Raw genomic sequence first — 57,671 nt, forward strand, 5'->3', positions numbered from 1 at the left:
GCCGTTGTTGAAAGGAGGGTTCGTTTTTACTGCATCTATTGAAAAATGATCTTGTCTACTTATTGTCGTTTCGGATAAACCGTTAAAACGACACCTTTCAAAGGAGTTTGTATATGAAAAAATCTAGCCTTGTTTCGATTGTTTTTGCAAGTTTGTTACTGAGTCCAGTTGTTTTGGCGCGCCATGTCCAGGCGGAGGAAGTAGCTACGAATGGTGTAGAACCAGCCTTGACTACCCAGGTGGGACAGCCAAGTACAGCTGAAGCCACTCCTATTTCAGATGCAGTTCCAGCAAGTGGGGAGCTGTCTCCTAAGAAGGAGCTTACGAATCAACCTAACTTGGACCAAGCGACTGCTGAAACAGGTCCTACAACGATTCAGCCGACAACGGGAAATGAATCCTCTCCGACCAAGGAGACTGCTGTAGCAGAAAAAGCTCCAGTCCAGCCTACTAGTGATGCTCCTCAATCAGCAGAAGTGTCTGTTGCAGAGAAGAATCCTTCTCCAGTTTCTAGCGCTCCTAAAGTGACTCTAGGAGAACTTTCAGAAGTGACTGGTCAACCAGTAGCAGAGTCAGATGTGAAGAAGGAAGCTACAGTGATAGACGCTGTCAACCAGCTCTTGAACTGGGCCTCGACCAAGGAGAATCAAGTCGGGTCTACCGATAAAGATCGATTGGCATTTGCTAAGAGCTTAGGAATGGTCAAGGAGGGAGTAGAGGGTTCTGCACCGGTCACGGATCTCTCCAGCATGGTAGAAGTGGCTAAAAAGCTCCATACTGCATACCGAGCAGAGCGGAAGAAACCTCTCTTTTTGAATGGACGAGCCCAGCCCATCTTCCCATTTTCACCTGGGGATGATATTGAGCATTATTCCTATGATAAGAGTGACATCGTCCGCTATATTGTCTATGTTGAAACTGACTATGATACGGATGGAGATGGCAAACCGGATTTAGTCAAGACCTTTGTACAGGTGCCAAAAGCTGCTGTCAATGGGGACTATAAGGCTGCCAGTATCTTTGAAGCTAGCCCTTATGTAACAGGGACGACCGAAGAGCGTACCTTAGAGGGAATTGGTCTCAAAGAAGGTGGAAACTTCGAGATGGCCAAGCTCTATGAAAAACCTGCCAAACGCCAAGCCAGCAAAACTGTAACGACAGAAGAAGTAGCCAAAGCGACCGATCCAAAAGAATGGTATTATGTCAATCCTCGTGAAAGCTCGAATGACTATACACACTATGACTATGAAAATCTCAACTGGTACAATTACTACTTGGTTCGTGGCTATGCAGTGGTGACCAGCAGTGGCTTGGGCTCAAAAGGATCCGATGGGATCAATACGACCGGCTCAGACCTTGAAGTGGCAGCTTACAAGAATATCGTGGAGTGGCTTAACGGCAAACGTAAAGCCTACTCAGATAAGACTAGCAACCATGAAGTCAAGGCAGACTGGTCCAATGGAAATGTAGCCATGACAGGCTTGTCTTGGGCAGGTACGACAACTTTTGGAGTGGCGTCTACTGGAGTGGAAGGTCTCAAGACCATTGTGCCAGCAGCAGGGATTGCCAGTTGGTATGACCATTTCAACAGCCAAGGATCTCCCCTTGATACAGGTGCTTCCAATGACCTTTCCTGGTTATCTGTCTATACCTCTGGTCGTATCCTTGACAAGGAAGATTGGGACAAGGTCAAGGATTACTATGCAGCCTACATCACCAAGCTCAATGAACTCCAACACAAGGATGGTCATAATTATAACGAAGAATATGCGAAACGCGACTACACGCTCAACGCAGCCAACTTAAAGGCAGCTCCTCTCATTATCCAAGGGCTCAATGATGACAACGTCAAGCCTAAACATTTCGAACTTATGCTGGAAGCCTATAAGAAGGCAGGAATCGATCCCAAGGTCTTGCTCCACCAGGGCAATCACATCTATCCATCCACGCGTTGGTCAGGGACAGAAGTGGCAGGACAAGCTTTTAATGACCTGATGAATCTCTGGTATAGCCATTACCTCTACGGTATCGAAAATGGCATTGAAAATCTCCCACAAGTAACGGCTCAGGACAATTTGGATCCTAGCAAGTGGCACCGTTTTGACAAATGGGATACGGATCAAGCTATCTCAGGTCGGATCTACTCCAAGCGTGAAGAGGTAACGGTAACGGGGGATTATTATGGCACGGGAAACAACTGGACAACACGCAACCAGGATGCAGCCTTCCATTCTTCCGAAGTGGCAGCTTCCTATGCAGCCACCGTCGACCAAGATACGACCATTAAAGGTCATATTCCGGTGCATTTTAGCGCAGCTTTTGTCAAGGGAGACAAGAACCATGCCCATGTCAGTGCGACCCTGATGGATGTTTCCGATGAGGAATTTGATGTCGTTAAGGAAGAAATCACCTATGATAAAGATGGCTACAGCACGCGCACACTGGAAAAAGAAACCATCGATGAGACAGGTTACTGGAACGGTAGCAACCTAGAGACTCTGCCTCTCAAACGTTATAAGACCCACAAGGTTAAGAGTGTGGTGATTGCGCGTGGTTGGATGAATTTGGCTAATCCAGCATCTCGCTATGACTCAGCAAGTTCTAGTCATTCTATTGATGTCAAAGAAAATGAATTCCATGATTACACCATGTACTTGCAACCAAACTTGTACACAGTGAAGAAAGGTCATCGTCTGGTCTTGAGCCTACATACCTATGATCCGGATTATATCTATTTTGCGGATCCATATGAAGTGACCTTCAAGACAGACTCTATTTCAACAACCATCCCAACTGTCGAAGCTAGTCGGTCGCTCTTATTCCGCTACCAGCCAAGTGAAAAGGATACTGAATATGCAAGCTTGGCAGATCGTATTCTCCCAATTGCTAAGAAGAAGCCTACTGTAGTGGAAGAAGCCGGTAAGGTCTCTGTTGTTGATCAAGCTAGTCATCTGGAACAACAACCACCAGTTGGACGAGACCAAATGGACTTCCGTAAAGAACAGAAAGAAGAATTGGCTCAATTAGCACACGTCAGCGAAAGCAAAAGTCAAGGAGAGGAAAGTGTCGCTCGCTTGCCTGAAAAGGAGGAAGCTCACTTGCCTGAAACTGGAGAAACAGTAAATATCTGGACAGTTTATGGCTTGATAACCGTCCTTGCGACTAGCTTGTGGAAAGTTGTCTACCGTCGCAAAGAAGATCAATAATACCAGACTGATCGCCCAAGGGTGATAGCATATCAAAGGATCCAGTCCATCAGAAGGAGGCTTCCATTGAGATCCATAGAACATTTCCAAGAACAAATTGCCACCATTTTTCAAGAGGCAATGTCCATACCGAGCTTTACTAATACCGAGACAGAAAGGGAGATAGAAGACTATCTAGACCAACGAATTGGGTCTATTCCATATTTCAAGAGTCACCCCCAGCACTTTGGTCGCTACCCTCTTCCCAATGACCATCTTCATCGCAGTGTCAATTGGGCCTTGGTCGATAAGGGCAAGAAAAAGACAGTGATCCTTTTTCACCACCACGATACGGTAGATCTAGAAGATTACGGTCCCCTAGCCCCTATAGCTTTGGATTCCGAGGCACTGGTTCATGCCTTGAAGGGCATTGATTTTCGATCAGAAATGCAGGAGGACCTAGATTCTGGCCAATGGCAATTTGGACGAGGTTCTTGTGACATGAAGGCGGCTTTAGCGCTCCAACTGGGTGTCTTAGAAGCCTACGCCTCCGATCCAGAAGGAGGTCAGGTCAACCTCCTCTACCTATCTGTGGGAGATGAGGAGTCCTATTCACGTGGGATGAGAGGAGCATTAAGTTTGCTCTGTCAGTTAAAAGATGAGTTTGACTTGGACTATGTCTTAGCGGTCGATTCAGAACCCTTTGAAGCCACTAGTGATAAGGAGAAGGTCCTGCACATCGGTACTGTCGGCAAGCTCATGCCAGTCGTCGTGGCTCAGGGTGTCTTATCCCATATGAAGGAGCCTCTAAAAGGAATCAACGCCCTCTCTCTATTAATCGCAGTCGCATCGAAATTGGATCTCCATCCAGACCTATCCGACCAAGCGCTGGGAGAGCAGTCTCCTCTCCCTTCTTGGTCTTATCTGCGAGATTTGAAGGACCAGTATGATGTATCGACGGTCCTCTATGCTGCTGGCTATTTCAGTGTGCTGCATCTGAAAAAGACCCCTCAGGAATTGCTACAACGCATCAAGGAGTTGAGCCAGGAAGTGGTTGATGAGTTTTACGTCAAATACCTGTCCCTCCAGAACCAAGCAGGCCAAGAACATGTGATAGGTCAACCAAGGGTGATCAGCTATCAAGAATTGCTGGATCGTTGCCAAAAGAAGGAAGGCTTTTCAAACTTCCAAGACCAGTGTAAGCAAAGAGCTTACCAAGCTTTCTTATCTGGAGTCAGCTATCAGGCCATTGCCATTCAGCAGATCCAAGCTTACTTAGACTTCCTAGCAGAGAAAACGCCATTGGTCGTCATTGGCTTTGCACCACCCTATTACCCATCCATGAACTGTCGCTCTTTACCAAACACCAGTCTCAAAATTGGCACCCTGGTGGATGATTACCGCCACTATTTAGGAAGACGCGGCCTGAGCCTGAAGGTAGAGGAATACTTCATGGGAATTTGTGACACCAGTTATTGCGCCTTGGAGAGAGACCTAGCAAGCTATCAGGTCGTCTTGGATAGTTTGGCGACCCCTTCTCAAGTCTACGAGTTGGATTTGGAAAAAATTGCCCAGATCCAAGTTCCGGCAATCAATTTAGGACCTTGGGGCAAGGAACTCCATCAAAGAGGGGAGCGGGTCTATAGGGAGGATCTCCTGGAGACCATCCCTAACTATCTATTTGACCTTCTCTACCGTTTTGAAGAATTGCTTTAATACTTAAGTTTTCCATTGACAAGAGAGGAAAAGAGGATTAAAATATAGGCAATATAAGGAAAATATTTGCTTTCATCAGGAAAGTGGAGTGGAAGAAGGAGAATCTATGATTGAATTTCAAGGTGTAACCAAGGATTACGATGGTCAACTGGCATTGAACCATTTGAACTTAACCATTGAAGATGGGCAAATTGTCGGCTTGATCGGCCATAATGGAGCCGGGAAATCAACGACCATTAAGAGTCTGGTCAGTGTCATTACCCCGACGACTGGTAGAATCCTAGTAGATGGGAAGGATCTCTATAGTAATCGCTTGGAAATAAAGAAGAAAATTGGCTACGTAGCCGATTCGCCAGATCTCTTCCTTCGTTTGACGGCCAATGAATTTTGGGAGTTGGTCGCTACTTCTTATGATATGAGCCAGCAGGAATGTGATGACCGCTTGGAGCATTTGCTGCATCTGTTTGACTTTGCTAGTCATCGTTATGAGGTTATCGAGTCTTTCTCTCATGGGATGCGGCAGAAGGTCTTTGTTATTGGGGCTCTTTTATCTGATCCAGACATCTGGGTTCTAGATGAGCCCATGACTGGTTTGGATCCCCAAGCCTCTTACGATCTGAAGCAGATGATGCGGGAGCATGCTGATAAGGGCAACACTGTCATCTTCTCTACCCATGTCCTCGAAGTAGCAGAACAGCTCTGTGATAAGATTGCCATTCTGAAGAAGGGGAACCTCATCTTTTATGGAACTATCGAGGAATTAAAGGGGCAACACCCAGAACAAAGCCTAGAGTCCATTTATCTTGGACTGGCTGGTCGAAGAGAAGAGGTGAGTCCAGATGCGTCTTAAAATGGTTCGTCGCCTAGTCGATGTCAACATTATCTATGCGACTCAGCCCGCCCAATTAGCGAAATTTAGAAAGAAGCAGGAAAAGGATCCGACTAGGAAGGTCAATGTTTCCGCCCAGTCCATTCGGACCTATATATTTATCGGTCTCCTTTATCTCTTCCTTTTTGGGATACTTTCTAGTGCCAATGATTTTGTCTCTAGCCCTGGTCCCTTTGTCAATATGATTACGCTCTTTGCGCTCTTAGCCATATCCCAAGGCTTGATGAGTTTTTACAATGTCTTTTACGAAAGCAAGGATTTACAATTTTACCGTCCCTATGCCTTTTCGGATGCAGAAGTAATTGCAGGAAAGAGTATTTCGGTCATCTTAGTGCTCCTGATGGCCCTGCTTCCAATGATTAGTTATTTCATCATTCTTCCTATCCAAGCAGGGGGAAATATTCTGGTGGGGCTCCTTCTTGGCCTTCTTTGCGCCATGATTCTCCTCTCCATCCTCTTTTTAGGCACCTTGTTCCTATCCCATCTGATTACCAAATCAGCTGTCTTTAAGAAACACACCAGTTTGGTGTCTAACCTCATCATTGGATTGAGTAGTCTCATTTCTATTGGAGCCTATCTCTATATCAATATGCTCCAGTCAGAGCACTCGGTAGCTGGTGATTTGGTCACTCAACCCAGCATTTTTCCTCCGATAGAGGTCTTCCATACCTTTATCTTGAATCCTTTGGATTCAGGAGCTCTACTTGGGATCTTGGCTTGGGTATTGGTTCTAGCAGTCCTCCTTTGGCTGGTCAAAAGTCAGGTCTTGCCTCATTTCTATGATGCTGCCCTTGAGGTTTCTTCTAGTCATGCGGTTAAGGAGCGGGTGAGTCAGATGAAGCTAGGAGATCAGAAGGCCTTTCATCGTTTTACTGTTTCCTATCATAAACGGCTTCTGAGTGATGGTACCTTGCTGACGCAGGTCATCTTCATGATGGCGATTTTCCCTTATCTGTTCACCTTTGGCTTGTTTCTAGGGGCTTCGCGAGCTTCCCTTCAAATTGAAAACTACCTCACGCCCCAATACCTCCTTCCTTTATCGCTGATTGCTTTCATGATTGGAGTCTTCAACTCTGTGGAAAGCTTGACCAGTATTGGGATCTCCTTGGAGCGGGAAAATTTCGCTTATCTTCGTGCCCTTCCGATTGACTTTAAACGCTATTGTTTGAAGAAATTTTGGAGCCTCTTTTCGGTCCAATCTGCTTTGCCGATCGTGCTCTTAGTAGGGGTATCTTGCTACTTTGGGGTCCATCCCCTCTCCCTTCTAGCCATGCTTTTAATTTGGTTTTTGACCAGTTTGAGTTTGAGTGTGATCGCTTTTAGACGTGATTACAAGCTCTTAACCACCAATTGGTCGACTGTGACAGATCTGATGAACCGTAATAGAGGAAATGCTGCCCTGAGAGGCTTATTAATCTTTATCTTTATTATCGTCATGCTGATTTTGATAGGATTTGCTTTCTATCTCTCTGCTGTGGCCTTCACCACCTTGATTGCTAGTGTGATTTATCTTCTCATTGCAACTATAGGAGCTCTTGCAACTGTTTCTATCTATAAACGTACTTTTTATAAATTTAACCAAGAGATTGGTGAATAAAAAAGATTCCCTCTGGTCTGACCGGAGGGAATCTGTATTTTAAAATACTGGAATGAGTTCTAGCTTTTCAGATTGAAGACAAAGTCATATTAAAAACTTTCCTTAGGTGAGTACGGACGTCAGCGAACTTCTTCGAAGTTCCAAGACTAATTATTGAGCCTAAGGTCTCAATAATTCCGAGTGCCTGAAACAATAACGTTTCAGGCACTTTTCTCACAGCGGAAAGTTTTGGTATTTTTTTGAATCGATTTAAAAATTGGAACTCATTTCTATTTCTGCAGAATCGCTTAACTTATTTTACTTTAAAATAGTTTGTCTACATTATAAAAGACTGGAATGAGTTCCAGTCTTTTATAATTAGTTGTTAAATTTCATAGCCGATTAAGAGGCCACCTTCTTCAGCATAGAAGCTGCAGAGGCCAGAGGTCGGAAGAACTTCAATATCCGCATTGGCGAATTTTTCATGTACCAAGGCAGAGAGTTGTTCTACGAATTTATCGTTGCGGCGGTGAGCGATGGTGATGTGTCCACCTTTATAGCCGGCTTTGAGCATTTCTTCAAAAGTAGTGGAAATAGCTTTCTTTTGGCCACGGGCTTTATGAAGGAGTTCAAGGGTTCCGGTATCGCTGGCTTGGCCGACCATACGGATGTTTAAGAGGCCGACAACTGTTCCGATAATTTTATTAAGTCGACCATTTTTAACCAAATTATCGACCTTAGCCAGGACAAAGATCAGTTTGGTTTTTTCTTGGTATTTGGTGATGACTTCGACCACTTGATCAAAGTCAAGGTCTTGAGCGATGAGTTGATGGAGTTTGCGGACGAGGAGGTCCACTTCACCACCAGCGGATAAACTATCGATCACATGGATGTTGGTTGCAGGATGGTCTTCTAGATAAAGTTTTTTTGCGACCTGAGCACTATTGTGGCTACCAGACAACGTACCAGTGATGGTAACAACGATGATATTATCAGCACCCTCGAAGGCTTTCATATAGTCATCAGGACTAGGACAAGCTGATTTGGAAGCAGTAGTAGTAGCATACATATCTTCCATCATTTTGTCTGTATCCAAGTTGGCGTCGTCTGTATAGATGGTCTCACCAATCTGGATGGTAAGGGGAACTGAAACAAAGCTAGTATCTGGTGCAGCACTTTCATAAGTACGATAATCACAGCCAGAATCTGCAATAATTTTCCATTTCATTTTTATTACCTCAAAATGTAAAAAATTGTACATTGACAAGTAGTTAGTCTTTTTTTACAATTATATCATGAAGTTGCATTCTCTGAAAGCAGATACATTCAGATGATACAGATAGAAAGTAAGTGTTATGGCAGAAAGAAAGATATCCGAAAAATCCTTAGCGAACCTAAAGCGATCCAATCAAGAAAGCAATGCCATCACACGGGAATCCTTGGAGATTTCCTTGCTTCAGTTGTTGGATAAAAAGGACTTGAAAAAGATTACTATTTCAGAATTGGTGGAGAGAGCAGGCGTTTCTCGTGCAGCTTTTTACCGAAATTATGAGTCAAAAGAAGAATTGCTCGAATCCATCTTCCAATCAACTGTTTCGAAGATTACCAAGTCTTTGGAAGGCTATAATTTCAAGACCGATTTGTACCAGATTTGGGTCTATCTCTTTAAAGAGGCCAAGAAGGAAGCCCGCATTATCAGCTTGGCCGTCGATTATAATTTTGAGAAACTACTCACCAAGGCTGTTTATGAATTTCTAGAAAAGAGGAGTAAAAGTCAGAAATCCTCACAAGGACCAGCTAGTTATTTGAATTCCTTCCTCAGCTCAGCCATTGTCTCTGTCCTGGCCAAATGGATCAAGGATGGCATGAAGGTTCCGGCGGAGAAGATGGCTTCCTTAGGTCTTCCCTTGTTTCCTCAAAAGAAAAGAAAATAAGAAAAATGATCTACTAGATCGAGTGTTTACTTCGATTCCAGTAGATCATTTTTTACTTTATCTAGGAAACGGTCCAGTTCCTTTTGGTTTTTGAGAGTGATGAATTTATCGGAATAGGTAGAACGGATATTTCGATACCTTTCTTTGGCATTCTTAGTTCGACCGTCCCAGAGAATCCAACGGATGAATTCCCAGTCAAAGCGTTCAGGGCAGCCGGCTGCCATACTCTCACGGACGCGGCCTTCATAACGGCGGTATCGTTTCCACCCTCTATAGAGACAGTTCCAACGAGAGAAGTTGAGAAAGATAATCTGGTCGGCTTGCTCCATTCTCTCCTGATAGCAGCACCAAGAGTAATTGCCATCAATTACCCAGTCTCTATGATCGCTGAGAAACTGTCTCATCTCTTGCTCCATCCAATCCCGGTCACTGTCTATCCAACCCGGTTGAAATTGAAGGGTGTCCATGTGGAGCTTGGGGATGGAGTAGTAGCGGGCTAGGTTTTCAGCCAAAGTTGACTTACCAGATCCTGAATAGCCGATAATCATAATTTTCATGTCTTCTCCTCATTTGGAAGCAACAAAAAAAGCTCCGGAGAGCTCATTTTGTATGCAATACTTGATTAGCCAAGTTTTGCTGCAAGACGTGCTTTATCACGGCTAGCTTTGTTTTTGTGGATCAAACCTTTAGTTTCTGCTTTATCGATAGCTGAGCTAGCAGCGCGGTAAAGTTCTTCAGATGGGTTTGCTTCAAAAGCTTTGATTGCAGTACGCATAGCTGATTTTTGAGCTGAGTTTTTTTCGTTTTGTTTAACGTTCAATTCAGCGCGTTTGATAGCTGATTTAATGTTTGCCAATTTTTTCACCTCCAATGATATTCTAACTCTCTTATTATATCTGAAAACTTTTCTTTTGACAAGCCCAAACTAATTTTTCTTCGAATCGCTATTTTTTAAAGATCATTTTGTCTTAAAACTTTTATCTCTTGAGATAGATTTCGTCGATCTCATGGTTGGCAGATTTGTGCAGGATCAGTTCGGCTCGGTTCCGGGTGGGCTCGATATAGTCTTTTAGATTTAAGAGATTGATCGACTCCCATACCTGATGAGCGAAAGCGAGGACTTCTTCTTCAGGCTGCTTGGTAAAGCGGTGGTAGTAGTTGCTTGGGTCATCTTTCGCACGGTCTAACAACTTTTTAAAGCGATCGATATACCAGGACTCAATATTAGCAACCTCAGCATCCACATAGATGGAAAAGTCAAAGAAGTCTGTCATATAGAGCCGATCGTTTTGGGGATTCTGAAAGACATTGATCCCTTCCACGATAATGAAGTCCGCAGCTTGGATGGTTTGCTTCTGGTCAGGGACGATATCATAAATCTCGTGAGAATAGACGGGGATTTGATAGCTTTGACCATTTTTAAGTTGGTTGAGGAAATCCAAAAGGAGCTCCATATCATAACTTTCAGGGAAGCCCTTGCGATTGAGATTGTTTTGTTCAATCAAGGTGGCGTTGGGATACAAGAAACCATCGGTGGTCACCAATTCAACAGTAGAATCTGAAAAGGTCCGAGAAAGAAGGATTTGAAGGAGACGACTCGTCGTTGATTTGCCGACAGCCACGCTCCCTGAAATTCCAATCATAAAAGGCTGTTTTTTACTTTCCTGTTGGAGGAAGATGCCTTTTGAGAATGCTAAATCCTCTTTCGCTTTTTTGTAGATTTGAATCAGATGTGTCAAGGGTAAGTAGATATCTGTTACATCTTGCAAGCTAATGAGGTCGTTAAAACTCTTGATTGAATTCAATTCCTCTTCAGATAGAGGAGGGGTTGATTTCCGGTGGAGATTTTGCCAAGTTTGTCGATTGATCTTTTCGAAATGTAGAAATTCTTTATCCATTGCAAGCCTTTCCTCCATAGTGACCTTTAGTATATCAGTTTTGAGATCTTCTGTAAACGATTTAAAAATAGGTTAAATTATGCTATAATGCTAATATGAGTAAAATGTACTATGACGAACATCCAGATGCCCAACATGATATCCATGAGTTACATGTGGTCCTTCTAGGAGAGCGGATGAATTTTTTGACGGATGCGGGCGTTTTTAGTAAGAAAATGATCGACTTTGGCAGTCAGGTCCTCTTGTCTTGTCTGGCATTTCAGCCAGGAGAGACAGTTTTGGACGTTGGTTGCGGCTATGGCCCACTTGGTCTCTCTTTGGCTAAGGCGCAAGGGGTTCATGCAACTATGGTAGACGTCAATACACGTGCCCTTGATCTGGCTCAGAAAAATGCGGCTTTCAATCAGGTCGAAGCTACTATCTTCCAATCCAATGTCTATGATCAGGTTGAGGGATGTTTTGACCATATTATCAGTAACCCTCCGATTCGGGCTGGGAAAAAGGTAGTTCATGAAGTACTTTCTGGAAGCTTTGATCATTTGAAACCTGGTGGCGATTTAACCATTGTCATTCAGAAAAAACAGGGTGCTCCAAGTGCGAAGGCAAAGATGGAAGAAGTCTTTGGAAATTGTGAAATCCTAAAAAAAGACAAGGGTTATTATATTTTAAGGAGTGAGAAAACCGCATGAGAGCTGTAGATATCATTCAGAAAAAACGCGATGGCATTGAATTGACTAAAGAAGAAATTCACTGGCTGATTGAAGGCTATGTGGCTGGAACAGTCCCAGACTATCAAATGGCTGCCTTTGCCATGGCGGTTTACTTCAAAGGGATGACGACGCGAGAAATCTCAGATTTGACCATGAAGATGGTAGAAACAGGGGAGCAATTCGACCTCTCTGCTATTAAAGGCATCAAGGTGGATAAACACTCTACAGGTGGTGTAGGGGATAAAGTAACGATTGTATTGGCTCCTCTAGTGGCGAGCTTTGGTGTCCCAGTAGCTAAGATGAGTGGACGTGGCCTTGGACATACAGGTGGGACTATTGATAAGCTAGAATCGATTAAAGGATTCCAAATTGAGCGGACCCAGGAAGAGTTCATTAAACAAGTACAAGAGATTGGCCTTTCTGTCATTGGACAGTCGGACCAATTGGTCATGGCGGATAAGCTTCTCTATGCGCTTCGGGATGTGACAGCGACGGTTGATACGATTCCATTGATTGCTAGCTCCGTTATGAGTAAGAAGATTGCGGCTGGAGCAGATGCCATCCTTCTCGATGTCACCGTTGGAGAAGGGGCCTTTATGAAGACCATTGAGGATGCGCGTGAACTAGCTCGTACCATGGTGGATCTTGGTAATGCTGTTGGTCGTAAGACCATTGCTGTTTTGACAGATATGAGCCAGCCTTTAGGAACCAGTATCGGGAACCGTCTCGAAATTCTTGAAGCCTTAGATATTCTTCAAGGCAAAGGTAGAGAAGATGTGACTCACTTCATTTGTGAATTGGCTCAAATTATGCTGGAACTCGGCGGGGTGACGGCCAGCTTGGAAGAAATCAAGCAGCATCTGACAGCCGGCAAAGCACTGAAGAAGTTTGAAGAAATGGTCCTTGCTCAAGGTGGAGATTTAGACGATCTCTATCGTCCAGTTCAGGTAAAAGAACAAGTGCCTGTCTATGCAGAAGAGGATGGCTATATTGTAGCCTTGCCTGCTATGGAACACGGACTCTTCGCTATGCGTCTAGGAGCTGGCAGAGCTGTCAAATCAGACGATTTGGACTATGAAACAGGGATTGTTTTTGCTAAGAAAGTTGGGGATCCTGTTCAAAAAGGCGACCTTGTTGCAACTATTTATACAAATTTAGAAATTAGTCAAAAAACCATTGCAGAATTCCAAAAAAATGTTAAAATACTAGACAAGGTTGTAAGCGTTTCAGAAATTATTGAAATTGTTTCGTAATTCATTTGGGGGAGATTTATTAATGAAATTAAACAAATATATTGACCACACATTATTAAAACCTGATGCACAACAAGAACAAATCGAGGCTTTGATCGAAGAAGCGAAAGAATATGATTTTGCAAGTGTTTGTGTCCAACCGACCTGGGTCAACTTCGCTGCAGAAGGACTTCGGGATTCAGATGTAAAAGTGTGTACAGTGATTGGTTTCCCTCTTGGCGCAAATACACCAGCTGTTAAAGCATTTGAAACTCAAAATGCCATCCAAAATGGAGCCGATGAGATCGATATGGTCATCAATATCGGTGCCTTGAAATCAAAAAATCTGACATTAGTAGAAGAGGACATTCAGGCTGTTGTAGATGCAAGTGGTGATCGCTTGGTAAAAGTGATCATCGAAACCTGCTTATTGACCGAAACTGAAAAAGTAGTGGCTTGCCAGATTGCCAAATTGGCAGGAGCAGACTTTGTCAAAACTTCAACTGGTTTCTCTACTGGAGGAGCAACTGTTGAGGATGTTGCCCTCATGCGCCAGGTTGTTGGACCGGATATGGGAGTGAAAGCATCTGGAGGTACTCGTAGCTATGAGGATGCACAAGCCATGATCCAAGCGGGTGCTAACCGAATCGGCACTTCCTCTGGAGTAGCAATCATGAAGGGAGAAGTAGCCCATGGCGACTACTGAGTTGATTGACCTAGCTGTAAAAACAAGTGAGAATGCTTATGTACCTTATTCTCATTTTCCAATTGGAGCTGTTCTTGTGACAGATGAGGGGAAGATTTATACAGGCGTCAATATTGAAAATGCGAGCTTCGGCTTGACCAATTGTGGCGAGCGGACAGCCATCTTTAAGGCTGTTTCAGAAGGGGAGCGTTCATTTAAGGAATTAATTATTTATGGTCAGACGGAAAAACCAGTTTCACCCTGTGGTGCTTGTCGCCAGGTGATGGCTGAATTTTTCGAGCCAGACCTACCGGTTACTCTGGTAGCCAAAGATAAATCGACGGTCGTGATGACGGTCAAGGAATTGCTTCCATATTCCTTTACAGATCTTACCTAGTAACATCTGTAAAGGCGGTCTATTGACCCTTTCATTAATCCGCAACTTAGTTGCATATCTTATTTAGGAGGTTCAGAAATGAACAAGAAACAATGGTTAGGCCTAGGTCTAGTAACTGTCGCTGCAATCGGACTTGCTGCATGTGGAAATCGTGCGTCTCGCAAAGATTCTTCAGATGCAAAAACTGATTTAAAAGCTGCTATCGTTACTGACACAGGTGGTGTTGATGATAAATCATTTAACCAATCTGCATGGGAAGGTCTACAAGCTTGGGGTAAAGAAAACGGTCTTTCTAAAGATAACGGATTCACTTATTTCCAATCTACAAGTGAAGCAGATTTTGCAAATAACTTTAGCCAAGCTGCTACAAACGGCTACAAATTAGTTTACGGTGTTGGTTACAAACTTGCTCCAGCTGTTACAGCTGCTGCAGATGAAAATGCTGATATCAACTACGTTATCATTGACTCTGTTGTAGGAGATAAAAAGAACGTAGCATCTGCTGTTTTTGCGGATAATGAAGCTGCTTACCTTGCAGGGGTTGCTGCTGCCAAAACAACTAAGACTAACAAAGTTGGTTTCATCGGTGGAGCACGTGGTGAAGTTATCACTCGTTTCGAAAAAGGATTTGAAGCAGGCGTGAAGTCTGTAAACAAAGACATTTCAGTAGACGTACAATATGCTGAAGACTTCAACAACCCTGAAAAAGGAAGAACTATTGCAGCGACACAATACGCTGCAGGAGCTGACGTTATTTACCAAGCTGCTGGTGGTACAGGAGCTGGTGTCTTCAAGGAAGCAAAAGACTTGAACGAGAAGAAAAATGAAGACGAAAAAGTTTGGGTTCTTGGTGTAGACCGTGACCAAGTTGACGAAGGTAAATACACTTCAAAAGATGGTAAAGAATCTAACTTCGTATTGGCTTCAACTTTAAAACAAGTTGGTAAAACTGTTCAAGAAATCGCAACTCAAACTGCTGATGGCAAATTCCCAGGTGGAAAAGTGATCACATTTGGTTTGAAAGATGGTGGTGTTGATTTGACAACTTCTAATCTTTCTGAAGATGCTAAAAAAGCAGTAGAAGATGCTAAAAAACAAATTATCGATGGTAGTGTAAAAGCACCTGAGAAATAAAACCTTCCGGAAGCGATCCATCCTTCTTGGGTCGCTTTTTTATGAGGTGTTGGGACATTTTGTCTCAATAGAACTTACTAACTCGTTTAGCAGGTCCTACTGAAATAAAATATAGTTTTCTAGAAAGGAATATTCGAATGGCACACGAAAACGTCATTGAGATGCGTGAAATTACCAAAATCTTTGGTGAATTTGTCGCAAACGACAAAATCAACCTCGAATTGCGTAAAGGTGAAATTCATGCACTTCTTGGTGAAAATGGAGCTGGGAAATCAACCCTGATGAATATGTTGGCTGGTCTTTTGGAACCAACGAGCGGAGAAATTGTGGTCAATGGGAAGTCTGAAAAACTAGATTCTCCTTCAAAGGCTGCTTCTCTAGGGATTGGGATGGTTCACCAGCACTTCATGTTGGTGGAAGCTTTCACTGTTGCAGAAAATATCATTCTTGGTAGCGAAGTCACTAATAAAGGCGTATTAGATTTGAAAAAAGCTAATGCAGATATCCTTGAATTGTCAGAACGCTACGGCTTGGCTGTGGATCCTACAGCAAAAGTTGAAGATATTTCTGTTGGTGCTCAACAACGTGTAGAAATCTTGAAGACACTCTATCGCGGAGCTGATATTCTGATTTTCGACGAGCCCACAGCGGTGCTAACTCCTGCTGAAATTTTGGAGTTGATGGATATCATGAAAGCCCTTGTTAAAGAAGGGAAATCTATCATCCTCATCACCCACAAACTGGACGAAATTCGTGCGGTTGCGGACCGTGTCACAGTTATTCGTCGTGGGAAATCCATTCAAACCGTTAGCATCGAAGGTGCTACCAATAAAGATTTGGCAGAGATGATGGTTGGGCGTTCAGTTTCGTTCGTAACGGAAAAGGAAGAAGCGCAACCGAAAGAAGTGGTTCTTGCAATTTCTGACTTGATCGTGAATGAAAACCGCGGAGTTCCTGCAGTCAAAGAGCTATCTCTTAATGTTCGTGCAGGCGAAATTGTTGGGATTGCAGGGATTGATGGTAATGGTCAGAGTGAATTGATTCAGGCTATTACTGGACTTCGTAAAGTCAAATCAGGTAGTATTAAAATTAAGGGACAAGAAGTTGTTGGTCTTTCCCCACGTAAGATTACTGAAATGAATGTCAGCCACGTTCCTGAGGATCGTCATCGTGATGGTCTTGTTCTCGAAATGATGCTTTCTGAAAACATCGCACTTCAAACTTACTACAAAGAACCACTTAGCAAAAACGGTGTGTTGAATTACAATCAAATCAATTCATATGCCCGCAAGTTGATGGAAGAATTTGATGTTCGTGCAGCCAACGAGATTGTTCCAGCAAGTGCTCTATCAGGAGGAAATCAACAAAAGGCCATTATTGCTCGTGAAGTTGATCGGAATCCAGATTTGTTAATCGTTAGCCAACCGACACGTGGGTTGGACGTTGGTGCGATTGAGTACATCCATAAACGTTTGATTGACGAACGTGATAAAGGAAAAGCCGTCCTCGTTGTCAGCTTCGAATTAGATGAAATTCTAAACCTATCAGACCGGATTGCTGTTATTCATGATGGAAAAATCCAAGGTATTGTGAAGCCATCTGAGACCAACAAACAAGAGCTTGGAATTCTAATGGCTGGTGGAGAAATCAAGGAGGCTTCAAATGAATAAAAATACAAGACAAATTGCTATTCCTTTTATTTCTGTAATCCTAGGAATCATCCTTGGAGCCGTCATCATGTGGATCTTTGGTTATGATGCTCTTTGGGGTTATGAAGAACTCTTCAAGACAGCTTTTGGTTCTATTAAAAATGTGGGTGAAATTTTCCGCGCCATGGGACCACTGGTGTTGATCGCTCTCGGATTTGCAGTAGCTAGCCGAGCTGGATTCTTCAATGTTGGCTTACCAGGACAGGCCTTGGCTGGTTGGATTACGGCAGTATGGTTCGCTTTATCTTTCCCAGATCTCCCTCGTATCTTAATGATTCCTTTGACAGTACTTGTGGCTGCAATTGCAGGAGGTTTTGTTGGTTTGATTCCAGGTATCTTGCGAGCATTTTTGGGAACGAGTGAAGTCATCGTTACCATTATGATGAACTACATCGTCCTGTTTGCTGGAAATGAAATCATCCGGAACTTCCCTAAAAAGTTCATGGTCGATTCTGAATCCAGTATCACAGTAGGGGCAAATGCAAGTTATCGTCTAGGCTTTCTGACTGAATTAACCAAGTCACGGATGAATATCGGTATCTTTATCGCCTTGATTGCTGTTGCAGTAGTTTGGTTCATTATTAAGAAAACAACACTTGGTTTTGAAATCCGTTCCGTTGGTCTTAACCCGAATGCTTCCGATTATGCAGGGATGTCTGCTAAACGAATCATCATTCTTTCCATGGTGATTTCAGGTGCTCTCTGTGGGATCGGTGGAGCAGTAGAAGGGATTGGTACCTTCCAGAACATTTATGTTCAACCTGGTTCCTTGGCTATTGGATTTAATGGGATGGCGGTGGCCCTCCTTGCTAGCAATTCTCCTATTGGGATTGTCTTTGCGGCCTTCTTGCTTGGAACCTTGCAAACAGGTGCGCCAGGTATGACCACAGCGACCATTCCACCAGAACTTGTCAATATTGTGACAGCTTCGATTATTTTCTTTGTAAGTGCTCATTACATTATCGAAAAATACATCAAGCCTAAAAAACAAATGAAAGGAGTAGAGTAAGGATGAATACTGTTGCTATACTAACGATTCTTGTATCGAATATGCTGGTCTATGCTGCTCCCCTCATTTTCACTAGTATCGGAGGAGCCTACTCCGAACATGCTGGTGTTGTTAACGTTGGTTTGGAAGGTATCATGGTTATGGGAGCTTTCACAGGAGTCGTGTTTAACTTGACTTTTGCTGACTCTCTTGGTGGCATGACCATCTGGTTATCTCTCCTTGCAGGTGGTTTGGTTGGTCTTATTTTCTCTGCTATCCATGCTGTAGCTACTATCAACTTCCGTGCTGATCACGTGGTGAGTGGTACGGTATTGAACTTGTTGGCTCCTGCCTTAGCTGTCTTTTTGGTAAAAGCAATCTACGGAAAAGGTCAAACCAACAATATCGATTTGTCATTTGGTAAATTTGATTTTCCTTTCTTGTCTGATATCCCTGTCATTGGAGATATCTTTTTCAAGAATACAAGCTTAATGGGATATGTCGCGATTGGATTTTCATTTGTAGCATGGTTTATCATGTTTAAAACGAAGTTCGGTCTTCGCCTTCGCTCAGTTGGTGAACATCCACAAGCTGCTGATACCCTTGGAATTAATGTATACCTCATGCGTTACTATGGTGTGCTCATCTCTGGATTCTTAGGAGGAGTTGGGGGTGCCTTGTATGCGCAATCTGCTTCTGTTAATTTCTCTGCAACTACCATTGTAGGACCTGGATTTATCGCCCTAGCGGCAATGATCTTTGGTAAATGGAGCCCAATCGGTGCCATGCTATCCAGTCTATTCTTTGGACTTTCACAAGCCTTGGCAGTTGTATCTACGCAGATTCCTTTCCTTGCCCATATTCCAGGAGTTTACCTCCGTATTGCCCCGTATGTATTGACCATCATTGTCCTAGCAGCCTTCTTTGGTAAGTCGGTTGCACCGAAAGCAGATGGTGTGAACTACATCAAATCGAAATAAAAGCCTCCATTATGGAGAAAGAAAGCACGAGTCATTTGGACTCGTGCTTTTTGTACGTTTATGGATTAGTTTGCATTTCTGCAAGTAGGTTTTTTGCTGTCGTAGTCGGTAAGATTCGCAAGCGATTTAGTGAGTAAAGGCCATCATCTAGACTGGCTAGTCCATTATTGGTCGTTAAGCCCATTTTGTAGCCATTTTTTTCTGCTAGTTCCATGGTGACATCAGAGTAGCGACCGGCAGGGTAGACAATGGTGGTAGTGGTTTGATGGAGTTTCTTATCTAGTACTTGTTTGGAATTTGCGAGTTCAGATTTCTGACGAGAGCTATCTGATTGAGCCAAGTCTGGATGAGATACTGTATGACTCTCAAAGGTCATACCTTGGGCTTTCATTTCTTTGATCTGATCGAAGGTTAAAACACTGGGTCTTTCCTCGTCAGAAAAGGAAGTAATGATATTGTTGGTTGCGGTCATTTGGTATTTTTTTAAGAGTGGATAGACTATGGTATAAAAGTCAGCAATTCCATCATCAAAGGTCAACCAAACGACTTTTCTCCCTTCAGGCAGTTCATTTTTAGTGAGTGCCCGATAGGCTTCCTCAGGTGTCAAGGTATAGTAGCCGGCTTCTTTAAGAGCTTTGAGATGGCTCTCAAAGGTTTCTGGTGCCACGATGAGATTGGCATTGGCTTCTTCAGAAGGAGCCATCGTGTGAACAGCGTGGTACATGAGAATTGGAATTTTTACAGGTTGATCTTGTTTTACCCATTTAGTGGTGGAGCCTTGCTGATTCACAGTCTGACTTGTATTTGTTTCTTGCTTGTCAGCAACGGGAGTACTAGCAGCTCGTTTTAATAGAAGAAAGCCTAAAATGAAGATGCAGGATAGCAGAAAAGCATTTAAAATAAGTAGTAAGCGTATTTTCTTTGGGACACGTCTTTTTCGGTGATTCATAGAGACCCCTTTCTAATTCATTATCATTATATCATAGGGGCAGGAAATCTTTTCAAGACAAAGTTACAAATGGACTAAAATTTTGGGAAATCTCCTTGATTTTTGAAGGAATGGCTTGCTAGTACGTTTAGTGAGAAGATTTAAATCTGAGAAAGTGGAGTTCTTGTAGAGGAAGAAGGCCATAGAACTAGTCAGAAGGGGCTAGTTTTTGATATAATAGACTATATTAGATTTTTAAGGAGACCAACATGTCTGTAAAAATTGCCTTACTAGGATTTGGTACTGTTGCCAGTGGCGTACCATTTTTATTAAAAGAAAACCATGAAAAGATCAGCCAAGCTGCTCAGTCTGAAATTGAAGTAGCTAAAGTTCTTGTCAAAGATGAAGAAGAGAAAGCCCGCTTATTAGCTGCTGGTCATGGCTATAACTTTGTGACCAATGTTGATGAGATCATTGAAGACAAAGACATTGCCATCGTTGTTGAATTGATGGGTCGAATTGAGCCAGCTAAGACCTTTATCACCCGTGCTCTTCAAGCTGGAAAACATGTCGTAACAGCTAATAAAGATTTGCTTGCTGTTCATGGAGCTGAGTTGATTGCGATTGCCAAAGAGCATGGCGTTGCCCTCTATTATGAAGCAGCAGTAGCTGGAGGGATTCCAATTCTTCGGACCTTGGTAAACTCTCTCGCTGCAGATAAAGTGACTCGCGTACTCGGTGTGGTCAATGGAACCTCCAACTTTATGATGACCAAGATGGTCGAAGAGGGCTGGTCTTATGAAGATGCTTTAGCTAAGGCCCAAGAGTTGGGCTATGCGGAAAGTGACCCAACCAATGACGTAGATGGGATTGATGCGGCCTACAAAATGGTGATTTTGAGCCAGTTTGCTTTTGGGATGAACGTTCAGTTTGACCAAGTAGGTCATAAGGGGATCCGCAACATTACTCCTGAGGATGTTGCTGTGGCTCAAAGTTTAGGCTATGTAATCAAATTGGTGGGATCTATCGAAGAAACTCCTTCTGGTCTCTCAGCAGAAGTAACTCCAACCTTCTTACCAAAAGCACACCCACTAGCTGGCGTGAATGGTGTCATGAATGCAGTCTATGTGGAATCGATCGGGATTGGTGAGTCTATGTACTACGGTCCTGGTGCAGGTCAAAAACCAACAGCCACTAGTGTAGTCGCTGACATTATTCGCATTGTTCGTCGCCTCAATGAGGGAACAATTGGAAAAGCCTTTAACGAATACAGCCGTCCTGTGCAATTGGCTAAACCAGAAGATGTGAAGAGTGATTATTACTTCTCTATTCAAACTCCTGATATGAAGGGACAATTGCTCAAGTTGGCACAAATTTTCAACCAAGAAGATGTTTCCTTTAAGCAGGTTCTCCAATCAGGTGCCAAAGATTCTGTGGCTCGTGTTGTGATTATCACTCACCAATTGAATCAAACACAATTGCACCACATCATTGAGAAAATTGATGCTGAAGCTGACTTCACCTTGTTGAATACCTTTAAAGTATTGGGAGAATAAGATGAGAATTACAGTACCAGCGACCAGTGCCAATGTCGGTCCAGGATTTGATTCTGTTGGAATCGCTGTTTCTAAGTATTTGACCATTGATGTGCTAGAAGCACAAGAAAACTGGTGGATTGAACATGACTTGGGTGAGGAGATTCCAAGCAATGAAGAGAATCTCTTGCTTCAAACTGCTCTCCAAGTTGCATCTGATTTGCCTCCTCATCGTCTCAAGATGACCAGTGAAGTTCCTTTGGCGCGTGGTTTGGGATCTTCTAGCTCTGTCATTGTAGCGGGGATTGAGTTGGCCAATCAACTGGGCAAATTATCCCTAAGTGATGAAGATAAACTAGAAATTGCGACAAAAATCGAAGGTCATCCGGATAACGTAGCGCCAGCCATTTTTGGAAATCTGGTCGTAGCGAGCTATGTGGATCAGCAGACCAATCATTTGGTCCTTCCCTTCCCTGAATGTGCTTTGGTAGCCTTTGTTCCCAATTACGAACTCAAGACCAGCGATAGTCGAAATGTCCTTCCAAGTGAGTGGACTTATAAGGAGGCTGTTGCAGCTAGTGCAATCGCAAACGTGGCTATTGCCGCCCTTGCTAAGGGAGACTTGAGAGTCGCAGGGAAAGCTATCGAAGCGGATCGCTTCCATGAACGCTACCGCCAACAGTTGGTTGTAGAGTTCCCTCAGGTGAAAGAAGTTGCACATCAACACGATGCTTATGCGACTTACCTTTCTGGCGCAGGTCCAACTATTATGACCTTGCTCCCTGTTGAACATGCAGAAGCCTTTGCCAAAGATTTAGAATCGAAGGGCTTAAATGGTCAGGTCTTCTCTTTGAAAATTGACACAACTGGTGTGAAGGTTGAGAAAAGCGAATCTTGATTTAATGAAAAAAATGATTAGATAGGCTAAATTAGTCTATCTAATTTTATTTATCTATGATAAAATAGTTCTATAAATCATTTGTCTATCAAATTATTTTAGGATAATAAATAATTATTCGAAAGATAGATAGAATTGTAAAGGAGATTGTAATTTTAATGAAAGACTTTGAACGTCATCAACTTGCTACGGAACTTGGATTCCAGTATGATCCTGAAACTTCATCTATTTATGGGGAAAATGCTGGCTATTTCTTCTTACTGAGTGAAACTGACACAAAAAATGTTTTTAGCATTGCACTTTCTGTGTCGCGTGATGATGCAGAAGAAGCAGCGGCTCAATTGCATCAAATGGTGAAAGACTCTTCTGTTTTGAAGAGCATTAGCCTCAACCAATATGTCACAACTTTCACTGTAAAAGCTGGAATGACCAAAACAAAAACGATTGAAAACGTTCGTCAAGCCTTAACAGAAATCCTGCAATTTTTGCAAACCAATGGCTTCTACACTGTTTGTGGTTACTCTGGTGAAAAAGGACCAGTTGGTCTCTATCAGATTGGAGATTCCCTCTTCTTGATGAACGAAGATAGTTTCCAAGAGCTCAGTACTCAACTAAAGATTGATACGGATTCGTATAATAGTCAGAAAGAAAATGTCCTTCTTGGAACAGTCGGTGCCTTTATTGGTGCCATTATCGGAGGAGCTGTTACTCTTTTCATTGCTCGCCTCGGCTACGTAGCTTTTTATGCTGGTTTTATCCTTGGTATCTGTGTTGTCAAAGGCTATGAAATCTTAGGGAAGAAATTTAGTAAACTTGGAGCAGTTATTTCTAGCATTCTCTTGTTAGTGACTATCGTTCTCGTGCAACAATTTGACTACGCTTTAGAAGCAGTTAAGCAACTTGGAGTCGACTTTAGTGATGGATTTGATTTGATCAATACCCTTGTTCTAAATGGTGAAGCACCTGAAAAATACTTCTTTAACTTCTTTATGTTGGCAGTCTTCACTATTATTGGGGGTGGTGTTGCCATTAGTTCAGCCTTGTCCACTCATAAGACACGTGGCATTGCACGTAAGATTGGCTAATTCAATTAACCCTTGTTTAAAAAAATCAAAACAGAATCGGTCTTTTGGCTGCTTCTGTTTTTTTACTTCTGAGTCGAAAAGTGGGCTGGTTTTTGTTATAATGGATAAGATAACGTATAGAAGAGAGTTGTGAGATGGAAATCCTAAAGCAAATCAAAGAGGAGTTGGCTGGTATTGAGATTTTGTTCAATGAGCCACTCAAACAATATACCTATACCAAGGTTGGAGGAGCGGCAGATTATTTAGCCTTTCCTCGCAATCAATATGAATTAAAACGAATTGTCACCTTTGCTAATGCTCAGGAAATTCCTTGGATGGTCTTGGGGAATTCTTCCAATATTATCGTCCGTGACAGTGGGATTGAAGGCTTTGTGATCATGTTTGATCATTTTCATGACGTCCGAGTCAATGGCTATGTGATTGAAGCGGAGGCGGGAGCTAAGCTAATTGATGTGACTCATGTAGCCCGCTACCATAGCTTGACAGGCTTTGAATTTGCTTGTGGGATTCCAGGTAGCATCGGTGGAGCAGTCTATATGAATGCTGGTGCCTATGGCGGTGAGATTGCCCATATTCTTCAATCATGTAAGGTCTTGACGCCAGAAGGAGAAATTAAAACCTTAACAGCAGAAGAATTAGCTTTTGGCTATCGCCATTCCAAGATTCAAGAAACTGGTGACGTAGTGATTTCTGCCAAGTTTGCCTTAGCACCTGGTAATTATGATCAGATCGATCAAGAAATGGCTCGCTTGACTCATTTGCGTGAGCTTAAGCAACCACTTGAGTATCCGTCTTGTGGTTCGGTCTTTAAACGACCAGTCGGGCACTTTGCGGGTCAATTAATCAGTGAAGCAGGATTGAAAGGGCATCGAATTGGTGGTGTGGAGGTTTCTGAAAAGCATGCCGGCTTTATGATCAATGTCGATCATGGTACTGCCAAAGATTATGAAGACTTGATTGCCCATGTCATTGCGACAGTTGAAAAATCATCTGGGGTGACCTTGGAGCGCGAAGTCCGTATTATTGGGAAAGATTAACGGTTCGAGATGGAATAGGGGCTACTCTAAGGTAGACCCTTCCTACTTTAGAAGGGGGGTGAGTGCCTATCGATACCGAAAATAGGTGGGGCAGTCTTATAAGTCCCCGAGAGGTGTTGGTGGTCTGACGGGTCCGCTCGTCAGCCTATGAGACTAATGGTTGGTCTCAGAAGGAAACGCATGAAAAAGAAGGAATTTATGTGAATTGAAAAAACCAATTATTGAGTTTAGAAATGTCTCAAAAGTATTTGAAGACAGTGATACAGTGGTTCTCAAAGACATCAACTTTGAGTTGGAAGAAGGGAAATTCTATACCCTCCTCGGTGCTTCAGGATCTGGTAAATCAACGATTCTGAACATCATTGCTGGTTTGTTAGACGCTTCGACAGGAGATGTCCTCTTGGATGGTGTTCGGATCAATGATGTACCGACCAATAAACGGGATGTCCATACCGTCTTCCAATCCTATGCCCTTTTCCCACATATGAATGTGTTTGAGAATGTTGCTTTCCCTCTCCGTTTGAAGAAAGTTGACAAGTCTGAAATCGAGAGACGAGTAACAGAAGTCCTCAAGATGGTTCAATTGGGAGGCTTTGAGAAACGGTCCATCCAGAAACTTTCTGGTGGTCAACGCCAGCGGGTAGCCATTGCACGGGCGATTATCAATGAACCGCGAGTAGTCCTCTTGGATGAGCCCTTGTCTGCCCTTGACTTGAAGTTACGGACTGACATGCAGTATGAGCTCCGTGAATTGCAACAACGCTTGGGTATTACCTTTGTTTTTGTAACCCACGACCAGGAAGAAGCGCTAGCGATGAGTGACTGGATCTTTGTCATGAACGAAGGAGAAATCGTCCAATCAGGAACGCCAGTTGATATCTACGATGAGCCCATTAATCATTTTGTTGCGACCTTTATCGGTGAGTCCAATATCCTTCCAGGGATCATGATCGAAGACTATCTAGTAGAATTCAACGGTAAACGCTTTGAGTCAGTCGATGGAGGGATGAGACCAAACGAACCGGTCGAAGTCGTCATTCGTCCCGAAGACTTGCGAATCACCCTGCCCGAAGAAGGTAAGCTCCAGGTAAAAGTGGATACCCAACTGTTCCGTGGGGTACACTATGAGATCATCGCCTATGATGAATTGGGAAATGAGTGGATGATCCACTCAACCCGTAAGGCTATCGTAGGAGAGGAAATCGGTCTGGACTTTGAGCCAGAAGATATCCACGTCATGCGTCTCAATGAAACGGAAGAAGAGTTTGATGCTCGGATCGAAGAGTACGTCGAAGTGGAAGAGCAAGAAGCCGGATTGATCAATGCCATCGAGGAGGAAAGAGATGAAGAAAACAACCTCTAACCTCTTTGTGGTTCCCTACTTTCTCTGGATCCTCCTCTTTGTCTTGGCTCCCGTAGTTTTGATTATTTGGCAATCCTTTGTTAATGTCCAGGGACAGGGTTCCTTAGAGAACTACCAAACCTTTTTTACAGCGCAGAATTGGACCTACCTCAAGATGAGTTTTAACTCCATTCTCTATGCTGGAATCGTCACCTTTGTGACGCTCTTGATTTCTTACCCGACAGCTTATTTTTTGACCCAGCTCAAACATCGCCAACTCTGGCTCATGCTGATTGTCCTTCCGACCTGGGTCAACCTCTTGCTCAAGGCTTATGCCTTTATCGGGATCTTTGGTCAAGGGGGATCTATTAACCAATTCTTGAGCTTCATCGGAATCGGTCCGCAACAGATCCTTTTTACGGACTTTTCTTTCATCTTTGTTGCTAGTTACATTGAGTTGCCCTTTATGATCCTTCCTATCTTCAATGTTTTGGATGATTTGGATCCAAACCTCATCAATGCTAGCTATGACCTAGGAGCTAACAAGTGGGATACCTTCCGTCGAGTTGTCTTCCCACTGTCTATGAACGGGGTTCGCTCGGGTGTTCAGTCAGTCTTTATTCCAAGTTTGAGTCTCTTCATGTTGACGCGTTTGATCGGAGGAAACCGGGTCATTACTCTGGGGACTGCCATCGAGCAACACTTTCTCACAACACAAAACTGGGGAATGGGATCCACCATTGGGGTGGTCTTGATCCTTGCTATGCTCTTAGTCATGTGGGTAACGAGAGAAAGGAGTGAACGATGAAAAAGATTTCACGTATCTATTTAGGATTGATTTTCCTGCTCCTTTATCTCCCAATCTTTTACTTGATTGCCTATGCCTTTAATGCTGGTGGGGATATGAATGCTTTTACAGGCTTTACCTTGGAGCATTTCCAAAGTCTCTTTGAGGATACGCGTCTCATGTTGATCCTCTCACAGACCTTCCTCTTGGCCTTCTTGTCAGCCTTGATTGCGACTATTATTGGGACCTTTGGGGCAATCTACATTTACCAGTCTAAGAAGAAGTTTGAAGGACCATTTTTGTCCATCAATAACATCCTTATGGTGGCACCTGACGTTATGATTGGGGCTAGCTTCCTGATCCTCTTTACGACCATCAAGTTCCAGCTGGGCTTTGCTTCTGTCTTGATGAGTCACGTGGCCTTTTCTATTCCAATCGTGGTCTTGATGGTCTTGCCGCGCTTGAAGGAAATGAACCGTGATATGGTCAATGCGGCCTATGACCTAGGAGCTACTCAGGTACAGATGTTGAAGGAAATCATGCTTCCTTATTTGACACCTGCCATCATTGCTGGTTACTTTATGGCCTTTACCTATTCCTTGGATGACTTTGCGGTGACCTTCTTTGTTACAGGAAATGGGTTTACGACCTTGTCTGTTGAGATCTACTCACGGGCTCGTCAAGGGATTTCGTTGAATATCAATGCCCTTTCTGCCTTGGTCTTCCTCTTCAGTATCTTACTGGTGGTCGGCTATTACTTCATCACTAGAGAGAAGGAGGAGACAGTATGAAAAAACTCTATTCATTCTTGCTAGGGATTGTCGTGGTCATCCTCGTGTTAGCGGGACTAAGTGCCCGTCTTGAAGCCAAGACCAATCCAAAAGACAGTGACAAGCTGGTCATCTACAACTGGGGAGACTATATCGATCCAGAATTGCTCAAGGAATTTACCAAGGAGACAGGCATTCAAGTCCAATACAATACCTTTGATTCCAATGAAGCCATGTACACCAAGATCAAGCAAGGGGGGACGGCTTACGATATTGCCATCCCAAGTGAATACATGATCGCCAAGATGATGGACGAAAACTTGCTTGAAAAGTTGGATAAGTCCAAACTAAAAGGCTTAGACAATATTGACCCACGTTTCTTGAACCTGAATTTTGATCCGGACAATCAGTACTCAGTTCCTTACTTCTGGGGAACTCTTGGTATCATCTACAACACCAAGATGGTGGATAAGGCACCTGAGCACTGGGCTGATCTATGGAGACCAGAGTACAAGAATGACATCATGATGTACGATGGGGCGCGTGAGGTCATGGGGATTGGACTCAATAGCTTAGGTTATAGTCTCAACTCCAAGGATCCTCAGCAACTCCAAGAAGCTGTTGATAAGCTTTATACCTTGATGCCCAATATCAAGGCACTTGTAGCCGATGAAATGAAAGGCTACATGATTCAAAACAATGCGGCTATTGGGGTGACTTTCTCCGGTGAGGCCAGCCAAATGCTAGAGGCCAATGAGGACCTCCGCTATGTCGTCCCATCAGAAGCCAGCAACCTTTGGTTTGACAACATCGTCATTCCAAAGACGGTGAAGAATAAAGAAGCAGCTTATGCCTTTATCAACTTTATGCTTCGCCCAGAAAAAGCATATAAGAATGCTCTCTATGTCGGTTATTCCACACCGAACAAAGAAGCTAAGAAGATGCTACCAAAAGAGGTCCAAGAAGACCAGGCCTTCTATCCAAGTGATGACACGCTAAAGAACTTAGAAGTCTACGAACAACTTGGCAAGAAGTGGTTGGGCGTCTATAACGACCTTTACCTACAAGTGAAGATGTATCGGAAGTAGGAGAGTGAAGTAATAAGATACAAAAAAGAAACAAGCTCACAGCCTTAAAAAGAGGATGTGGGCTTGTTTTTTTTGAGAACACCCTAATCATTGGGTGTAAGTAGAAATATGGTTCAATATATAGTATAATGAAGTGATATGCTTAGAAGGGAATGTAGAAGGATTGAGAACTTCAGAATTGCTAATTATTATTCCTGCTTATAATGAAAGTGGTAATATTGAAAAGACAATTAAGATGATTGAGGAACATACACCAGAATTTGACTATGTTATTATCAATGATTGTTCCACAGACAATACTCTTGAAATTTGTAAAAGGAATCAATTTAATGTCATTGATTTACCCATCAATTTAGGAATTGGTGGCGCTGTACAAACAGGATATCAATATGCAGTTAGACATGGCTACCAATACGCTGTCCAAGTAGACGGAGATGGCCAACACAATCCTGAATTTATTAAAAAAATGTTAGAAGTTCTTCAAGAACAAGAAGTCAACATGGTGATTGGTTCACGTTTTATTGAAAACCAAGGGTTTCAATCTTCTTTCTTAAGAAGAATTGGAATTACATTTTTTGAAAAGTTGATTAAGATTTTGACTGGTCAGAAGGTAACAGATCCTACATCAGGATTGCGTGTAGCAGATCGAAAAGTCATTGAAGAATTTGCTAAGCAGTATCCAAGTGATTATCCTGAACCAGAGACCATAGTGTCGCTTTTAACCTCAGGCTATTCCGTTGCAGAAGTCCCTGTATTAATGAATGAACGCGAACACGGGGAATCTTCTATTACCTTAAGTAAGTCGGTTTACTATATGATTAAAGTGACAATGGCCATGTTATTGGCTAGAATAGGTGGAGGATATAAGAAATAAGATGCTAAATATTTGGTTGACCATTATTGTAATTGTTTTTATGCTTTATATTCTACGACTCGTTGCAAAGAAACTCGTTGAAATGAAAAATGTTATTTCTTGGCTCATTCTTTGCTTGCTTTCGCTGCCGGTCATTTGGTTTCCTAATTTGATTGGACAATTGTCAAAGATGTTAGGAATTCAAGTTCCAAGTAATCTAGTCTTTTTCTTAGGTTTTTGTTTACTTGTTTATTTAAATTTCTCTTTGACTCGTATAACTTCAAAACAGTCTGTTCAAATTCGACAATTAGCACAAAAAATAGCGCTACAGGTAAAAGAGCATGAAGAATAATGAGCCTGTTTCAACTGAGAAGGTGTATTTTTGGAATCTGTTAGGAAACTTGGCATTCGCTGGATCATCTGTGCTATTTACATTAATCGTTACACGAATGACCTCTCCAATGGAAGCAGATTCCTTTAGTCTTGCTTATGGAATTGCTGCGATTCTTGTGGTGGTAGGCATGTTTCAGGTTCGAAGCTACCAGGGGACAGATGTCCATTATAGACATTCCTTTACAAGCTATAGTATTGCCAGAGGTCTCTCTCTCCTACTTATGGTGGCTATCTTCTTTCCTTATTTATTTATTTCGGGGATTGATCTTCATGAGAGTTCAAAAATTACCATTATCGCCTTATATGTTCTCTTTCGAATGTGTGAGGCAATTTCTGATCTTTTCCATGGACTGTTTCAGCGTCAGGAACGATTGGATATTGCTGGCAAATCAATGACGATTCGTTATTCTATTAGCACAATCCTTTTATTGGTATTTTTACTTGTCACAAAATCATTGACCCAGTCCTTGCTTTATTTAGTTCTTTTAAATTTCATTTTTGTATTCTCTTATGATTACGTAAAATCAAAAGAATTTGAGTCCATTGATTTCTCAGTGAAAAATCTCAAAAGTAACTTGTTTGATGCAATTGCTATTTTAAAAAATTGTATTCCTCTTTTTATTAGTGGATTTTTACTAGCTTATATTTTCAATGAGCCTAGAATCGCCATTGACTCTGAAATCAGACTGGGACATTTTATTGCAGGTACACAACGGGATTATAATATTTTGTTTATGCCTGTCTTTTTTATGAGTCTCTTTATTTTAATCCTTAGACCCTTAACAACTCAGTTAGCGATCTTATGGAAGAATAAAGACTTGAAAAAATTCGATGCTATTATTAAGAAATTGTTTGTGATTGTCTTGGGAGTTGGCTTGATTTTGAGTGTACTAGCCTATTTGATTGGGACTCCAATTTTAAGTCTTGTTTTTGGCTTACCTTTATATCAACATAGCAGTACTCTAGCTATTCTTGTTTTCTCTGGTATCTTGTATTCTCTTGGGATCGTTTTTGGAGATGTCATGACAGTTATTCGCAAACAAACTTATTTATTGCCTGTATATTTGTTCATGTTCATAACTTCCAAACTGACAAATGACTATTTAGTACATAGATTAGGGCTTTTGGGAGCTTCTTTAAGCTTTTTAATCGTGATGTCCGTTTATTTTAGTGGAAGTTTACTTGTTTATTTTGTTGCAAGAAAAGTAGAAAGGAAGGACTATGCTCGTTAATCAACAACACACCTGGGTAATTTGTGCTTATGGAGAGAGTGAATATTTAGACGCTTGTATTCAATCCTTGAAAAAGCAAACTCTCCAATCGCAGATTATTTGTTATAGTTCAACACCATTGGATTCGATCAAAGAACTTTGCCAGCGTTATGATATTCCATTTTATACGAAGCAAGGTGGGGGAATTGGCAAGGATTGGAACAATGCCCTGTCTTTTGTAGAGACAAAATATGCAACCATTGCCCATCAGGATGATTATTATGAGCCGGAATATGCTGAAAAGGTATTGGCTAAGATGGAGAAACATCCAGATGTGTTAATTGCCTATTCTGATTATTTTGAAGAAAAAGACGGCCATAAAATTCCTGCTAATACGAATCTGAAGATCAAAACCTTGATGTTAAAAACCATGAATCTTTTCCCAGCAAGTCATTTCTGGCGCAACCGTGTGATGGCTTTTGGAAATCCGATTTGTTGTCCAGCTGTAACCTATCATCTTGAAAATCTGAAGAATTTCTTTTTTGATGAAGGAATGAGAGTGAGTTTGGATTGGTACGCATGGTATAAGATCAGTGAGTATAAAGGTCGTTTTGCTTATGTATCTGATAAGCTTATGTGCCACCGTATCCATGGAGAGTCAGAAACATCAAAAACTATTGCAGACAACACTCGAAGTAAAGAAGATCTATATATGTACGAACTCTTCTGGCCCAAATGGATTGCTAAGTTGTTGATGAGACAATATGTGAAGAGTCAAAATTCGAATAAGTAGGAGAAACTGATGGGATATTTTGTTGATAGTTATGAGCGAAATAAAAAGTATTTAGTAGCTTTCGCAGTTCTGGCCTTTTGTATGACAGTCATTTATACAAAGCGTTTAGTAGATTTTCCTAAAATTGGTGTGCTGCTATTTGTAGTATTTGCTTTTCTCATTTTTCTTTTACCGAAGAAAAATATAGGGACCTTCATTGCTATGCTCATTGGTGGTCTTTCCTTTGCTTTCATTACACCTGTTTTGAATACGCCCGATGAACAAGTTCACCTATCAAGAACCATTCATATTGTTGAAGGTGACGTAAATATGGGAAATAAAAATATCCATATTACGGAAGATTACTTTGATGTATATAAGAACTTCAAAAAGCCGTTTACTAAATCTTCTTTATTTGAAGAAGGGCAGACGACCAAACAAGTGAAATTTGGGAAAGAAACGGACTACAGGGCAACCAACTCATATTGGTTTATTGGTTACATTCCTCAGGCTCTTGGATTCGGGATTGGAAAATTTTTGAACTTGAGCGTAGGAGTCTCCTATTACTTAGGTCGAATTTTTAATGTCATCGCTTACTGTATTTTAGCTCTCATTGCCATTAAATTAAGTGGAAAAGCGAAGCAGTTGATGACAATGGTTGCGATGTTTCCAATGAATCTGGTTCTAGCTGCTTCTTATAATCAAGATAGCGTAGCCTTAGGTTTAACCTACATCATTATTGGATTGTTCTTGAACTATGTAACAGATGATGAAAAAGTTGTTAGCATCAAGGATTTATTGCTGTATGCTTTGCTTTGTATCATCCTTGTTACAATGAAACTTCCTTATGTTCTGCTTGTGGGATTATTGCTATTTATACCGAGAAAGAAAATGAAGTGTAAAAACTACTATCTCATTTCTCTCGCCTTGATTGTTGCTGTCTTTTTATTTACGATTTTTTGGTACGTTCTTACCCAGCAAGTTCGAATTGAGAACTTTAAACTGGAAGGTGCAGATGTAAAAGCTCAAGTTATTAGCATCATTTCAAAACCTCATTGGTATTTACCAGTGATTTTGAAGGAGATGTTATTATCAGTCAGTCATTTAAATCAGCTTTATACCTTTGGTTGGTTAGATTTATCGATGTCAGAGGTTCTTATTCCAATCTATGCTCTTTATACCTTGATTACTTTTTCAAATTTTGGGAAGATCAAACTTCCGAAAGTATCAGTAGTAGGAGCAAGTTTGGTTTCTTTTGCAATTGTTGGGTTAATCTCTTTAACCTTGTATCTAACCTGGACACCAGTTGGAAATTTTGAAGTTTTAGGAGTTCAAGGTAGATACTATTTAGGAGTTGTCGCTCTGTCTCTACCAGTTATTTGCAGTTTGTTTAAGCAAAGAATTTCAGATGAACAAAAGTTCACGGATCATTTTGTAGTAGAAAGTAGTCTCATTATTATAGGTTTAACTATACTACAAACAATCTCTGTTTTATATGCTGTTGTATAATTGAAAGACTAAAATAAGTTATTACTAGGGGAAACCCTAGTTTTTTGTTACAATAGAGAGTGAATAAGTCAAGGAGTAAGATATGACATTATCAGTTGTAGTCCCATGTTTTAATGAAGAAGAATCAATTCCATTGTTTTATAGGGAGATGGAGCGTGTTCGGATGGAGATGGGAGAAAAGTTTGAATATATTTTTATAAACGACGGTTCATCCGATCGAACACTATCTGTTCTTCGAGAGTTGCATCTTAAAGATTCAAATGTGCATTATCTTTCTTTTTCTCGTAATTTTGGAAAAGAAGCAGCATTGTATGCAGGACTTGAGCGTGCCAAGGGTGAATATGTAACTGTTATGGATGTGGATCTTCAGGATCCTCCTGAACTATTGATCGAAATGAAAAAGAAGTTGGATGAACAGCCAGATTTGGACTGCGTCGGAACCCGACGCGTAACTCGGGTAGGTGAACCCCCGATTCGTTCTTTCTTTGCACGCATGTTTTATAAATTGATCAATCATATTAGCCAAGTAGAAATGGTCGACGGGGCGCGTGATTTCCGTTTGATGCGTCGCCAAATGGTTGATGCGATACTTGAACTATCTGAGTACAATCGATTTTCTAAGGGGATTTTCGCCTGGGTTGGATTTGAGACGGTATACTTAGAATATAAGAATGTAGAGCGTGTGGCAGGAGAGACTTCTTGGAATTTTTGGTCCCTTTTCAAATACTCTATTGAAGGGATTGTAAACTTTTCGGATGCTCCACTAAACATTGCCTTTATCGGTGGACTCCTATCCTGGCTCTCAGCCTTTATCATGGTGATTTTGATTGTAATTCGTACTTTAGTCTTTGGGGATCCAACTTCTGGATGGCCATCATTAATGACTGTGATTCTCTTCCTAGGAGGATTCCAATTATTGACCATTGGGATTCTAGGGAAATATATCGGTAAAATCTTCATGGAAACCAAGAAACGTCCTATTTACGTCATAAAAGAGAAAAGTGAAGAATGAAAAATATCATTAGTTTGAAAGTTTCTATCAAGCAAAAAATAGATACATTTTACGAGGGAGTTGATCAACTCCTAGAAAGAATATATCAGTTTGATTTGATAAAAGTGATACGCAGTCATATCGACCAATTTGTCAATACTTTCAATCAAATCAGCAATAAGATGATCTATTTATTATTAACAACGTATTCGGTCATCTTTACCTTTGTATCTTTTAATCTAATCAATTTTCAAAGTCGCTCATATGACTACGTGTTTCATTTAACTCGAATTGTCGGCTTAGCAGAATCGATTGAACACTGGGATTTACTCCCTAATCTGAATTTTTTATTTGCATTTGGAACGGGCTACGCTTCACCAATGTTTTATGGCAATTGGCAGTTCTATCCATCTGCCATTGTTTATATGATGACTAACGATGGGAATTTTGCTTATTCTATATTTGCATTTTTGATCACTCTTGGTACAAGCCTAGCAAGTTATATTGTTGTTTCAAAAATATTAAAAAACAAGATAACTGGGTTGGTAGTGGCTTTAACAATACCGTGTTACTACACCTTATTTGGTTTTGGAATGACCATGGTAATGCCACTGGTCCCAATTCTTATTTATTCTCTTTATCGTGTGCTCTACCTAAATAAAAAGAACCCACTCTATTTAGGGATTGTAGTAGCGCTTTTAATCCAAACTCATATCTTATCTACTATCATACTTGCCATTTCTTCCGCAGTATTTTTATTATTAAATTATAAAAAATTGACACTTGATAAGGTAGTCTCCTTTGTGATTTCAATCTTATTTGCTTTATTTTTGTCAGCAGGCTACATTTTTCAATATCTTGAACAGGTTTCATCGCAAAAGTTTTTCTTCACCTGGATAGCGAGGAGTTTTCCTGTGAATGTGAAAGATACTTTTTTTGTTCCATTCCCATTTCAGGCAGATAGATATGGTTTTTATAAACCCTTTACACCATTAGAGTGGCCAATCCATCAGTTTATAAGAGATGGACTATTTTATACGAGTATAATCGTGTTCTTATTCTATCGTCGGCTAGGAAGTTTAAGTAAGACCATATTTTGGTCCTGCTGGATTTTATATTTTTCTGCGACGAGTCTTCTACCTTGGAATTCGATATTGAAATATACTTTTTTAGGTAGTATGCAGTATTCAGGACGTCTATTATTTTTCATTCCACTTTTTTTCCTGTTTTTTCTTGCCTTTACAAATAGAAATGGTTTCTTTTCTATCGTCTTATGTATCTTGAGTCTATCTTTCTATTTCAATCAAGTTATCCCTCAATTTGATTCATCCTCAAAAAATTATAAGCAGATGCGTGAGGATAACATTAAAAATGAGAAGTTACTAAAATCTGTTTACAAAGGAGACAAATCGAAATATATCGATCCTGTAGGTGATGAATACTACAACCTTGATATTAATAATCAAGATGTACGCTTGCCTCAATTTACAGAATTTAATACTGAAAAAGGCGTAAAAATATCAAATATTAAAAAGAAATACAACATTTTAGAATTTGATATAATGCTTTCTGATGATATAAATGAAAGTACCATTTCGGTACCGCTTATTTGGTACAAAGGATACCGTGCGGAGTATTCTAAGGGTGCTGAAGGTTCGCAACCTATGCTGGGCCAGCGTGCTTTTACTGAATCGGAGTTAAAACAAAATAAAAAATCTCGTAGACCAGCTGTTCCTGAAAAAGCATTAAATAATGGAAAAATTCATCTATCAATTAGAAAATCAGGTCATGTAAAAGTTTCATATCATAAGACATTTCTTCAGTATCTTGGTTACTTTATTGAATGGATTTCCTGGATATTTGTGTTCTTAATTTTCAAGAAAAAGCACTCAAAAAATAGGGAACAATTCCCATCCTAAAAAGCAGAAAACTTCTGCTTTTTTTGCTATAATGAAAGGGAAAAAGCATTTGAAAGGATATTACTATGATTTTAATTACAGGTGCAAATGGTCAACTTGGAACGGAGCTTCGCCATTTGTTAGATGAACGAAATGAAGAATATGTAGCTGTTGATGTAGCTGAAATGGACATCACAAATGCAGAGAAAGTAGACGAGGTATTTGCGCAAGTGAAGCCAACTCTAGTCTATCACTGTGCTGCCTATACAGCCGTTGATGCTGCTGAAGATGAAGGGAAAGAGTTGGACTATGCTATTAACGTGACTGGTACGGAAAATGTAGCGAAGGCATCTGAAAAACATGGGGCAACCCTAGTCTATATTTCTACGGACTATGTGTTTGATGGGAATAAGCCAGTTGGACAAGAATGGGAAGTAGACGATCAACCAAATCCCCAAACAGAGTACGGTCGTACAAAACGCATGGGAGAAGAATTGGTTGAGAAGCATGTTTCGAACTTCTACATCATCCGTACAGCTTGGGTCTTTGGAAATTATGGTAAAAACTTCGTCTTTACGATGCAAAACCTAGCGAAGACTCACAAGACTTTGACAGTTGTTAATGACCAACATGGTCGTCCAACCTGGACACGTACTCTTGCAGAATTTATGACCTATTTGGCTGAAAATCGTAAAGAATATGGTTATTACCACTTGTCTAACGATGCGAAAGAAGATACAACTTGGTATGACTTTGCAGTTGAAATCCTCAAAGATACGGATGTTGAAGTGAAACCAGTGGATTCTAGCCAATTCCCAGCTAAGGCAAAACGTCCCCTTAACTCAACGATGAGCTTGGCTAAGGCTAAGGCTACAGGGTTCGTCATTCCAACTTGGCAAGATGCCTTGAAAGAGTTTTACAAACAAGAAGTGAAATAATTAAAATGAAAAGATGGTGATTTGCCATCTTTTCATTTGCTAATATGATAGGGAGAGTTATGAAAGAGAGAAAATTAAATATAGATATACTTAAATGTATTGCAATCGTATTTGTCGTAGGAGTGCATTTTTTCCTCCATACTAATTATTATGGTCGGTTCTTTTCTTTTAAAAGTATTTTTTTGTCATCTTTTATTTGGATGATTTTGATGACCTGTGTTCCTTTATTTATCATGACTACAGGCTATTTAATGAAAGATAAGACCTATAGTGAAACCTACTTTATAAAACTACTTCCAGTAATTGGAATTTATGCTCTCGCGGCAGCAGTTTATACTTTCTTTGATATGAGAGTTGTCAATGAAGAATATTTTGCGAAGTTATTTGAAAATATTTTTTCCTTTAGTCACTATGCATGGTATGTTAACCTATATATTGGCTTATACCTATTAATCCCTTTCTTGAATGCAGGTTTCAATTCGTTAACTAGCCGTAAGAATCAAGTTGTAGTTTTAGCTATTTTAGTTTTACTAACTATTGTTCCACCTACTCTTTCATTGTTGAACCACAATGAACAAAATTTTTTGATTTTACCGCACCTCATTCCAGATTATTGGAAAGGGCTCTGGCCTATCACATACTATCTTCTTGGAGCTTTTCTCGCTTCATCAAATAAGAAGTTGAGTTTCAAGGAACTTGTTATTGTTATTTTCATTCTAGACGTTTTAAGTGTTTTTGGGTTAGCAGCAATATCTGAAACTAGTTTCGGAATCGAATATAGAATTCTTCCGGTATTCCTATTGTCTAGTTTAATCTTTTATTCAGTTATACACTTAAAAGTCTCTATAAAAAATGAGTGGTTGAAAAGAGTTATTCTATTTATCTCAAAGAACACTCTTCCAATTTACTTACTATCTGTGATTGGAGATTATTATTGGTATCCTAAAATAGTTGATAAATGGGGGGATTTTACATACATCTTACCGAAATTTCCTTTGATTGTAATATTTTTGTTGATACAAGCTATCTTGATGACTTTCATTTTAACTATACTACTAAAATTTATTAAAACAATAATTTTGAAATTTGCTAAGTAAATGGCTTGTTGAATGAATACATCTTATTGAGTTATTCATATTAAATCAAGATTATGATAGCGACCCTCAAGGGTCGCTTTTCTGTTTGAATTAGGCAAAAAGCCTAGAAAATGGTATAATTGAATAGACTGTAAATTGGTAGAAAGGGAATATTATGCAACACGTTTTTATTATCGGAAGTCGTGGGCTTCCGGCTCAATATGGCGGTTTTGAGACTTTTGTGGACCAATTGGTCTCCCATCAAGTGTCTTCGGAAATCCAGTACCATGTTGCTTGCCTTTCTAATGATCAAGCCTATCATCATTTTGACTACAAAGGTGTCGATTGTTTTACCATTAAAGCGCCTAAGCTTGGGCCAGCTCGCGTCATTGCCTATGATATGATGGCCATCAACTATGCCTTGAAGCTTATTAAGAAACAAGGAATTAAAAAACCTATTTTTTATGTCTTAGGCAATACAATCGGAGCCTTTGTGGCGCCTTTTGCGCGTAAGATCCATAAGATGGGTGGACGATTCTATATCAACCCAGATGGACTAGAGTGGAAGCGGGCCAAGTGGGCTAAACCGATCCAAGCCTATCTCAAGTATTCTGAAAAGATCATGACGCGCCACGCTGACTTGGTAATTTCAGACAACCCAGGTATTGAGTCCTATATCAAGGAAGCCTATCCTTGGTCCAAGACGACTTATATTGCCTATGGGACGGACTTATCTCCGACCAACCTGACCAGTCAGGATAGGAAGGTCAGAGAACTCTATCACAAGTGGCAGACACAAGAGAAGAACTATTACTTGATCTTGGGTCGCTTTGTCCCAGAAAATAATTATGAGACTGCCATTCGTGAATTTATGGCCTCTTCCAGCAAGCGGGATTTGGTGATCATTTGTAATCATGAAGGCAATCCCTATTTTGAAGAACTCCGTGCTCGAACAGGATTCGATCAGGATCCTCGCGTTAAGTTTGTAGGAACGGTCTATGATCAAGACCTTTTGAAGTATATCCGTAAAGAAGCCTTTGCTTATATCCATGGTCATGAAGTGGGCGGAACCAATCCGGGTCTCTTAGAGGCTCTTGCTCACACGGATCTGAATTTAGTTTTAGGAGTCTCCTTTAACCAAACGGTTGCCAAGGACACAGCTCAATATTGGACCAAAGAAGCTGGGAATTTGGCGCATTTGATCAACCAGGTTGATTCTTTAGAAGATGTATCTGAATGGGGTCAACGTGCCAAGGCCAATATGAAGCAAAACTTTACCTGGGAAAAAATTGTAGGTGAGTACGAGGAATTATTCTTATCATGAAAGTAAATATCTTGTTGTCCACCTATAATGGTGAACAGTATCTAAAAGAGCAGGTCAAAAGTATCCAAGACCAGACTTATCAGGATTGGCAACTCTTGATCCGAGATGATGGGTCAACCGACGGTACGGTGGAGATCATTCGAGAGTTGGTAGCCCAGGATGAGCGCATTCGCTTTATCAATCAAGGTGCTATCGAAAATCTTGGTGTCATAAAGAGCTTCCACGCCCTCTTGAAATATGAAAAAGCAGATCTTTATTGCTTCAGTGACCAAGATGATGTTTGGCTTCCTGAAAAAATTGCTCTTCAAGTAGCAGAAGCCGAGAAGCACCCTCAAGAAGTGCCTTTGCTGGTCTACACAGATTTAAAAGTGGTCGATGAAAACTTGAACGTGCAGCATGAGAGCATGATTCGCACCCAGTCAGATCATGCCAATACAGAACTGATTCAAGAGCTGACAGAAAACACAGTAACTGGTGGGGTAGCCATGATTAACCACGCGTTGGCTGACTTATGGACAGGCCAAGAAAAACATGCGCTTCTCATGCATGATTGGTATTTAGCATTACTAGCAACTGCCTTTGGAAAGTTGATCTATATCGATCAGCCGACAGAATTGTACCGGCAGCACAGTAGCAATGTTCTGGGTGCTCGTACACTTAGAAAACGGGTTAAAAACTGGGTTCGCCCTCATATTCTTTTTGCTAAATATTGGAATCTCATCGAGTCCAGTCAAGAACAAGCAAAAAATTTATTGGATCTGCCAGTCAGTCCCCAAAATAAAGAAATTATTGAAAACTTTGTGACCATCATGGACGTTCCACTAAAAGAACGTTTGAGACGGATTCGTCAGTATGGTTATCGGAAGAACCGGGCTTTTCACACCTTTGTGTTTACCAGCTTGATTCTGACAAAGTTTGCATATCGAGGTAAAAAATAATGTTTGACGTTTTTAGTCAGAAAAATCGAATTTTATTACGAGAATTAATTAAAACAGACTTTAAATTACGCTACCAAGGATCAGCGATCGGTTATCTTTGGTCGATTTTAAAGCCCTTGATGACCTTTACAATCATGTATGTCGTCTTCATCCGCTTCTTACGTTTGGGTGGAGATGTGCCCCATTTCCCAGTTGCCCTCTTATTGGCCAATGTAATCTGGGGCTTTTTCTCAGAAGCAACATCTATGGGGATGGTGTCGATTGTTAGTCGAGGCGACTTGCTGCGAAAATTGAACTTCTCCAAACACATCATTGTCTTGTCTGCGATTTCAGGAGCAGCCATTAACTTTGTCATTAACCTTATTGTTGTTTTGATTTTTTCATTCTTTAATGGGGTGACATTCTCTTGGACAGCTTTGATGGTGATTCCGCTATTCTTTGAGTTGTTCTTGATGGCGACAGGATGTGCATTGATCTTAGCGACATTTTTTGTTCGTTTCCGTGACCTAGGTCAAGTCTGGGAAGTACTTTTACAAGCCGGCTTGTATGCGACGCCAATTATCTATCCGATTACCTTTATTGCAGACCGCAATCCATGGGCGGCTAAGTTGGTCATGATGAATCCCTTGGCTCAAATTATTCAAGACATGCGGTATTTCTTGATTGATAAGGCCAACACCCCTGTCTGGCTTTTGGTGGAAAATAAGTTCTTGGTTCTGATTCCTTATGTTTTACCAATTCTTATTTTTGTCGCTGGCTTTGCTTACTTTAACAAACATGCTAAGAAATTTGCGGAGATTCTCTAATGACAGATAAACAAATTGCAGTAAAAGTAGACCATGTCAGCAAGTACTTTAAGTTGCCAACAGAAGCAACCAATAGTCTTCGAACTGCCCTGGTCAATCGCTTCAAAGGCATTAAAGGCTATAAAGAACAACACGTTCTCAAGGATATTTCTTTTGAAGTTGAAAAGGGAGACTTTTTCGGGATCTTAGGTCGAAATGGTTCTGGGAAATCAACCCTCTTGAAAATTATTTCTGAAATCTATGTACCGGAAAAAGGTACTGTCACTATCGATGGGAAATTGGTGTCTTTTATTGAGCTTGGAGTGGGCTTTAACCCAGAATTGACAGGTCGGGAAAATGTCTATATGAATGGAGCCATGCTGGGCTTTTCAACAGCTGAGATTGATGCCATGTATGATGACATCGTAGACTTTGCCGAGTTGCATGAATTCATGAACCAGAAACTCAAGAACTACTCATCAGGGATGCAGGTTCGTTTAGCCTTTTCGGTTGCCATTAAGGCTCAAGGCGATATCTTGATTTTGGATGAAGTCCTTGCGGTAGGAGATGAAGCCTTCCAACGCAAGTGTAACGATTACTTCCAAGAACGCAAAAAATCAGGAAAAACTACTATCCTTGTTACCCATGATATGGGGGCCGTCAAGAAATATTGTAACAAGGCTGTTTTGATTGAAAATGGATTGGTGAAGGCTTTAGGCAGTCCAGAAAATGTTGCCAATCAGTACAGTTTTGATAATACAGCTCCTTTGCAACAGGGAGGAGAAGCTAATGGAGCAGGTAATTCCAACCAGGAAGAACAAGTCTTGGTTGAAAATTTTCAGCTTCAGTTGTTAAGTTCCAACAAGTTACGCCCCCAAGATACGATTCACTTCCAAATTGATTTTGATGTGCGTGAAGATATTCAAACCTATATCGCTCTCTCTTTAACTGATATCGATCGGAATATTTGGATCTACAATGATAATTCTATGGATCAGCTGATGAGTGGGGCTGGACATAAAACAGTTCACTACACTTGTTCCCTTCCAACAGTGAATGACTTGAAAATGAAATTAGAAGTGACAGTAAGGGATGCTGAAGGGCAGATGCTGGCCTTTTCAGATGCTACGCAAACCCCACTAATCTTTATCAATCGAGATGATATAGCTTTGGATGATAAATCAGCAATGGATGCAGCAAGTGGCTTAATCCAACGCAATGGAACATGGTCAATAACTGACTAGACTGAGGGAGATATGGAAACGACGCCTTTTGTTTCGATAATTTGTACAGTTTTTAATAAAGAACCCTGGCTAAAGAAGACAATTGACAGCTTCTTGGCCCAACAAACAGAGTTTTCTTTTGAGATTATTTTAGTGGATGATGCCTCAACTGATGGATCTCGCTCTATTATTCAGGACTATCAAGCAAACTACCCTAATCTAATTCGGGCTTTTTATCAGGATGAAAATCAGGGAATCGCCAAAACCTGGGTCTCTATCTGTAAAGAAGCGCGTGGGAAGTACATTGCCCGCTGTGACGGAGATGATTTTTGGTTGGAGCCTTTAAAACTGCAGAAACAGGTTGACTTATTAGAAAGTAAACCGGATTGCAAATGGTCCAATACTGATTTTGATATCTATGATGAGCGTGGTAATTTTGTTTCTAAGGCTGGCTTTGCTAATCATACGATTCCATTAGCAGATACCTACGAAAAAATGCTTGCGACTAGAGGCTTTACCATGGCCTCTACATGGCTAGTAGATAGAGATCTGATGCTAGAAGTCAATCAAGAGCTAGATCTTACGACATCAGACGATACCTTTAATCTACAACTGGAACTCTTTCAACGGACTTCTTTAGCGTATCTGGATGAAGCAACGGTTGCCTATACTATCAACCAAGGATCGGATTCTCGTCCTTGTGATTTTAGAAAATTGGAACGTCGCTTCCATAAGCTACTGCAAACTCAATTAGCCTATCTTGATAAATATCCAAATGCAGATTTTAAAGAGATGACAAAAATTCTCTTAGATCGTACTAATACTTATGAGATTCGCTTGTCTAAACCAATGGACTCCCTTTCACATATTGGGATGGAATCTGTTACGATTTATTTGGGAGATGAAGAAAACACCTATTCGGAAGATCGTACCTTGACCAAACTGCTTCAAAAAGAAGATTGCCTGACAATCGAAATTCCGAAAGGAACATCAGTCATTCGAGTGGATCTTTCGGAACGTCCAAGTTATTATTCTGATGTTGAATTGAAAGATTCGTCAGGTAAGGTTTGTTCAGCTGTTTATAGTAATGGCGTTGTTGTTGATAATTTGTATTTGTTTAGCGAACCGGATCCTCAATTGATTTATGAAGTTGAAGAAGAAGGGGTGTATCAACTGAGCTATAAAATGATTTCTATAGATAATCCCTCTGCACCGGATTATATCGGAAAAGTTTTTGCTGCCGAAATGTTAGATTGTCAAAATAGTTTGAAAAATCTTGAGGCAGAGTTACAAGCTACGAAAGAAGCATATAATACAGTCATCCATTCACGCCGTTGGACCATTCCAACAAAGATCTTGAAATTCTTAAGAATAAGGAAATAATATGCAACGTTTACTTTTATATGTTCACTACAATAAGTTTAATTTTATTAGTGGGCATGTACTCTACCAATTAGAAAAAATTCGTCCCTTGTATTCACGGGTGGTCTTTATCTCTAATAGTCAGCTACCAGAAGATGTGAAGGATCATTTGTCTTCCCAACAGTTGGTGGATGATATTCTTGAGCGCCAAAATAGTGGCTTTGACTTCGCTGCTTGGCGGGATGGAATGAAGAAAGTCGGCTTTGATCAACTGTCTCACTTTGATTCTGTTACCCTCATGAATGATACCTGCTTTGGACCGCTTTGGGATTTAGAATCAATTTATCAGCAGTTTGAAAATGACCCTGAAGTAGATTTTTGGGGGATGACCAATTATCGGAAAGACAAGGATTTTAACGAGCATATTCAAAGTTATTATCTTAGCTTTAAAAAACAGGTTATTGAATCAAGTACTTTCCATGAGTTTTGGCAGGGCGTTCAAGACTTTACCAATGTCCAAGATGTGATCGATAACTACGAGACTAAGGTCACAACGAATTTCTTGGATGCTGGTTTTCGCTATAAAACTGTCTTTAATACCATCCATGAAGATACAACGGGGATGCTCTATCCAGACTTTTCTTACTACAATCCTACAGCGATTCTCAAACATAAGGTTCCTTTCATCAAAGTCAAAACCATTGCGAACAATGAAGGAATCATGCCTTATATTTTTGATGAATTGGAGCGTGTATCGAACTATCCATTGGATTTGATTCTTAACCACATGTCTATGATTGACCGTCCGGACTATCCTTATCTCTTATCCCGTAAGTATTTGAAGGATCAAGACTTAGGAGACACATTTGATAAAAAAGTTGCGGTTCATCTCCATGTCTTTTATGTGGACCTCTTAGAAGAATTTCTAGATGCTTTCCAAGCTTTTCATTTTGACTTTGATCTATGGATTACGACAGATGTAGAAGAGAAGAAGCAGGCTATTGAGGAGATTCTTTCTAATCGGGCCCAAGTTGCGACAGTCGTGGTGACTGGAAACATTGGACGAGATGTGTTACCAATGTTGCTCTTAAAAGAGCAACTCTCTCACTATGATTATGTCGGCCATTTTCATACCAAGAAATCCAAAGAAGCAGATTTCTGGGCTGGTGAATCTTGGCGGAAAGAATTGATTGATATGTTGGTTAAACCGGCAGATCAAATCCTTGCCAATATGGAGGCCAATCCAAAAGTTGGAATCACCATCGCAGATATTCCAACCTTCTTCCGATACAATCGAATAGTGGTTGCCTGGAATGAAGCTCTCATTTCACCAGAGATGAACAAGCTCTGGCAACGGATGGGAGCGACCAAGACTATTGATTTCAAAAATCTCAATACTTTTGTTATGAGCTATGGCACCTTTGTTTGGTTTAAGTATGATGCTTTGAAACCACTCTTTGATTTGAATTTGACAGCAGCAGATGTTCCAGCTGAACCTCTTCCTCAAAATTCAATCCTTCATGCGATTGAACGCTTATTAGTCTACATTGCCTGGGATCAAAAATATGACTTTAGGATCTCCCAAAATCCACACGTTCTCACACCATTTATCGATAATAAGCAGTTGAACAATCGAGAGGATCTCCAACCACATACCTTCGTGGACTTTAATCAAATTGGTGGGATTAAAGGAGCCTTAAAGTATATCGTGATCGGGCCAGCAAGAGCTGTGAAATATATAGTGAAAAGAATAGTTAAGAAAGTGAAATAATGAAACGGAAAAAGAAGTTTAATTTTTATACGTTTTTAAATAACTTGAAATCCAAAATTTCAAGGACTCAATTTTATTATGTAATCACCTTTGTCTTATTTTTCTTTTTTAATTTTTATTTAGCGCAAAATAATTTAGCCATACATAACAAAGCGACAGGGACTGTACTTAAGTACGTCAACTATTTGGGAATATTGTTTGGAATTAGTTTTTTATTGTTAATTGTATTAATGTCACATTTTAACTTTAAGAAATGGTTTCCTCTGAAATTACTGATTAGTTACTTAATTTATAATGTACTTTCTTATATTACAGAAATTTCTCTGTTTCTAAATAATCCCAAATATAAGGTTTGGAACTTTCAAAAAAATCCTTTTTTTAGAACGGATTCCTTTGTAGTTATTGGTACCCTATTTTTATTAACAATGATGCTTGTTCTGTATAGGTATCATTCGGATGGATTATTTTCTAGAAAAAAGAATTTAGAAGAAATAAAAGATAACTATCAATACATTATACTGTCACAGATTTTGATAACATTTATCGTAACGGATAAGAATTTTTCGTTATTAATATACAGAACAGATAATTTTTTGTATAAAGCATTAGAAATTGGTAAATATTCTGCTCAACAGTTTTGGATGACAAATGAATTTTTAATGCTTGCTTTTCCGATTCTTTCCATATTTGGTTTTTTCTATACGAAAGGCCAAAGAGATTTCGTGAAAAATAAACCCAGTTTATCATTAGCATTTTTCTCAAGTGTAACTATTGCAATCGTTCTAAATTATTTCTTCCAATTTAGTTTAGGAAGAACAGAACCATTTTTAGGAATACATTATACAATCCCAGATGCGATCTTGTTCCAAATTTTAGTGTTGACAGCTATAATCTTCTTTGTTTATATTGCTATCAACCAGTATTGGATAGCCTCTTGTTTGATTTTACTGGTATCTGTATCTTTTGTCATTGCGAATTTTATCAAATTTGGAATGAGAAATGAGCCAGTATTGCCGAGTGATCTAACATGGTTAACAAAGCCAGCTACCTTACTCGGTTTTGTTGATGCTTCTCAAATACTATATACAATTGGTGGATTAGTAGCAATTGTGGTTCTTTCTCTTCTTGGAATGAGGTACTTTTTCAAAGGAAAAATTATTTCTTCTTGGAAAGCACAAGTTCTACTTGTATTATCAATGTTTCTCTTATTTATAAACGTAGCATCTGTTTTTTCTGATAAAGAAAATGGGAAAATTAAATCGAATGTTCCGATTATAAGCACCCTCAATAATTATCAAGACATCGATTGGTTAGGGAATACCTCCAATGCTCGCTATAAAGGACTTACATATGTTTGGATGAACCAATTGACGACGGAAGTTATTCAGAAGCCTGAAGGTTATTCAAAAGATCGTATAGCTAAGATTGAAGCGAAGTACAATGAATTAGCGAATGGTATAAATAAGGAGAGACAAAACTATTTGAATGATCAGACGGTTATTTACGTCTTAAGCGAAAGTTTTTCAGATCCGAGAAAAATTGAAGGAGTTGAATTAACTCAAAATCCAATTCCTAATATTGAGAACGTTATGCGTAACCACACGAGTGGCCAAATGCAATCAGATGGCTATGGTGGTGGAACTGCCAATATGGAATTTCAAACATTGACGGGGCTACCTTTTTATAATATTTCTCAAACAGTATCTGTTTTGTATACAGAAGTATTTCCAAAAATTCATAATGTTCCCTCAATTAGTAATTCTTATGAAACGAATAACAAGATCGCGATCCATCTCGCTGGGAAGTCAAATTATTCGAGAGATATCGTCTATTCTCGATTAGATTTTAAGGATTTTATTACGACGGATACAAAGGGAATCAAATATAGAAAAGAAGGGATTAGTCCAAGTGACGAATCTACCTACGATTTAGTACTAGAAAATATAACTCCTCAAAAGGGACAATTCTTTTCAGTAATGACTATGCAGAATCACTCACCTTGGTTAGAAGCTAATCCAGAAACTTTGGATGCAAAAGGAAATGGATTTAGCGACGAGGAGAACTCTAAACTAACCTTCTACAGTCGTCTACTATACCAAACTGATAGCGCCACCCAAGATTTCCTAGAAAAGCTATCCAAAATCGATAAAAAGATTACAGTTGTTTTTTACGGAGATCATTTGCCTGGTTTGTATCCAGAATCTGCCTTTAAGAACTATCCAGAAGGTCAATACCAAACAGACTACTTTATTTGGAGTAATTTCGATGCTCCTAAATTAGACTATCCTTTAGTCAACTCGAGTGATTTCTCTGCTATGGTCTTTGAACAGACCAACTCTAAAGTCTCACCTTACTATGCTCTCTTGACGGAAGTGTTGAAGAAAGCAAGTGTTGACAAAAAAGCTTTAGAAGGAGAAGCGTTGGAAATCGCTGAGGATCTCAAAATGGTTGAATATGATTTGATTAGTGGCAAAGGCTATTTATCAAAAGATTTCTTCAAAGTACCTACTGCCAAAAATTGATTCATGCTTACAAATTTCCTACCGTTTTGATCAGGTTATTTGATAACTTAAATTATTAAAAATAGAACAGGCTTTCCTGTTCTATTTTTGTTGATTTTATGCTAAACTAGTAGGAGGGGGTTCCGCATATGATTAAGATTTTTGGGAAAATCCGATACCATTGGCAGCCTGATTTATCCATGCTGATTACCTATTGGTCATTATCGGTTATACCCGTCTTTATTGGACTAGCTCTAATGTATGAGAGTTCCAGTATCCCGACGGTGGTACTCTTTTCATTCTTTCTCTTTATGGCCTTGCTGGCTGTAGGAGTGCATCGCTATTTTACGATCTACGATGATGGGATTTTACGGATTATCACGGCGAATCCATTAACTCCTATAAAAGTTCCGATTTCATCGATTGAAAAAGTGGAAGTTACAAAGAATTCCATCAAGTTAATTTTCAACGATGGATCAAGAAGTCGGACCTTCTGTATGCGTAAGTGGCCCAAAAAATACTTTATCAATGCCTTAGCCTTGAATGATCATTTTAAGGGTGAGATTGAGTTGACAGATAACTTTATCCATGTGGACTATTATCAACTCTACTATGCAGATAATGAAAAAAGCTCTTAATCTTTGATAAGAGCTCGGGTTGGACAATTTTTAACTGCTTCTTGGATAGAAGCATCGGTAGGAAATTCCTTTTCCAATCGTTCATCCTCAGAGGCGAACTTAACGATGCCATTATCGTGATAGTCAAAAATGTCCGAATATGTTTGGCAAAGGCCACATGCGATACAACGTTCAGGTATTAAGGTTATTTTCATATCTATATTGTAATGATTTTAACAGGAAAACACAAGGAGGAAGTTATGCCGAAAGAGCCATGGGAAGAAGAAATTTATGATGACGGAGAAGAAACATTGAAACGAACAAACAAATTAAATGGGATAAAAGCTGATCGCTTGTTGACCATCTTGGCGATTATTTTCTTTATTATTATTGTAGCGATGGTCTGCTTCTTAGTTTACCTTTCTACAGGTGGAAGCGATAAGAAGAAACAAATGAGCGGTTTCTACAATGGTGAAACAACAGTCGTTGCAGCAAGCAGTGCTCCAGCTGCAGAAAAGACAGAAGAAGCAAGTGCAGAAGAATCTGAAGAAGGTACGATTACAGTCCTAGCTGGTGAAGGAGAAGCAGCAATTGCGGCGCGTGCTGGCATTTCGATCGCCGAATTAGAGCAACTGAATCCATCTCACATGTCTACTGGATCATGGTATGCAAATCCAGGAGATGTCGTCAAGATTAAATAAAGGATAAGCTATGAAACAGATTCAAATCGCGATTGATGGCCCTGCATCTAGCGGGAAGTCAACTGTTGCTAAGATTATTGCTAAAAATTTAGGCTACACTTATCTCGATACGGGTGCCATGTATCGCGCAGCGACCTATCTGGCTCTTCGTCATGATCTGACCGAAGCAGATGTTGACCAGTTGGTTGATTTGCTGAACCAATATCCTGTGAGCTTTGGGCGCTCTGAAGACGGGCAACAATTAGTCTTCGTAGCTGATGTCGATGTGACTCATCCAATTCGTGACAATGAAGTGACCAATAATGTCTCTTGGGTATCTGCCTTGGCTCCTGTCCGTGAGCGCTTGGTAGCTCAGCAACAACAGATTGCTGCTCAAGGTGGGATCGTCATGGACGGTCGTGATATTGGGACGGTTGTCTTACCAGATGCAGAATTGAAGATTTTCCTAGTGGCTTCTGTAGAAGAACGTGCAGAACGTCGCTATAAGGAAAATTTGAGCAAGGGCATTGAAACAGATTTAGAAGTATTGAAAAAAGAAATTGCTGAGCGGGACTACAAAGACAGTCACCGAGAGGTTTCGCCATTGAAACCAGCAGACGATGCCATTCATTTTGATACGACTGGTGTCGGGATTGATCAAGTGGTTGCATTTATTGAAGAAAAAGCAAAAAAAATCCTTGACAATCCATCATAAACTTGATATCATATAAAAGTTGAGAAAAGCAGAAGTGAGAACTTCTCGCCTTGCGACTAACGTTGTCTGGCCCCTACGGATCAAGTTTCAGAAATGAACTATAATCATGTAGTGCGGGTTTGCGTTAGCAAGTCCGCTCTTGTTTTTCTCTAAAATAAAAAAAGAGGTGAAAACCATAGCAAAGCAAGACTTATTCATCAATGATGAAATTCGTGTACGTGAAGTTCGCTTAATCGGTCTTGAGGGCGAACAATTGGGTATCAAACCACTTGGTGAAGCGCAAGCACTTGCGGACGACGCTAATGTGGACTTGGTTCTCATTCAACCTCAAGCTAAACCTCCTGTTGCGAAAATTATGGACTACGGTAAGTTCAAATTTGAGTACCAGAAGAAACAAAAAGAACAACGCAAAAAACAAAGCGTTGTGACCGTGAAAGAAGTTCGTTTGAGCCCAGTTATCGACAAGGGTGATTTCGATACAAAACTTCGCAATGCTCGCAAGTTCCTTGAAAAAGGGAACAAAGTGAAGGTTTCCATTCGCTTTAAGGGTCGTATGATCACCCATAAAGAGATTGGGGCAAAAGTTTTAGCCGACTTCGCTGAAGCAACTCAAGATATTGCTATCATCGAACAACGTGCTAAAATGGATGGTCGTCAAATGTTCATGCAGTTGGCACCAGCAACTGACAAGAAATAATCTGTCAGAAAGTTAAAAAAAGGAGAAAATATCATGCCAAAACAAAAAACACACCGCGCATCAGCTAAACGTTTCAAACGTACAGGTTCTGGTGGACTTAAACGTTTCCGTGCTTACACTTCTCACCGTTTCCACGGAAAAACTAAGAAACAACGTCGTCATCTTCGTAAAGCATCTATGGTGCATGCAGGAGATTTCAAACGTATCAAAGCAATGCTTACTCGCTTGAAATAATCGCGTATTTGTAAGTAAAGAATTCTAGGAAATATTGGAGGAAATATAAATGGCACGTGTAAAAGGTGGCGTTGTATCACGCAAACGTCGTAAACGTATTCTTAAATTAGCTAAAGGTTACTATGGAGCTAAACACATCTTGTTCCGTACTGCAAAAGAACAAGTAATGAACTCTTACTACTATGCATACCGTGACCGTCGTCAAAAGAAACGTGACTTCCGCAAATTGTGGATCACACGTATCAATGCGGCAGCTCGTATGAACGGACTTTCATACTCACAATTGATGCATGGTTTGAAATTGGCTGAGATCGAAGTTAACCGTAAAATGCTTGCTGACTTGGCTGTTAACGATGCAGCAGCTTTCACAGCTCTTGCAGATGCAGCTAAAGCAAAACTTGGTAAATAATTAATAAAGAGATCCGCATGGATCTCTTTTTCTTTGAGTGAAGGAATCGGCTGTGACAGTGTCATCTTTTTTTCTTGCTGATTTCGTGCTATAATGAAAAAAATTTAGAATGTTCATGAAGGAGGACAAGACTGTGGGACATAAACGATTAGCTTGGGATGAGTATTTTGCAGCACAGGCTTTGTTAATATCAAATCGAGCAACTTGTAAGCGGGCCAAGGTGGGTGCTGTATTGGTCAAGGATCATAAGGTGGTTGCGACGGGTTACAATGGCTCTGTCTCTGGTACGGAGCATTGCTTGGATCATGACTGCCTCATGGTGGAGGGACACTGTGTTCGGACCCTCCATGCAGAGGTCAATGCCATTTTACAGGGAGCGGAACGGGGGATTCCCAAAGGTTTCACAGCCTATGTAACCCATTTCCCCTGCCTCAATTGTACCAAGCAGCTGCTTCAAGTTGGCTGCAAGCGGGTGGTTTATATCCATCAATACCGTATTGATGAGTATGCTGAGTACCTCTACCGTGAAAAAGAAGTAGAACTAGTCCACCTCCCATTGGACGTTGTGAAAGAAGCCATTGCAGAGGCAGACTTTATTTAAAAATGGATTGCTGTCTCACTACCTACAATTAAATTGAAAGCTTATTTTTGAGATCACGCTTCACTGATTCGTCTAGAGGGAGGAGATTGTGATGAACCGTAAAATTTGCTACCTCATTCTCTTACTAGTCTATGTTCTTGGGGCTCTTTTTCAAGTATTTATGCTCTTATCCAGAGAGCCTGGAAACGGAGAGAATCCCCCTATTATCTGGTTGTCAATCATTCAGATTCTATTATGGCTGGCTGTGGCCACTACAGATCCTCTCTTTCTGTTTAGCCATCGATATCCTACTGGGTGCTTTCTTTTGGGTGAAACGACCAAAGGATACTAGGGAAAATAGTTTTTGACAAGAAAAAAGGCTCTATCATTGCGATAGAGTCTTTATTTGTTATTTCACTTCGCCACCTTCAACAACGAGGTCATCTGCTTTTGCAGCATCTCCGTAGGTTGGGTGAAGAGTTTTCTCGTAAGCTTTGTGGAAGAAGTTTTCTTTTCCAAGCTTTTGAATGTCATCGTTAATGAAATCGAGGAGTTCTTTGTTCCCTTTTTGAACCGCTGGTGCGATAGTATCTGGATCACCAAGTGAAGTAATTCCAACTTCGTATCCTTTGTTTTCAAGAGCCCAAGCAAGTACTTCTGTGTTGTCTGTTGAGAAGGCATCACCACGTCCATCTAGGAGAGCTTGATAGGCATCGCTGTATTGGTCATATTTTTGAAGTTTTACTTCTGGATGGTTCTTTTCGAAGTAGGTTTCAGCAGTAGTTCCCTTGGTTACGATCAAGGTTTTTCCTTCCAATTGTTTCACATCTGTGATGACCTTATCTTTAGGAGACACCACACCGAGTGAAACCTTCATGTAAGGAAGGGCGAAGTCTACTTGTTTCTTCCGCTCATCAGTTACGGTGAAGTTGGCTAATGTGATATCCACTTTATTGGAGATCAAGTATTCCGCACGGTTAGCCGCATCCACTGATACATATTTCGGTTTGACACCAAGGTCTTTAGCTAATTGGTTTCCTAGTTCGATATCGTAACCTTGGTAGGATCCATCATTATCAACATAACCAAAAGGTTTTTTGTCTCCAAAGACTGCGATACGAAGCTCGCCACTTTTCTTGATTTCTTCAATAGTACGTGCTTTAGAGCCGGTAGAAGAAGATGATGACTTGCTAGAGCCACATGCAGTGATAAAGAGCAAAGCGAGAGCGAAGGTAAAAAGAACTAAAATTGGTTTAATGAATTTCATAAAAATCTCCTTTATAGATATGAGCCAAATTGGCTAAAGTCAAATACATTTAAAAATTCTTGTGCTCGTTGGGTTTGTGGGTTGGTAAAGAAGGAGTGAGCACTTCCTTCTTCGGCAATTTTGCCCTGATCCAAGAAAATGATTCGATCGGCAATAGCTTGTGCGAACTGTAACTCGTGGGTCACCAGAATCATGGTCCGTCCTTCTTGAGCCAGGTCGTTGATGAGTTCTAGGACTTCCCGCACCATCTCAGGGTCTAGAGAGGCTGTCACCTCATCGAAGAGGATAATTTCTGGATGCATGAGGAGGGAGCGGACGATGGCTACCCGTTGCTTCTGTCCACCAGACAACTGCCTTGCGTAGCTATGTTTCTTCTCCAAGAGACCGACCCGTTCCAGTAACTCTTCTGCTTCCTTGATGACTTCCTCTTTAGCTCGTCCTTGAGCTTTTGTAGGACCAAGAATCAAGTTTTGGAGGACGTCTAAATGGGGGAAGAGTTCATAACTTTGGAAGACCATCCCAATCTTTTGGCGGACCAGGTGGAAGTCTTTTTGGTTTTTTGTAATGGATTGACCATCCAAGAGGATATCGCCAGCTTGGATAGTTTCTAAGCCATTGATACAACGAAGGAGGGTACTCTTACCACAACCAGAAGGTCCCAAGATCACCACGACCTCCCCTTTTTGAACCTTGAGGGAAAGCCCTTGGAGGATAGGAGTGTCTCCAAAGGATTTTTTTAGGTCCTTGATTTCTAAAATGGTTTCAGACATATTAATTCCTCCAGTGGTTTTCTAACAGTCCTGCTAATTTGGAAATAGGGAAGCAGACAATAAAGTACAAGACTAAAATGGTTCCATAAATCCAAAAAGAAGCGGTTGGGATGGTCAGGCGGTTGCTATCGATGATTTGTTGGCCGACCTTGGTAACTTCTACAACCCCGATGAGGACCACTAAGGAGGTTGTCTTTATCATACGGGTAATCAGGTTAATAGCTTGCGGAAGCAAGCGTCTGAGAACCTGTGGGATGATGATGTAGCGGTATAGTTGGACCTTGCTTAATCCTAAGGCTTGTCCACTTTCAAACTGGTGTTTTGGAAGAGAAGTGATGGCCCCTCGGACTAAATCTCCCATCTCAGCCGTTCCCCAAAGGGTAAAGACGATAATGGCTGAACTTTCACCGGAAATGTTTATGTTGAAATTGCGGGCCAAACCAAAGTATACGATAAAGAGCAAGACCAACTGGGGCATAATCCGGATAAATTCCAGATAAAAGCGAGTGAGCAGACGAATGACTTTTGAATGGGAAGTCATCACGATTCCGAGTAAAGTTCCAAGGATCATGGATAGGAAGACAGAGATAATGGAAATTCCAATGGTCACGCCCAAGCCTTGGAGTATCCGAAGGAGATTATTTCCCTGAAAGAGTACTTGGATTCCCGAATCCTGCATGGCGTAATCTCCTTTCTATCCAACTAAAGAGAAGTGAAATCGGTAGCAAGAGAAGTAGATAGGCAATGACCAACATGGTCAGGGCGATATCTGTCTCGTAATAGAGTCCGATCAAATCTTTTGCGACATACATGAGGTCAGCTAAAGCGACTACAGAGAATACAGAGGTCTCTTTAATCAGGAAAATGACATTGGCACTAAAGGAAGGCAGAGCCACTGCGGTCGCTTGCGGTAGAATCACATAGCGAAAGACCTGTCTGGGTGTTAGTCCAATGGAGAGACCGATTTCATGCTGGGTTTGGCTGACAGCTTCTAGACCGCTTCGGAAGGACTCAGCCATATAGGAACCACCTAAAAAGATGAGACCAATCGTTGCACAGACTTCTGAAGAAAGGACGATTCCTATCCTTGGCAATCCAAAGTAGAGGAAGAAGAGCTGAATCAAGAGCGGTGTATTTCGAGAAAGTTCGATGTAACAGCCAGCTAGTTGACTTAAAATCGGTAGACGATAATGTCGGATGATACTGACAATCAATCCTAAAAGAAATGAACCTAAAATCCCCCATACAGCAATGTGGAAGGTCAAGATAAATGCCTGCTGATAGAGTGGAAAGTATTGTTCAACAATTGACCAATCCAAAAATGATTTCCTCCTCTCTAATGAGCAAGGAAAAAAGAAATGCTACCTTACTGATTAGAAAATAATACTGTCACATTGTAACACGAAAAAAAACATTTGAATAATATGGAAAATTTATCAAGCTGATAGATAAAATTTATCACTCATCATAGCCGATGCAATAGATTATCAAATGGGGTATAAATAGAAGATAGGGCGTAAAATCCTATCTTTTTTATATAGCGAGAAAACATGGAGGAAGCGGTTACAAATTGTGGTATAATGAGAGGTAATAAATCAATTTATACTTTACTTTGAAAGTGGAGTGAAATAAATGTCTAGAAATAAATGGTATCCGAGCTAATTTATTTTGTAACCTATCTTTATATTTCGACTGTTTGGATAGCAGGTAATGAAAATGGATCGGGTACGATGATGTTCTTCGATTAGAAAAGAGCATACCAGGTATCCAATCCTTCCATTACAGTTTATCTCAGTTTGTTTGGTCATCGACATTTTACTAGGAGCAATTCTATGGGATAAAAGGATAAAATAAAGAATAAAGAGAACTTGTAGTTTAGATAGGCTAAAGCTTCCTCTTGAAATTAATTTTTAAGAGATAGTATTGAATAGATGGATATAATGAAAAGAATGATGGAATAGTGTTTAATTGTTTTAAAAGAAAACATAAATAAAATAATAAGAAAAGGAAAGGAGAAAGCTATGCCATATCAGCAGAATAATTTTGAAGAAAATAAAGATAGGATTAGGATGAGTGGAGATGGTTTTAATACGGCACCTATTAAGAATTATCCAACAAAAATCAAATTTACCTCCATTCTTCTTTCAGTCGCCTTTTACTTATCCATTATCTATCTTGTATTGTTTATCTCTTACTTTGCACTTTCGGGTAATGCTTGGGGACTTTTCATTTTAATTTTTCTAGGACCAAACTTATTAAGTATTGTTATTGGAGCCATTTTTCTTAGAATAGGGATGGAGAAAGGGAATAAAACGCTACTCTATACGAGTTTCGTACTTTATATACTGTCCATTATTTTAGCTTATGATCCAGACTGGGGAGTTTTCCGAATTGCACCGATAGTTTTATCTATTCTCGTTTTAATAGGAACAATCCTAGCGAAAGAAGATAAAGAAGTATTGAGATATTAAGAAGGGAGAAACTCTTTTAAATCAGTATTTGCTTGATCAATGATCTTATCGAGTCAAGAAATTCTATCAACTTGTATATTTTTAAAATGTCATTAGATGGATGGAAGGATTCAGTGAATATCACATAGAAAATCGTTAATTCCAGCTTTTTAAGAAAGGCAAAATATTTTAGAAAAATGTCAGGAGAAAATTATGACAGATCAACAGCTAAATTGTGAAACAAACCAAAACAAAAACGGAATGCCTGAAAAATATGTTCAGCCACCAATGATGGGGGAAGGTCCAGAAAATCCTGCTCAGCCACCAATGGAGGGGGAAGGTCCAGAAAATCCTGCTCAGCCACCAATGATGGGGCAAGGTCCAGAAAATTCTGCTCAGCCACCAATGGCAACGCCAGTTCCAGAAAATGCTATTCAGCCATCAATGACGTATCAAGATCTAGAAAATCCTGTTCAACCACAAATGGCGGATCAAGGTCCAGAAAATCCTGCTCAGCCACCAATGGCGGATCAAGGCCTAGAAAATGCTGCTCAGCCACCAATGATGGAACAAGGCCTAGATAATCCTGTTCAGCCACCAATGACGTATCAAGGTCTAGAAAATCCTGTTCAACCACAGATGGCGGATCAAGGTCCAGAAAATCCTGCTCAGCCATCAATGGCGGAACAAGCCCCAGAAAATTCTGTTCCTAATAGGGGCCTTCTAACTCTTGTATTTTTCGTAAACATGGGCTTACTGATGCTTTTGATAGGTACTGCTGTGTTAATGGGAGGATGGGCGATTGTCTTTTTGATCTTTTTGGGCTATTACCTTACTTGTTATATTGCTGCGACAGTCTTACTTGGTATTGGAACAAAAACGGCTAATAAGACGATGCTATTTGTTTCAGTAGCTCTCTATTTTGCCTCCATGCTTTTTGCTGGTGATCCAGCTTGGTTAGCTATTCAAATTCCATCTATGATTTCAACTGTCCTTGTATTAATAGGGACTTTGCTACTGTAGGAATTAGAGTTGGAAAGAGGTTAAGTTAAAAGATATAGTTTCAAACTATATCTTTTTCTTTTTATAAAAAAAGGAATACTGGTGCAAAATCGTGATATAATAGTTAAGTTATATGGTCCCGATAAGGTGGTAGAAAGCATCTACCAGTTCTTTGTAACTCTATAACGATTATTTTTTAAGG

At 40.6% G+C, this 57,671-nt stretch carries 57 protein-coding genes and 1 other annotated feature; of the genes, 47 read left to right on the forward strand and 10 right to left on the reverse strand.

What is annotated here, in order from left to right:
• Positions 1–113: 113 nt before the first annotated feature.
• From QM873_RS04240 to QM873_RS04255, 4 genes are all read left to right on the forward strand, one after another.
• Positions 114–3,206 (forward strand): CocE/NonD family hydrolase, encoded by a 3,093-nt coding sequence (locus tag QM873_RS04240; RefSeq protein ID WP_414278870.1) that lies wholly within the window; start codon positions 114–116, stop codon positions 3,204–3,206.
• 120 nt (positions 3,207–3,326) lie between these two features.
• Positions 3,327–4,901 (forward strand): M20/M25/M40 family metallo-hydrolase, encoded by a 1,575-nt coding sequence (locus QM873_RS04245; RefSeq protein WP_195323941.1) that lies wholly within the window; start codon positions 3,327–3,329, stop codon positions 4,899–4,901.
• A gap of 106 nt (positions 4,902–5,007) precedes the next feature.
• Entirely contained in the window at positions 5,008–5,751 is a 744-nt protein-coding gene (locus QM873_RS04250; protein ID WP_006596000.1) for an ABC transporter ATP-binding protein, read from the forward strand.
• Entirely contained in the window at positions 5,741–7,387 is a 1,647-nt protein-coding gene (locus QM873_RS04255) for a hypothetical protein (protein ID WP_414278871.1), read from the forward strand. The genes QM873_RS04250 and QM873_RS04255 overlap by 11 nt, the downstream gene beginning before the upstream one ends.
• Positions 7,388–7,751: 364 nt before the next feature.
• Here QM873_RS04255 and QM873_RS04260 read toward each other — a convergent pair whose 3' ends face one another.
• Positions 7,752–8,594: a DegV family protein gene (locus QM873_RS04260; protein WP_195323780.1), complete on the reverse strand. Its 843-nt coding sequence runs from the start codon at positions 8,592–8,594 to the stop codon at positions 7,752–7,754.
• Between the two features lie 127 nt (positions 8,595–8,721).
• Here QM873_RS04260 and QM873_RS04265 point away from each other — a divergent pair, with 127 nt between their 5' ends.
• Positions 8,722–9,300: a TetR/AcrR family transcriptional regulator gene (locus QM873_RS04265; protein WP_048687917.1), complete on the forward strand. Its 579-nt coding sequence runs from the start codon at positions 8,722–8,724 to the stop codon at positions 9,298–9,300.
• 26 nt (positions 9,301–9,326) lie between these two features.
• Here QM873_RS04265 and QM873_RS04270 read toward each other — a convergent pair whose 3' ends face one another.
• From QM873_RS04270 to coaA, 3 genes are all read right to left on the reverse strand, one after another.
• Positions 9,327–9,857: a DNA topology modulation protein gene (locus QM873_RS04270; RefSeq protein ID WP_195323781.1), complete on the reverse strand. Its 531-nt coding sequence runs from the start codon at positions 9,855–9,857 to the stop codon at positions 9,327–9,329.
• 65 nt (positions 9,858–9,922) lie between these two features.
• A complete protein-coding gene (gene rpsT, locus QM873_RS04275; protein WP_023023719.1) occupies positions 9,923–10,171 on the reverse strand; it encodes a 30S ribosomal protein S20 in 249 nt (82 codons plus the stop codon).
• Positions 10,172–10,277: 106 nt separating this feature from the next.
• On the reverse strand, positions 10,278–11,198 hold the full coding sequence (gene coaA, locus QM873_RS04280; protein WP_195323782.1) for a type I pantothenate kinase: 921 nt from the start codon (positions 11,196–11,198) through the stop codon (positions 10,278–10,280).
• A 95-nt stretch (positions 11,199–11,293) separates the two neighbouring features.
• On the opposite strand from coaA, the gene QM873_RS04285 reads away from it, so the two are divergent.
• The 8 genes from QM873_RS04285 (at position 11,294) to QM873_RS04320 (ending at position 19,033) form a co-directional block, all read left to right on the forward strand.
• Entirely contained in the window at positions 11,294–11,887 is a 594-nt protein-coding gene (locus tag QM873_RS04285; protein WP_120701810.1) for a class I SAM-dependent methyltransferase, read from the forward strand.
• Positions 11,884–13,161 carry a pyrimidine-nucleoside phosphorylase gene (locus QM873_RS04290; RefSeq protein ID WP_414278872.1) on the forward strand — a complete coding sequence of 426 codons (1,278 nt, stop codon included), beginning with the start codon at positions 11,884–11,886 and terminating at the stop codon, positions 13,159–13,161. The genes QM873_RS04285 and QM873_RS04290 overlap by 4 nt, the downstream gene beginning before the upstream one ends.
• Positions 13,162–13,183: 22 nt before the next feature.
• Positions 13,184–13,846 (forward strand): deoxyribose-phosphate aldolase, encoded by a 663-nt coding sequence (gene deoC / locus QM873_RS04295; protein WP_061564122.1) that lies wholly within the window; start codon positions 13,184–13,186, stop codon positions 13,844–13,846.
• Entirely contained in the window at positions 13,833–14,222 is a 390-nt protein-coding gene (locus QM873_RS04300; RefSeq protein ID WP_048687941.1) for a cytidine deaminase, read from the forward strand. The genes deoC and QM873_RS04300 overlap by 14 nt, the downstream gene beginning before the upstream one ends.
• A 78-nt stretch (positions 14,223–14,300) precedes the next feature.
• Complete coding sequence (locus QM873_RS04305) at positions 14,301–15,356, forward strand: BMP family lipoprotein (RefSeq protein WP_006596011.1); 1,056 nt, start codon at positions 14,301–14,303, stop codon at positions 15,354–15,356.
• Between the two features lie 137 nt (positions 15,357–15,493).
• Positions 15,494–17,026, forward strand: coding sequence for an ABC transporter ATP-binding protein (locus QM873_RS04310; RefSeq protein ID WP_414278873.1), 1,533 nt, complete (start codon positions 15,494–15,496; stop codon positions 17,024–17,026).
• The gene (locus QM873_RS04315) at positions 17,019–18,074 is read left to right on the forward strand and encodes an ABC transporter permease (protein ID WP_414278874.1); all 1,056 of its coding nucleotides are present in this window, start codon (positions 17,019–17,021) and stop codon (positions 18,072–18,074) included. The genes QM873_RS04310 and QM873_RS04315 overlap by 8 nt, the downstream gene beginning before the upstream one ends.
• Before the next feature lie 2 nt (positions 18,075–18,076).
• On the forward strand, positions 18,077–19,033 hold the full coding sequence (locus QM873_RS04320; protein WP_195347945.1) for an ABC transporter permease: 957 nt from the start codon (positions 18,077–18,079) through the stop codon (positions 19,031–19,033).
• A gap of 58 nt (positions 19,034–19,091) precedes the next feature.
• Here QM873_RS04320 and QM873_RS04325 read toward each other — a convergent pair whose 3' ends face one another.
• Positions 19,092–19,982 carry a polysaccharide deacetylase family protein gene (locus tag QM873_RS04325; protein WP_414278875.1) on the reverse strand — a complete coding sequence of 297 codons (891 nt, stop codon included), beginning with the start codon at positions 19,980–19,982 and terminating at the stop codon, positions 19,092–19,094.
• A gap of 248 nt (positions 19,983–20,230) precedes the next feature.
• Between QM873_RS04325 and QM873_RS04330 the strand changes: the two genes are divergently transcribed.
• The 25 genes from QM873_RS04330 (at position 20,231) to QM873_RS04450 (ending at position 48,686) form a co-directional block, all read left to right on the forward strand.
• Positions 20,231–21,517 (forward strand): homoserine dehydrogenase, encoded by a 1,287-nt coding sequence (locus QM873_RS04330; protein ID WP_414278876.1) that lies wholly within the window; start codon positions 20,231–20,233, stop codon positions 21,515–21,517.
• A gap of 1 nt (position 21,518) precedes the next feature.
• Positions 21,519–22,394 (forward strand): homoserine kinase, encoded by an 876-nt coding sequence (gene thrB / locus QM873_RS04335; protein WP_414278877.1) that lies wholly within the window; start codon positions 21,519–21,521, stop codon positions 22,392–22,394.
• 158 nt (positions 22,395–22,552) lie between these two features.
• Positions 22,553–23,479 (forward strand): hypothetical protein, encoded by a 927-nt coding sequence (locus QM873_RS04340; protein WP_350018561.1) that lies wholly within the window; start codon positions 22,553–22,555, stop codon positions 23,477–23,479.
• 134 nt (positions 23,480–23,613) lie between these two features.
• Complete coding sequence (gene murB / locus QM873_RS04345; protein ID WP_343093736.1) at positions 23,614–24,516, forward strand: UDP-N-acetylmuramate dehydrogenase; 903 nt, start codon at positions 23,614–23,616, stop codon at positions 24,514–24,516.
• A gap of 205 nt (positions 24,517–24,721) precedes the next feature.
• Entirely contained in the window at positions 24,722–25,879 is a 1,158-nt protein-coding gene (locus QM873_RS04350) for an ABC transporter ATP-binding protein (RefSeq protein WP_129821952.1), read from the forward strand.
• A complete protein-coding gene (locus QM873_RS04355; protein ID WP_048687974.1) occupies positions 25,860–26,666 on the forward strand; it encodes an ABC transporter permease in 807 nt (268 codons plus the stop codon). The genes QM873_RS04350 and QM873_RS04355 overlap by 20 nt, the downstream gene beginning before the upstream one ends.
• On the forward strand, positions 26,663–27,436 hold the full coding sequence (locus QM873_RS04360; protein ID WP_048687979.1) for an ABC transporter permease: 774 nt from the start codon (positions 26,663–26,665) through the stop codon (positions 27,434–27,436). The genes QM873_RS04355 and QM873_RS04360 overlap by 4 nt, the downstream gene beginning before the upstream one ends.
• Positions 27,433–28,503, forward strand: a complete 1,071-nt coding sequence (locus tag QM873_RS04365) for an ABC transporter substrate-binding protein (RefSeq protein WP_414278878.1) — start codon at positions 27,433–27,435, stop codon at positions 28,501–28,503. The genes QM873_RS04360 and QM873_RS04365 overlap by 4 nt, the downstream gene beginning before the upstream one ends.
• A 163-nt stretch (positions 28,504–28,666) precedes the next feature.
• A complete protein-coding gene (locus tag QM873_RS04370; protein ID WP_414278879.1) occupies positions 28,667–29,377 on the forward strand; it encodes a glycosyltransferase family 2 protein in 711 nt (236 codons plus the stop codon).
• 1 nt (position 29,378) lies between these two features.
• A complete protein-coding gene (locus QM873_RS04375; protein ID WP_414278880.1) occupies positions 29,379–29,708 on the forward strand; it encodes a DUF2304 domain-containing protein in 330 nt (109 codons plus the stop codon).
• Positions 29,698–30,981, forward strand: a complete 1,284-nt coding sequence (locus QM873_RS04380; protein WP_414278881.1) for a lipopolysaccharide biosynthesis protein — start codon at positions 29,698–29,700, stop codon at positions 30,979–30,981. Before QM873_RS04375 ends, QM873_RS04380 begins: the two co-directional genes overlap by 11 nt.
• On the forward strand, positions 30,971–31,753 hold the full coding sequence (locus QM873_RS04385; RefSeq protein ID WP_414256687.1) for a glycosyltransferase family 2 protein: 783 nt from the start codon (positions 30,971–30,973) through the stop codon (positions 31,751–31,753). Before QM873_RS04380 ends, QM873_RS04385 begins: the two co-directional genes overlap by 11 nt.
• 9 nt (positions 31,754–31,762) lie before the next feature.
• Positions 31,763–33,241: a DUF2142 domain-containing protein gene (locus QM873_RS04390; RefSeq protein ID WP_414278882.1), complete on the forward strand. Its 1,479-nt coding sequence runs from the start codon at positions 31,763–31,765 to the stop codon at positions 33,239–33,241.
• Positions 33,242–33,323: 82 nt separating this feature from the next.
• On the forward strand, positions 33,324–34,253 hold the full coding sequence (locus QM873_RS04395; RefSeq protein WP_129821960.1) for a glycosyltransferase family 2 protein: 930 nt from the start codon (positions 33,324–33,326) through the stop codon (positions 34,251–34,253).
• Positions 34,250–36,151 carry a hypothetical protein gene (locus QM873_RS04400; RefSeq protein ID WP_154853260.1) on the forward strand — a complete coding sequence of 634 codons (1,902 nt, stop codon included), beginning with the start codon at positions 34,250–34,252 and terminating at the stop codon, positions 36,149–36,151. Before QM873_RS04395 ends, QM873_RS04400 begins: the two co-directional genes overlap by 4 nt.
• Positions 36,152–36,216: 65 nt before the next feature.
• The gene (rfbD, locus tag QM873_RS04405) at positions 36,217–37,068 is read left to right on the forward strand and encodes a dTDP-4-dehydrorhamnose reductase (RefSeq protein WP_129821962.1); all 852 of its coding nucleotides are present in this window, start codon (positions 36,217–36,219) and stop codon (positions 37,066–37,068) included.
• 59 nt (positions 37,069–37,127) lie between these two features.
• On the forward strand, positions 37,128–38,165 hold the full coding sequence (locus QM873_RS04410) for an acyltransferase family protein (RefSeq protein WP_414278883.1): 1,038 nt from the start codon (positions 37,128–37,130) through the stop codon (positions 38,163–38,165).
• Between the two features lie 154 nt (positions 38,166–38,319).
• Entirely contained in the window at positions 38,320–39,468 is a 1,149-nt protein-coding gene (cps2T, locus tag QM873_RS04415) for a beta 1-4 rhamnosyltransferase Cps2T (RefSeq protein WP_414278884.1), read from the forward strand.
• On the forward strand, positions 39,465–40,406 hold the full coding sequence (locus QM873_RS04420) for a glycosyltransferase family 2 protein (RefSeq protein ID WP_414278885.1): 942 nt from the start codon (positions 39,465–39,467) through the stop codon (positions 40,404–40,406). The genes cps2T and QM873_RS04420 overlap by 4 nt, the downstream gene beginning before the upstream one ends.
• Positions 40,406–41,212: an ABC transporter permease gene (locus tag QM873_RS04425; protein WP_048716888.1), complete on the forward strand. Its 807-nt coding sequence runs from the start codon at positions 40,406–40,408 to the stop codon at positions 41,210–41,212. The genes QM873_RS04420 and QM873_RS04425 overlap by 1 nt, the downstream gene beginning before the upstream one ends.
• Complete coding sequence (locus tag QM873_RS04430) at positions 41,212–42,435, forward strand: ABC transporter ATP-binding protein (protein WP_414278886.1); 1,224 nt, start codon at positions 41,212–41,214, stop codon at positions 42,433–42,435. Before QM873_RS04425 ends, QM873_RS04430 begins: the two co-directional genes overlap by 1 nt.
• A gap of 12 nt (positions 42,436–42,447) precedes the next feature.
• Positions 42,448–43,797, forward strand: a complete 1,350-nt coding sequence (locus QM873_RS04435) for a glycosyltransferase family 2 protein (RefSeq protein ID WP_414278887.1) — start codon at positions 42,448–42,450, stop codon at positions 43,795–43,797.
• A 1-nt stretch (position 43,798) separates the two neighbouring features.
• The gene (locus QM873_RS04440) at positions 43,799–45,547 is read left to right on the forward strand and encodes a rhamnan synthesis F family protein (RefSeq protein WP_414278888.1); all 1,749 of its coding nucleotides are present in this window, start codon (positions 43,799–43,801) and stop codon (positions 45,545–45,547) included.
• On the forward strand, positions 45,547–48,069 hold the full coding sequence (locus QM873_RS04445) for an LTA synthase family protein (RefSeq protein ID WP_414278889.1): 2,523 nt from the start codon (positions 45,547–45,549) through the stop codon (positions 48,067–48,069). Before QM873_RS04440 ends, QM873_RS04445 begins: the two co-directional genes overlap by 1 nt.
• A 128-nt stretch (positions 48,070–48,197) precedes the next feature.
• On the forward strand, positions 48,198–48,686 hold the full coding sequence (locus QM873_RS04450) for an EbsA family protein (RefSeq protein ID WP_006596041.1): 489 nt from the start codon (positions 48,198–48,200) through the stop codon (positions 48,684–48,686).
• On the opposite strand, the gene QM873_RS04455 is transcribed toward QM873_RS04450, so the two are convergent.
• On the reverse strand, positions 48,683–48,880 hold the full coding sequence (locus QM873_RS04455; RefSeq protein WP_006596042.1) for a ferredoxin: 198 nt from the start codon (positions 48,878–48,880) through the stop codon (positions 48,683–48,685). The two genes, QM873_RS04450 and QM873_RS04455, sit on opposite strands and share 4 nt — an antisense overlap.
• Positions 48,881–48,925: 45 nt before the next feature.
• Here QM873_RS04455 and QM873_RS04460 point away from each other — a divergent pair, with 45 nt between their 5' ends.
• From QM873_RS04460 to QM873_RS04490, 7 genes are all read left to right on the forward strand, one after another.
• Complete coding sequence (locus tag QM873_RS04460; RefSeq protein ID WP_129821971.1) at positions 48,926–49,366, forward strand: SAG1386/EF1546 family surface-associated protein; 441 nt, start codon at positions 48,926–48,928, stop codon at positions 49,364–49,366.
• A 10-nt stretch (positions 49,367–49,376) separates the two neighbouring features.
• A complete protein-coding gene (gene cmk / locus QM873_RS04465; protein WP_195347923.1) occupies positions 49,377–50,060 on the forward strand; it encodes a (d)CMP kinase in 684 nt (227 codons plus the stop codon).
• Positions 50,061–50,080: 20 nt separating this feature from the next.
• Positions 50,081–50,211: a sequence feature (ribosomal protein L20 leader region), on the forward strand.
• Positions 50,212–50,226: 15 nt separating this feature from the next.
• Entirely contained in the window at positions 50,227–50,757 is a 531-nt protein-coding gene (gene infC / locus QM873_RS04470; RefSeq protein WP_006597373.1) for a translation initiation factor IF-3, read from the forward strand.
• Positions 50,758–50,790: 33 nt separating this feature from the next.
• Complete coding sequence (gene rpmI, locus QM873_RS04475) at positions 50,791–50,991, forward strand: 50S ribosomal protein L35 (RefSeq protein ID WP_003003453.1); 201 nt, start codon at positions 50,791–50,793, stop codon at positions 50,989–50,991.
• A 49-nt stretch (positions 50,992–51,040) separates the two neighbouring features.
• Positions 51,041–51,400, forward strand: coding sequence for a 50S ribosomal protein L20 (gene rplT, locus QM873_RS04480; RefSeq protein WP_000124834.1), 360 nt, complete (start codon positions 51,041–51,043; stop codon positions 51,398–51,400).
• A gap of 133 nt (positions 51,401–51,533) precedes the next feature.
• Complete coding sequence (locus tag QM873_RS04485) at positions 51,534–52,001, forward strand: deoxycytidylate deaminase (RefSeq protein ID WP_129821973.1); 468 nt, start codon at positions 51,534–51,536, stop codon at positions 51,999–52,001.
• 91 nt (positions 52,002–52,092) lie between these two features.
• Positions 52,093–52,332 (forward strand): hypothetical protein, encoded by a 240-nt coding sequence (locus QM873_RS04490; protein WP_154853257.1) that lies wholly within the window; start codon positions 52,093–52,095, stop codon positions 52,330–52,332.
• Between the two features lie 57 nt (positions 52,333–52,389).
• Here QM873_RS04490 and QM873_RS04495 read toward each other — a convergent pair whose 3' ends face one another.
• From QM873_RS04495 to QM873_RS04510, 4 genes are read right to left on the reverse strand one after another with little or no spacing between them, the layout of a single operon-like run.
• Entirely contained in the window at positions 52,390–53,247 is an 858-nt protein-coding gene (locus QM873_RS04495) for a cysteine ABC transporter substrate-binding protein (RefSeq protein WP_006596048.1), read from the reverse strand.
• An 11-nt stretch (positions 53,248–53,258) separates the two neighbouring features.
• The gene (locus QM873_RS04500) at positions 53,259–54,017 is read right to left on the reverse strand and encodes an amino acid ABC transporter ATP-binding protein (protein ID WP_129269452.1); all 759 of its coding nucleotides are present in this window, start codon (positions 54,015–54,017) and stop codon (positions 53,259–53,261) included.
• A gap of 1 nt (position 54,018) precedes the next feature.
• A complete protein-coding gene (locus QM873_RS04505) occupies positions 54,019–54,696 on the reverse strand; it encodes an amino acid ABC transporter permease (protein WP_048716919.1) in 678 nt (225 codons plus the stop codon).
• The gene (locus QM873_RS04510; RefSeq protein ID WP_411399852.1) at positions 54,656–55,336 is read right to left on the reverse strand and encodes an amino acid ABC transporter permease; all 681 of its coding nucleotides are present in this window, start codon (positions 55,334–55,336) and stop codon (positions 54,656–54,658) included. Before QM873_RS04510 ends, QM873_RS04505 begins: the two co-directional genes overlap by 41 nt.
• Before the next feature lie 702 nt (positions 55,337–56,038).
• On the opposite strand from QM873_RS04510, the gene QM873_RS04515 reads away from it, so the two are divergent.
• On the forward strand, positions 56,039–56,488 hold the full coding sequence (locus QM873_RS04515) for a hypothetical protein (protein ID WP_414278890.1): 450 nt from the start codon (positions 56,039–56,041) through the stop codon (positions 56,486–56,488).
• A gap of 192 nt (positions 56,489–56,680) precedes the next feature.
• Complete coding sequence (locus tag QM873_RS04520; RefSeq protein WP_414278891.1) at positions 56,681–57,490, forward strand: ABC transporter permease; 810 nt, start codon at positions 56,681–56,683, stop codon at positions 57,488–57,490.
• Positions 57,491–57,671: the final 181 nt, after the last annotated feature.

This window comes from Streptococcus australis (assembly GCF_047463015.1).
Taxonomy (GTDB): domain Bacteria; phylum Bacillota; class Bacilli; order Lactobacillales; family Streptococcaceae; genus Streptococcus; species Streptococcus australis_F.

Excerpts from the sequence above, each read along its gene's own strand:
- QM873_RS04240 (WP_414278870.1), top strand. The coding sequence starts at position 114 with ATGAAAAAATCTAGCCTTGTTTCGATTGTTTTTGCAAGTTTGTTACTG.
- QM873_RS04245 (WP_195323941.1), top strand. The coding sequence starts at position 3,327 with ATGTCCATACCGAGCTTTACTAATACCGAGACAGAAAGGGAGATAGAA.
- QM873_RS04250 (WP_006596000.1), top strand. The coding sequence starts at position 5,008 with ATGATTGAATTTCAAGGTGTAACCAAGGATTACGATGGTCAACTGGCA.
- QM873_RS04255 (WP_414278871.1), top strand. The coding sequence starts at position 5,741 with ATGCGTCTTAAAATGGTTCGTCGCCTAGTCGATGTCAACATTATCTAT.
- QM873_RS04260 (WP_195323780.1), bottom strand. The coding sequence starts at position 8,594 with ATGAAATGGAAAATTATTGCAGATTCTGGCTGTGATTATCGTACTTAT.
- QM873_RS04265 (WP_048687917.1), top strand. The coding sequence starts at position 8,722 with ATGGCAGAAAGAAAGATATCCGAAAAATCCTTAGCGAACCTAAAGCGA.
- QM873_RS04270 (WP_195323781.1), bottom strand. The coding sequence starts at position 9,857 with ATGAAAATTATGATTATCGGCTATTCAGGATCTGGTAAGTCAACTTTG.
- coaA (WP_195323782.1), bottom strand. The coding sequence starts at position 11,198 with ATGGATAAAGAATTTCTACATTTCGAAAAGATCAATCGACAAACTTGG.
- QM873_RS04285 (WP_120701810.1), top strand. The coding sequence starts at position 11,294 with ATGAGTAAAATGTACTATGACGAACATCCAGATGCCCAACATGATATC.
- QM873_RS04290 (WP_414278872.1), top strand. The coding sequence starts at position 11,884 with ATGAGAGCTGTAGATATCATTCAGAAAAAACGCGATGGCATTGAATTG.
- deoC (WP_061564122.1), top strand. The coding sequence starts at position 13,184 with ATGAAATTAAACAAATATATTGACCACACATTATTAAAACCTGATGCA.
- QM873_RS04300 (WP_048687941.1), top strand. The coding sequence starts at position 13,833 with ATGGCGACTACTGAGTTGATTGACCTAGCTGTAAAAACAAGTGAGAAT.
- QM873_RS04305 (WP_006596011.1), top strand. The coding sequence starts at position 14,301 with ATGAACAAGAAACAATGGTTAGGCCTAGGTCTAGTAACTGTCGCTGCA.
- QM873_RS04310 (WP_414278873.1), top strand. The coding sequence starts at position 15,494 with ATGGCACACGAAAACGTCATTGAGATGCGTGAAATTACCAAAATCTTT.
- QM873_RS04315 (WP_414278874.1), top strand. The coding sequence starts at position 17,019 with ATGAATAAAAATACAAGACAAATTGCTATTCCTTTTATTTCTGTAATC.
- QM873_RS04320 (WP_195347945.1), top strand. The coding sequence starts at position 18,077 with ATGAATACTGTTGCTATACTAACGATTCTTGTATCGAATATGCTGGTC.
- QM873_RS04325 (WP_414278875.1), bottom strand. The coding sequence starts at position 19,982 with ATGAATCACCGAAAAAGACGTGTCCCAAAGAAAATACGCTTACTACTT.
- QM873_RS04330 (WP_414278876.1), top strand. The coding sequence starts at position 20,231 with ATGTCTGTAAAAATTGCCTTACTAGGATTTGGTACTGTTGCCAGTGGC.
- thrB (WP_414278877.1), top strand. The coding sequence starts at position 21,519 with ATGAGAATTACAGTACCAGCGACCAGTGCCAATGTCGGTCCAGGATTT.
- QM873_RS04340 (WP_350018561.1), top strand. The coding sequence starts at position 22,553 with ATGAAAGACTTTGAACGTCATCAACTTGCTACGGAACTTGGATTCCAG.
- murB (WP_343093736.1), top strand. The coding sequence starts at position 23,614 with ATGGAAATCCTAAAGCAAATCAAAGAGGAGTTGGCTGGTATTGAGATT.
- QM873_RS04355 (WP_048687974.1), top strand. The coding sequence starts at position 25,860 with ATGAAGAAAACAACCTCTAACCTCTTTGTGGTTCCCTACTTTCTCTGG.
- QM873_RS04360 (WP_048687979.1), top strand. The coding sequence starts at position 26,663 with ATGAAAAAGATTTCACGTATCTATTTAGGATTGATTTTCCTGCTCCTT.
- QM873_RS04365 (WP_414278878.1), top strand. The coding sequence starts at position 27,433 with ATGAAAAAACTCTATTCATTCTTGCTAGGGATTGTCGTGGTCATCCTC.
- QM873_RS04375 (WP_414278880.1), top strand. The coding sequence starts at position 29,379 with ATGCTAAATATTTGGTTGACCATTATTGTAATTGTTTTTATGCTTTAT.
- QM873_RS04380 (WP_414278881.1), top strand. The coding sequence starts at position 29,698 with ATGAAGAATAATGAGCCTGTTTCAACTGAGAAGGTGTATTTTTGGAAT.
- QM873_RS04385 (WP_414256687.1), top strand. The coding sequence starts at position 30,971 with ATGCTCGTTAATCAACAACACACCTGGGTAATTTGTGCTTATGGAGAG.
- QM873_RS04390 (WP_414278882.1), top strand. The coding sequence starts at position 31,763 with ATGGGATATTTTGTTGATAGTTATGAGCGAAATAAAAAGTATTTAGTA.
- QM873_RS04395 (WP_129821960.1), top strand. The coding sequence starts at position 33,324 with ATGACATTATCAGTTGTAGTCCCATGTTTTAATGAAGAAGAATCAATT.
- QM873_RS04400 (WP_154853260.1), top strand. The coding sequence starts at position 34,250 with ATGAAAAATATCATTAGTTTGAAAGTTTCTATCAAGCAAAAAATAGAT.
- rfbD (WP_129821962.1), top strand. The coding sequence starts at position 36,217 with ATGATTTTAATTACAGGTGCAAATGGTCAACTTGGAACGGAGCTTCGC.
- QM873_RS04410 (WP_414278883.1), top strand. The coding sequence starts at position 37,128 with ATGAAAGAGAGAAAATTAAATATAGATATACTTAAATGTATTGCAATC.
- cps2T (WP_414278884.1), top strand. The coding sequence starts at position 38,320 with ATGCAACACGTTTTTATTATCGGAAGTCGTGGGCTTCCGGCTCAATAT.
- QM873_RS04420 (WP_414278885.1), top strand. The coding sequence starts at position 39,465 with ATGAAAGTAAATATCTTGTTGTCCACCTATAATGGTGAACAGTATCTA.
- QM873_RS04425 (WP_048716888.1), top strand. The coding sequence starts at position 40,406 with ATGTTTGACGTTTTTAGTCAGAAAAATCGAATTTTATTACGAGAATTA.
- QM873_RS04430 (WP_414278886.1), top strand. The coding sequence starts at position 41,212 with ATGACAGATAAACAAATTGCAGTAAAAGTAGACCATGTCAGCAAGTAC.
- QM873_RS04435 (WP_414278887.1), top strand. The coding sequence starts at position 42,448 with ATGGAAACGACGCCTTTTGTTTCGATAATTTGTACAGTTTTTAATAAA.
- QM873_RS04440 (WP_414278888.1), top strand. The coding sequence starts at position 43,799 with ATGCAACGTTTACTTTTATATGTTCACTACAATAAGTTTAATTTTATT.
- QM873_RS04445 (WP_414278889.1), top strand. The coding sequence starts at position 45,547 with ATGAAACGGAAAAAGAAGTTTAATTTTTATACGTTTTTAAATAACTTG.
- QM873_RS04450 (WP_006596041.1), top strand. The coding sequence starts at position 48,198 with ATGATTAAGATTTTTGGGAAAATCCGATACCATTGGCAGCCTGATTTA.
- QM873_RS04455 (WP_006596042.1), bottom strand. The coding sequence starts at position 48,880 with ATGAAAATAACCTTAATACCTGAACGTTGTATCGCATGTGGCCTTTGC.
- QM873_RS04460 (WP_129821971.1), top strand. The coding sequence starts at position 48,926 with ATGCCGAAAGAGCCATGGGAAGAAGAAATTTATGATGACGGAGAAGAA.
- cmk (WP_195347923.1), top strand. The coding sequence starts at position 49,377 with ATGAAACAGATTCAAATCGCGATTGATGGCCCTGCATCTAGCGGGAAG.
- rpmI (WP_003003453.1), top strand. The coding sequence starts at position 50,791 with ATGCCAAAACAAAAAACACACCGCGCATCAGCTAAACGTTTCAAACGT.
- rplT (WP_000124834.1), top strand. The coding sequence starts at position 51,041 with ATGGCACGTGTAAAAGGTGGCGTTGTATCACGCAAACGTCGTAAACGT.
- QM873_RS04490 (WP_154853257.1), top strand. The coding sequence starts at position 52,093 with ATGAACCGTAAAATTTGCTACCTCATTCTCTTACTAGTCTATGTTCTT.
- QM873_RS04495 (WP_006596048.1), bottom strand. The coding sequence starts at position 53,247 with ATGAAATTCATTAAACCAATTTTAGTTCTTTTTACCTTCGCTCTCGCT.
- QM873_RS04500 (WP_129269452.1), bottom strand. The coding sequence starts at position 54,017 with ATGTCTGAAACCATTTTAGAAATCAAGGACCTAAAAAAATCCTTTGGA.
- QM873_RS04505 (WP_048716919.1), bottom strand. The coding sequence starts at position 54,696 with ATGCAGGATTCGGGAATCCAAGTACTCTTTCAGGGAAATAATCTCCTT.
- QM873_RS04515 (WP_414278890.1), top strand. The coding sequence starts at position 56,039 with ATGCCATATCAGCAGAATAATTTTGAAGAAAATAAAGATAGGATTAGG.
- QM873_RS04520 (WP_414278891.1), top strand. The coding sequence starts at position 56,681 with ATGACAGATCAACAGCTAAATTGTGAAACAAACCAAAACAAAAACGGA.